42 protein-coding genes and 2 tRNA genes (1 of these 44 running past the window's edge) are annotated in these 57671 nt (G+C 72.2%); 37 read left to right on the top strand and 7 right to left on the bottom strand.

What is annotated here, in order from left to right; genetic code table 11:
* Positions 1–933 carry the 5' portion of a rod shape-determining protein gene (locus IG78_RS0117355; RefSeq protein ID WP_107054930.1) on the bottom strand. It extends 60 nt beyond the left edge of the window, so 933 of the gene's 993 nt are visible here — the first part of the coding sequence; its start codon is at positions 931–933; the stop codon falls past the left edge of the window.
* A gap of 297 nt (positions 934–1230) precedes the next feature.
* Between IG78_RS0117355 and folC the strand changes: the two genes are divergently transcribed.
* From folC to obgE, 17 genes are all read left to right on the top strand, one after another.
* Complete coding sequence (gene folC, locus IG78_RS0117350; RefSeq protein WP_030564064.1) at positions 1231–2775, top strand: bifunctional tetrahydrofolate synthase/dihydrofolate synthase; 1545 nt, start codon at positions 1231–1233, stop codon at positions 2773–2775.
* Positions 2776–2780: 5 nt separating this feature from the next.
* Positions 2781–3131, top strand: coding sequence for a DUF4233 domain-containing protein (locus IG78_RS0117345; RefSeq protein WP_030564062.1), 351 nt, complete (start codon positions 2781–2783; stop codon positions 3129–3131).
* A 122-nt stretch (positions 3132–3253) separates the two neighbouring features.
* Positions 3254–3667 carry a nucleoside-diphosphate kinase gene (ndk, locus tag IG78_RS0117340; RefSeq protein WP_030564060.1) on the top strand — a complete coding sequence of 138 codons (414 nt, stop codon included), beginning with the start codon at positions 3254–3256 and terminating at the stop codon, positions 3665–3667.
* Positions 3668–3958: 291 nt separating this feature from the next.
* On the top strand, positions 3959–4978 hold the full coding sequence (locus tag IG78_RS0117335; RefSeq protein ID WP_030564059.1) for a rod shape-determining protein: 1020 nt from the start codon (positions 3959–3961) through the stop codon (positions 4976–4978).
* Positions 4979–5185: 207 nt separating this feature from the next.
* Positions 5186–6205 (top strand): rod shape-determining protein MreC, encoded by a 1020-nt coding sequence (gene mreC, locus IG78_RS0117330; RefSeq protein ID WP_030564057.1) that lies wholly within the window; start codon positions 5186–5188, stop codon positions 6203–6205.
* Between the two features lie 16 nt (positions 6206–6221).
* The gene (mreD, locus tag IG78_RS0117325) at positions 6222–6896 is read left to right on the top strand and encodes a rod shape-determining protein MreD (RefSeq protein WP_030564055.1); all 675 of its coding nucleotides are present in this window, start codon (positions 6222–6224) and stop codon (positions 6894–6896) included.
* Between the two features lie 52 nt (positions 6897–6948).
* The gene (mrdA, locus tag IG78_RS0117320; RefSeq protein ID WP_030564053.1) at positions 6949–9123 is read left to right on the top strand and encodes a penicillin-binding protein 2; all 2175 of its coding nucleotides are present in this window, start codon (positions 6949–6951) and stop codon (positions 9121–9123) included.
* Positions 9124–9126: 3 nt separating this feature from the next.
* Entirely contained in the window at positions 9127–10323 is a 1197-nt protein-coding gene (gene rodA / locus IG78_RS0117315; RefSeq protein WP_030564051.1) for a rod shape-determining protein RodA, read from the top strand.
* A 94-nt stretch (positions 10324–10417) separates the two neighbouring features.
* Positions 10418–12025: a CYTH and CHAD domain-containing protein gene (locus IG78_RS0117310; protein ID WP_051852720.1), complete on the top strand. Its 1608-nt coding sequence runs from the start codon at positions 10418–10420 to the stop codon at positions 12023–12025.
* A 134-nt stretch (positions 12026–12159) separates the two neighbouring features.
* Entirely contained in the window at positions 12160–14103 is a 1944-nt protein-coding gene (locus tag IG78_RS0117305) for a TIGR03960 family B12-binding radical SAM protein (RefSeq protein ID WP_030564047.1), read from the top strand.
* Positions 14104–14201: 98 nt separating this feature from the next.
* Positions 14202–15389, top strand: a complete 1188-nt coding sequence (locus IG78_RS42245; RefSeq protein WP_430739027.1) for a hypothetical protein — start codon at positions 14202–14204, stop codon at positions 15387–15389.
* A gap of 180 nt (positions 15390–15569) precedes the next feature.
* Positions 15570–16370, top strand: a complete 801-nt coding sequence (locus IG78_RS0117295) for a TIGR03936 family radical SAM-associated protein (protein WP_030564045.1) — start codon at positions 15570–15572, stop codon at positions 16368–16370.
* Between the two features lie 261 nt (positions 16371–16631).
* Positions 16632–21656: an Rne/Rng family ribonuclease gene (locus IG78_RS42240; protein WP_078965213.1), complete on the top strand. Its 5025-nt coding sequence runs from the start codon at positions 16632–16634 to the stop codon at positions 21654–21656.
* A 658-nt stretch (positions 21657–22314) separates the two neighbouring features.
* On the top strand, positions 22315–23691 hold the full coding sequence (locus IG78_RS0117280) for a phospholipase D-like domain-containing protein (RefSeq protein ID WP_030564041.1): 1377 nt from the start codon (positions 22315–22317) through the stop codon (positions 23689–23691).
* 201 nt (positions 23692–23892) lie between these two features.
* Positions 23893–24213 carry a 50S ribosomal protein L21 gene (gene rplU, locus IG78_RS0117275; protein ID WP_030564039.1) on the top strand — a complete coding sequence of 107 codons (321 nt, stop codon included), beginning with the start codon at positions 23893–23895 and terminating at the stop codon, positions 24211–24213.
* A gap of 14 nt (positions 24214–24227) precedes the next feature.
* Entirely contained in the window at positions 24228–24482 is a 255-nt protein-coding gene (gene rpmA / locus IG78_RS0117270; RefSeq protein ID WP_030564037.1) for a 50S ribosomal protein L27, read from the top strand.
* 141 nt (positions 24483–24623) lie between these two features.
* Positions 24624–26072: a GTPase ObgE gene (gene obgE / locus IG78_RS0117265; RefSeq protein ID WP_030564035.1), complete on the top strand. Its 1449-nt coding sequence runs from the start codon at positions 24624–24626 to the stop codon at positions 26070–26072.
* A 216-nt stretch (positions 26073–26288) separates the two neighbouring features.
* Here the strand turns inward: obgE and IG78_RS0117260 are convergent, their stop codons facing one another.
* Complete coding sequence (locus IG78_RS0117260; RefSeq protein ID WP_030564032.1) at positions 26289–28379, bottom strand: hypothetical protein; 2091 nt, start codon at positions 28377–28379, stop codon at positions 26289–26291.
* Positions 28380–28711: 332 nt separating this feature from the next.
* Between IG78_RS0117260 and proB the strand changes: the two genes are divergently transcribed.
* From proB to IG78_RS0117235, 5 genes are all read left to right on the top strand, one after another.
* On the top strand, positions 28712–29899 hold the full coding sequence (proB, locus tag IG78_RS0117255; protein ID WP_030564030.1) for a glutamate 5-kinase: 1188 nt from the start codon (positions 28712–28714) through the stop codon (positions 29897–29899).
* A gap of 279 nt (positions 29900–30178) precedes the next feature.
* The gene (locus tag IG78_RS0117250; protein ID WP_030564028.1) at positions 30179–30670 is read left to right on the top strand and encodes a hypothetical protein; all 492 of its coding nucleotides are present in this window, start codon (positions 30179–30181) and stop codon (positions 30668–30670) included.
* Positions 30671–30902: 232 nt separating this feature from the next.
* A complete protein-coding gene (locus IG78_RS0117245) occupies positions 30903–32195 on the top strand; it encodes a glutamate-5-semialdehyde dehydrogenase (protein ID WP_030564026.1) in 1293 nt (430 codons plus the stop codon).
* 61 nt (positions 32196–32256) lie between these two features.
* Positions 32257–32931: an SCO2584 family spore wall biosynthesis protein gene (locus IG78_RS0117240; protein ID WP_030564024.1), complete on the top strand. Its 675-nt coding sequence runs from the start codon at positions 32257–32259 to the stop codon at positions 32929–32931.
* 161 nt (positions 32932–33092) lie between these two features.
* Positions 33093–34157, top strand: coding sequence for an SCO2583 family membrane protein (locus tag IG78_RS0117235; protein ID WP_030564022.1), 1065 nt, complete (start codon positions 33093–33095; stop codon positions 34155–34157).
* A gap of 5 nt (positions 34158–34162) precedes the next feature.
* On the opposite strand, the gene IG78_RS0117230 is transcribed toward IG78_RS0117235, so the two are convergent.
* Positions 34163–35302 carry a M48 family metallopeptidase gene (locus IG78_RS0117230; RefSeq protein ID WP_030564020.1) on the bottom strand — a complete coding sequence of 380 codons (1140 nt, stop codon included), beginning with the start codon at positions 35300–35302 and terminating at the stop codon, positions 34163–34165.
* Positions 35303–35444: 142 nt separating this feature from the next.
* Between IG78_RS0117230 and IG78_RS44090 the strand changes: the two genes are divergently transcribed.
* From IG78_RS44090 to IG78_RS0117195, 7 genes are all read left to right on the top strand, one after another.
* Positions 35445–35759, top strand: a complete 315-nt coding sequence (locus tag IG78_RS44090; protein ID WP_030564018.1) for a hypothetical protein — start codon at positions 35445–35447, stop codon at positions 35757–35759.
* Between the two features lie 231 nt (positions 35760–35990).
* Positions 35991–36158, top strand: a complete 168-nt coding sequence (locus IG78_RS50140) for a hypothetical protein (RefSeq protein WP_037685681.1) — start codon at positions 35991–35993, stop codon at positions 36156–36158.
* A 76-nt stretch (positions 36159–36234) separates the two neighbouring features.
* On the top strand, positions 36235–36885 hold the full coding sequence (gene nadD / locus IG78_RS0117215; protein ID WP_030564016.1) for a nicotinate-nucleotide adenylyltransferase: 651 nt from the start codon (positions 36235–36237) through the stop codon (positions 36883–36885).
* Positions 36886–36901: 16 nt separating this feature from the next.
* Positions 36902–38671 carry an LCP family protein gene (locus tag IG78_RS0117210; protein ID WP_030564014.1) on the top strand — a complete coding sequence of 590 codons (1770 nt, stop codon included), beginning with the start codon at positions 36902–36904 and terminating at the stop codon, positions 38669–38671.
* Positions 38672–38767: 96 nt separating this feature from the next.
* A complete protein-coding gene (gene rsfS / locus IG78_RS0117205) occupies positions 38768–39226 on the top strand; it encodes a ribosome silencing factor (RefSeq protein WP_030564012.1) in 459 nt (152 codons plus the stop codon).
* The gene (locus tag IG78_RS0117200) at positions 39223–39864 is read left to right on the top strand and encodes a histidine phosphatase family protein (RefSeq protein WP_030564010.1); all 642 of its coding nucleotides are present in this window, start codon (positions 39223–39225) and stop codon (positions 39862–39864) included. The genes rsfS and IG78_RS0117200 overlap by 4 nt, the downstream gene beginning before the upstream one ends.
* 145 nt (positions 39865–40009) lie before the next feature.
* A tRNA-Ala gene (locus IG78_RS0117195) sits at positions 40010–40082 on the top strand.
* 100 nt (positions 40083–40182) lie between these two features.
* Here IG78_RS0117195 and IG78_RS0117190 read toward each other — a convergent pair.
* A complete protein-coding gene (locus IG78_RS0117190) occupies positions 40183–41199 on the bottom strand; it encodes a helix-turn-helix transcriptional regulator (protein WP_225882107.1) in 1017 nt (338 codons plus the stop codon).
* A gap of 94 nt (positions 41200–41293) precedes the next feature.
* On the opposite strand from IG78_RS0117190, the gene IG78_RS0117185 reads away from it, so the two are divergent.
* Positions 41294–42757 carry an MFS transporter gene (locus IG78_RS0117185; protein ID WP_030564007.1) on the top strand — a complete coding sequence of 488 codons (1464 nt, stop codon included), beginning with the start codon at positions 41294–41296 and terminating at the stop codon, positions 42755–42757.
* 269 nt (positions 42758–43026) lie between these two features.
* Positions 43027–43260, top strand: a complete 234-nt coding sequence (locus IG78_RS0117180) for a hypothetical protein (RefSeq protein WP_016643127.1) — start codon at positions 43027–43029, stop codon at positions 43258–43260.
* Here the strand turns inward: IG78_RS0117180 and IG78_RS0117175 are convergent.
* Positions 43229–44305 (bottom strand): glycosyltransferase 87 family protein, encoded by a 1077-nt coding sequence (locus IG78_RS0117175; RefSeq protein ID WP_404827701.1) that lies wholly within the window; start codon positions 44303–44305, stop codon positions 43229–43231. The two genes, IG78_RS0117180 and IG78_RS0117175, sit on opposite strands and share 32 nt — an antisense overlap.
* Positions 44306–44416: 111 nt before the next feature.
* Here IG78_RS0117175 and IG78_RS0117170 point away from each other — a divergent pair.
* Positions 44417–44489: transfer RNA gene (locus IG78_RS0117170), tRNA-Ala, on the top strand.
* A 140-nt stretch (positions 44490–44629) separates the two neighbouring features.
* On the opposite strand, the gene IG78_RS0117165 is transcribed toward IG78_RS0117170, so the two are convergent.
* Positions 44630–46219, bottom strand: a complete 1590-nt coding sequence (locus tag IG78_RS0117165; RefSeq protein WP_030564002.1) for an NADH-quinone oxidoreductase subunit NuoF family protein — start codon at positions 46217–46219, stop codon at positions 44630–44632.
* On the bottom strand, positions 46216–47772 hold the full coding sequence (locus IG78_RS0117160) for a ferric reductase-like transmembrane domain-containing protein (protein ID WP_051852718.1): 1557 nt from the start codon (positions 47770–47772) through the stop codon (positions 46216–46218). Before IG78_RS0117160 ends, IG78_RS0117165 begins: the two co-directional genes overlap by 4 nt.
* Before the next feature lie 427 nt (positions 47773–48199).
* Here IG78_RS0117160 and leuS point away from each other — a divergent pair, with 427 nt between their 5' ends.
* The 5 genes from leuS (at position 48200) to IG78_RS0117135 (ending at position 57655) form a co-directional block, all read left to right on the top strand.
* Positions 48200–51115: a leucine--tRNA ligase gene (leuS, locus tag IG78_RS0117155; protein WP_030563997.1), complete on the top strand. Its 2916-nt coding sequence runs from the start codon at positions 48200–48202 to the stop codon at positions 51113–51115.
* A 312-nt stretch (positions 51116–51427) separates the two neighbouring features.
* Positions 51428–52234 carry a hypothetical protein gene (locus IG78_RS0117150; protein ID WP_030563995.1) on the top strand — a complete coding sequence of 269 codons (807 nt, stop codon included), beginning with the start codon at positions 51428–51430 and terminating at the stop codon, positions 52232–52234.
* A 119-nt stretch (positions 52235–52353) separates the two neighbouring features.
* Complete coding sequence (locus IG78_RS0117145; protein ID WP_030563992.1) at positions 52354–53199, top strand: DegV family protein; 846 nt, start codon at positions 52354–52356, stop codon at positions 53197–53199.
* A 464-nt stretch (positions 53200–53663) separates the two neighbouring features.
* Complete coding sequence (locus tag IG78_RS45820; protein ID WP_225882106.1) at positions 53664–54773, top strand: ComEA family DNA-binding protein; 1110 nt, start codon at positions 53664–53666, stop codon at positions 54771–54773.
* Positions 54774–54919: 146 nt separating this feature from the next.
* Positions 54920–57655 carry a ComEC/Rec2 family competence protein gene (locus IG78_RS0117135; protein WP_225882105.1) on the top strand — a complete coding sequence of 912 codons (2736 nt, stop codon included), beginning with the start codon at positions 54920–54922 and terminating at the stop codon, positions 57653–57655.
* Positions 57656–57671 lie beyond the last annotated feature (16 nt).

Raw genomic sequence — 57671 nt, 5'->3', positions numbered from 1 at the left:
CAGCGGATCGTCCGCCACGAAGACGGGGATGCCGGTGGCGGAGGCGAGGCGGAGGTCGAGGCCGGGGAGCAGGGCGCCGCCGCCGGTCAGGACGATGCCGTGTTCCATGACGTCGCCGGACAGCTCCGGCGGGCACTCCTCCAGGGTGACCCGTACCGCGGCGATGATGGCCTCGACGGGCTCGTCGAGAGCGGCCCGCACCTCCCGCACGGTCAGGTCCACCGTCTTGGGCAGCCCAGCGACCTTCTCGCGCCCCCGCACGGTGAACGTCCGCATCTCGAAGGCGTCCTCACCCGGCACGGGCCACGCGGAGCCGATGGCGACCTTGACGTCCTCGGCGGTCCGCTCACCGATGAGGAGCGAGTGCTCCCGGCGTACGTAGTCGGTGATCGCGGAGTCGAAGCGGTCCCCGCCGACCCGCAGGGACTGGGACGTCACGATGCCGCCGAGCGAGATGACGGCGACCTCGGACGTGCCGCCGCCGATGTCCACGATCATCGACCCGCGCGGATCGGCCACCGGCAGACCCGCGCCGATCGCCGCCGCCATCGGCTCCTCGATGAGGTGGACGGCCCGTGCCCCGGCCCCCTGCGCGGCGTGCACGATGGCCCGCCGCTCGACCTGAGTGACACCGCTCGGCACACAGATCACCATCCGCGCACGCGGCCTGCGGCCCGGCAGGGCCTTGCGCACGAAGTGCCGGATCATCTCCTCGGCGGCCTCGAAGTCGCTGATCACGCCGTCCTTCAGGGGGCGGATCGCGGTGATCGAGCCAGGGGTGCGCCCGATGGTCTCCTTGGCCTCCGTGCCGACGGCCAGGGCACCGCGCGAGCCCTCCTTGACGGCGACCACGGACGGCTCGTTGAGCACGATGCCCTGCCCGCGTACGTAAAGAAGGGTGTTGGCGGTGCCGAGGTCGATGCCTATGTCCATGATCGCCAAGTTTGCCCGGCGCTTCCCGGGTCCGGAGGGACTAAAGTCCCGAATCGGACGGGCTGAAAGTCCTGACAGGCGGAAGACGGGCGGAAGACGGGCGGCAGGGAGGCGACAGGAAGGCGACAGGAGGCGGAAGACAGGCGACAGACGGGCGACAGACGGGCGACACGGAGACGGCGGGCAGCCGTGACGAGCGGGCCCGACCGGGGGCCGCGCGGCCCGCAGGCAAGGCCCCGGCCCCCTCCCGGCCCGGTCCCCCCGGGCGCTGTCACACCGCCTCCGTAGACTGGTCCTGTGAGCGACCTCCCTCCGAACGACAGCCCCCGCGACGACGAGCGCGGCCCCGCCGACGCCAGCGACGAGATCGACGAGTTCGACGAGCTCGTGGCGGCCGAGACCGGGCGCGATCCCGACCTCGCCGTCATCGAGGCGGGCAGCCGCACCCTGCGCACCCACGCGGGCCCGCCGGATGCCGACGTCCCCGGCCGCCCCGCCGACCCGGAGGTGGACAGGGCGCTGCGCCAGGTCGAGGCGGAGCTCGCCGACCGCTGGGGCGAGACGAAGCTGGAGCCGTCGTTGCGCCGCATCGCGGCAGTGATGGACGTGCTCGGCGAGCCCCAGCGGGCGTATCCGTCGATCCACATCACGGGGACGAACGGCAAGACGTCCACGGCCCGCATGGTCGAAGCCCTCCTCGGCGCCTTCGACCTGCGCACCGGCCGGTACACCTCGCCCCACGTCCAGTCGATCACCGAGCGCATCACCCTGGACGGCGCCCCCATGGCCCCCGAGCGCTTCGTCGAGGCGTACGAGGACATCAAGCCGTACGTGGAGATGATCGACGCCAAGGACGACGTCCGGCTCTCCTTCTTCGAGGTCCTCACCGGCATGGCGTACGCGGCCTTCGCGGACGCCCCTGTGGACGTCGCCGTCGTCGAGGTCGGCATGGGCGGCACCTGGGACGCCACGAACGTCATCGACGGCTCCGTCGCCGTCGTCACCCCCATCGACCTGGACCACACCGACCGCCTCGGCAACACGGCCGCGGAGATCGCCGCCGAGAAGTCCGGCGTCATCAAGCAGGACGCCACCGTCATCCTGGCCCAGCAGCCGGTCGACGCCGCCCAGGTGCTCCTGAAGAAGGCCGTGGAGGTGGACGCGACGGTCGCGCGCGAGGGCCTGGAGTTCGGGGTCACGGCCCGTCAGGTCGCCGTCGGCGGGCAGCTCCTCACCCTGCGCGGGCTCGGCGGGGAGTACACCGAGGTGTTCCTGCCGCTGCACGGCGAGCACCAGGCGCACAACGCCGCGGTGGCTCTCGCCGCCGTCGAGGCGTTCTTCGGCGTCGGTGCCCAGCACGCCCGCCCGCTGGACATCGACACCGTCCGCAAGGCCTTCGCCTCCGTCGCCTCGCCCGGCCGCCTCGAAGTGGTCCGGCGCTCGCCCACCGTGGTCCTCGACGCCGCGCACAACCCCGCGGGCGCCCGCGCCGCCGCCGCGGCGATCGGTGAGGTCTTCGACTTCAGCCGCCTCATCGGCGTGGTCGGCGTCAGCGACGACAAGAACGCCCGCGGCATGCTGGAAGCCTTCGAGCCGATCTTCACCGAGATCGTCGTCACGCAGAACTCCAGCCACCGCGCCCAGAGCGCCGACAAGCTCGCCGCCCTCGCGGTGGAGGTCTTCGGCGAGGACCGGGTGCAGGTCGAGCCGCGTCTCGACGACGCCCTGGAAGCCGCGATCACCCTGGCCGAGGAGGAGGGGGAGTTCGCCGGCGGCGGTGTCCTCGTCACCGGCTCCGTCATGACCGTCGGCGAGGCCCGACTGCTCCTGGGGAGGGGCTGAAAGCTGTGCGCACGCTCTGTTCGTCGACGCTGATCGGTGAGTTCTTCGTCATCGGTTTCGCGGGTCTCGTCGCCATGAAGGACCCGGACCTTCAGATGAGCACGGTCTGGACGGTCTGCGGCATCGCCATGGCCCTTTCGGTCCTGCTGTGCGGCATGGCCACCCGGCCGGGCGGCGTCCAGCTCGGCTGGGCGCTCCAGGTCGCGCTGATCGCCAGCGGTTTCATCGTGCCGATGATGTTCTTCATGGGGGCGATGTTCGCCGCCCTGTGGTGGGCGTCGGTGCACTTCGGGCGGAAGATCGACGAGGCGAAGGCCAGGTTCGCCGCCCAGGCCGCCGAGGGGGAGGCCGCCTGACCCGGCCGGTCGGTGACCGGATGTGCGGCCGCTGTCACGCCCTGCGGAACAGCGGCCGACCCCGGGTGGGTATCGTGCTCCGCAATCCCACGTGACCGTAAAGCCACTGCTTGGAGCCGCACATGAGCCAGCGCACTCTCGTCCTTCTCAAGCCCGACGCCGTACGTCGAGGTTTGGTCGGCGAGATCGTCGGGCGTATAGAGCGCAAGGCCGACTGGAGGATCAGCGCCCTTGAGCTGCGCCACCTGGACCGCGCGATCCTGGAGCAGCACTACGCCGAGCACGTCGGCCGCCCCTTCTACGAGCCGCTCGTCGAGTTCATGCTCTCCGGCCCCGTCGTCGCCCTCGTCGTCGACGGTGAGCGTGTCATCGAGGGCGTGCGCCGGCTCGCGGGCCCGACCGACCCGATCGCCGCCGCGCCCGGCTCCATCCGCGGCGACTTCGGTGTCATCGTCAGGGAGAACCTGATCCACGCCTCCGACTCCGCCGAGTCCGCCGAGCGCGAGCTGAAGCTCTTCTTCCCGGGCCTGGTCTGACGGGCGACCGCGACTGACGGCCATGACGTCAGTTCATCGAGGGACGGCCGGTCGGAACCGGCCGTCCCTCGTCACATGCGGCCCGATCGGGGGAACCCGTAACCCTGATGGCACGTCTCCAGAAGCGGGGCGGCTCATCATCTGCTGACAATGGCGCAGACCCTCGCGCCGTCTTCGTGCGGGCGAGACTACGATGGAAGCCTCCACGCCACTCAGCACCCACCTCGCCTACCTAACAAGCCATCACACGCTCCACTAGGGAAGGCCAGACGCATCCTCATGGGGAACAACATGTCGTTCATCGGCCGTGACATGGCTGTCGACCTCGGGACCGCCAACACGCTGGTGTACGTCAGGGGTCGGGGGATCGTACTCAACGAACCGTCCGTCGTCGCGATCAACACCAACACCGGCGGCATCCTCGCGGTCGGCGCCGAAGCGAAGAAGATGATCGGGCGCACGCCTGGCAACATCGTCGCGGTGCGCCCCCTGAAGGACGGCGTGATCGCCGACTTCGAGATCACCGAGCGGATGCTGCGCTACTTCATCCTGAAGATCCACAAGCGCCGCTATCTGGCCCGCCCGCGCGTCGTGGTCTGTGTGCCCTCCGGCATCACGGGTGTCGAGCGCCGTGCCGTCATCGAGGCCTCCTCGCAGGCCGGTGCCCGTCAGGTGCACATCATCGAGGAGCCCATGGCCGCGGCCATCGGCTCCGGTCTGCCGGTCCACGAGGCCACCGGCAACATGGTGGTCGACATCGGCGGCGGCACCACCGAGGTCGCCGTCATCTCCCTCGGCGGAATCGTCACGGCACAGTCCATCCGGGTGGCCGGTGACGAGCTGGACAACGCGATCATCCAGCACATCAAGAAGGAGTACTCCCTCCTCCTCGGTGAGCGCACGGCCGAGCAAATCAAGATCACCATCGGTTCCGCGTACGACATGGACGCCGACGAGCACACCGAGATCCGCGGCCGCGACCTCGTCTCCGGCCTGCCGAAGACCGTCGTGATCTCCGCCGCCGAGGTCCGCAAGGCCATCGAGGAGCCGGTCAACGCCATCGTCGACGCGGTCAAGACGACCCTCGACAAGTGCCCGCCCGAGCTCTCCGGCGACGTCATGGACCGCGGCATCGTCCTGACCGGCGGCGGCGCGCTCCTGCGCGGCCTCGACGAGCGGCTGCGCCGCGAGACCGGCATGCCCATCCACATCGCCGAGAACCCGCTGGACAGCGTGGCGCTCGGTTCCGGCAAGTGCGTCGAGGAGTTCGAGGCCCTCCAGCAGGTCCTCGACGCCCAGCCGCGCCGGTGAAGGTGGCGCGAACACACTGAGAGTGGGTCCGCCGTACGAGTGCCTGCCACCTCGTGCGGCGGATCGTTGATATAGAGGCAACAAAGCAATACAGAGAGATGACAATCCCGCGGAGCACTCGCCTGCCCGCGGTTTCATGGGTTTTCCTGTCAGGGGATTCCATGGATATCCGTAGATTCCGACTTGAGGAAGGCACGGCCGCCGCACGTGAGGGACACACGAGAGAGCCGGCTGCTCCTGGTGCTGCTGATCGCCATCGCGTTCGCACTGATCACGGTGGACATCCGCGGCGGTGAGGGTTCGCCGGTCGACGGTGCCCGCCAGGCCGCCGCCACGGTCCTCGGCCCGGTCGAGAACGGCATGTCGTCCGCCGTCGACCCCATCGGCAACGCGATCGGCGCGGTCCGCGACTCCGGCGACCGCCACGACCGCATCGCCGAACTGGAGCGCCAGAACGCCGCGTTGAAGGCCAGACTCGGCAGCGACGACCGCAACCGCAGCCGCGTCAAACAGCTCGACTCGATGCTGAAGACGGCGGGCGCGGGCCAGTACGGCATCAAGGGCGCGGAGGTCATCGGCATAGGAGCGGCCCAGGGCTTCTCCTGGACGGTCACCATCGACGCCGGCGCGAACGACGGCCTGAAGCGCGACATGACGGTGCTCAACGGCGACGGCCTCGTCGGCCGCGTCACCACCGTCGGCCCGTCCACCGCCACGGTGCTGCTCGCCAACGACCCCGACTTCACCGTCGGCACCCGCATGGAGAAGACCGACGAGCTCGGCTTCGCCTCCGGCCAGGGCGACCGCCCCCTTCGCGTGCAGATGCTCAACGGCAAGGCCAAGGTCAAGAAGGGCGACCGCCTGGTGACCTTCGGCTCGCAGGCCGACAAGCCGTTCGTGCCGGGCGTCCCGGTCGGCGAGGTCGTCCGCGTCGACCCCTCCGGCGGCGACCTGACCCGCAACGTCTTCGTCCGTCCCTACGTCGGCTTCAGCAAGCTCGACGTCGTCGGCGTCGTCGTCGAGGCCCCGCGCAAGGACCCCCGTGACACGGTCCTGCCGCGCAAGCCCGAGAAACCCAAGCCGGCCCCCACGGTGACGGTCACGGCCACGCCGTCCGGGGACGCCCCCGCCGACGGCACGGCCGACGGCACGGCCGACGGCACGGCCGACGGCACGGCCGACGGCACGGGCGATGACAACGGCTACGACAACGGCAACGAGCAGTAGGAGCACTGACACCCCCATGCGCTTCAACCGGATCCTGCTCTCCAGCACCCTCGTCGTCGTCGCCCTCGTCATCCAGGTCAGCGTCCTCGCCCGGCTCCAGTTGCCCGGCGCCGTACCCGACCTGGTGCTGCTCACCGTGCTCGCCCTTGCCCTGGTCTACGGCCATGTGGGCGGCGCCCTGATCGGCTTCGGCGCGGGCCTGCTCACCGACCTCGCGCCGCCCGCCGACCACGCCGCAGGACGCTACGCCCTGGTCCTGTGCGTCATCGGCTATCTGGCGGGCCTCGCCAAACCCGAGACCGGCCGGCTGCGCTCGGCCAGCGGCCCGCTCGTGGTCGTGGTCGGCTCCGCCGTCGGCTCCACCCTCCTGTACGCCGGTGTGGGCGCCCTCGTCGGCGACGACGCGGCCCGCCACGTGGGCCTCGGCGGACTGCTCTTCACGGCCGCGCTGTACGACCTGCTGCTCGCGCCGTTCACCGTCCCGCTGATCATCGCCCTTGCCCGGCGCGCCGAGAACGACCCGCTGGGGGAGTCCGCCACGGGCGCCAAGGCCGCCGACGTCTCCTCCGGGTGGCTCTCCTCAGGCACCGGCCTGAGCATCGGCAACCAGCGCGGCGCGGGCCTCAGGATGAAGGCGGCCAGGGCCCGGGTGGCCCGCGCCGGACGCATCAAGGGGGTCAAGCGCCTGTGAGCCCAAGGAAACCGACGTACCCGCCGACGTACCACGGGGAGGGCCCGCAGCAGTGACCAACATCCCTGAGACGGGCCGCACCCCCCGCGTCCAGGTCCGCCTCGTCATCATCCAGATCCTCGTCGTCTCGCTGCTCCTCACCCTCGGCGGCCGGCTGTGGTACCTCCAGGTCCGCAACGGCAGCGAGTACGCCGAGGAGGCTTCCGGCAACCACGTCCAGCAGGTCGTCCAGCCCGCCGTGCGCGGCTCGATCCTCGACGCCCGCGGTGTGCCCATCGCCGACAACCAGACCCGGCTCGTGGTCTCCGCGTCCCGCACGGACCTGATGAAGATGAAGGACGACGGCAAGGCCGTCCTGGACAAGCTCGCCGGTGTCCTCGCCATGAGCCCCAAGGACGTCGCCGACAAGGTCCGCCTCTGTGACTCCAAGACGCCCCAGCCCTGCTGGAACGGCTCGCCCTACCAGCCCATCCCGATCACCGACGAGGCCACGCCCAAGCAGGCCCTGCAGATCCGGGAGCGCTCGGAGGACTTCCCCGGCATCACCGCCGAACCCACCGCCGTACGCCGCTACGGCGCCCCCGGCAAGTCCAACACCGCCCAGGTGCTCGGCTATCTCTCGCCCGTCACCGACGAGGAGATCAACAAGGCCAAGGACTCCGACTCGCCGTATCTGCGCTCCGACCAGGTCGGCCGCTCCGGCCTGGAGCGCACCTACGACAAGCAGTTGCGCGGCAAGGCAGGGGTCACCCGCTACGAGGTCGACAACCTCGGCCGGGTCATAGGGAAGGCCGACTCCGATCAGGCCCGGCCCGGCTCCAACGTCGTCACCAGCATCGACGCGCGCGTGCAGGCCGTGTCCGAGTACTGGCTGAACGAGGCGATGGAGAAGGCCCGCGACGAGTTCGACGACAACACCGGCGAGAACTACAAGGCCGACGCGGGCGCCGTCGTCGTCATGGAGAACAAGACCGGCCGCGTCGTCGCCATGGCCTCCAACCCCAGCTACGACCCCAACGCCTGGGTCGGCGGCATCTCCGGCAAGGACTACGCCAGGCTCACCGGCAAGAAGTCCAACTATCCGCTGCTCAACCGGGCCATCCAGGGCCAGGCGGCCCCCGGCTCGATCTTCAAGGTCATCCCGACCACCGCCGCCGTCAACGCGGGCTACGAGTTCAACGGCCGCTACCCGTGCCCCAGCTCGTACTCGATCGGCGGCCAGGTCTTCAAGAACTTCGAGTCCCAGGGCCACGGCTCCATCACCCTCGGCCAGGCCCTCGAGGTCTCCTGCGACACCGTCTTCTACAAGCTCGCGCACGACCAGTGGGCCAAGGACGGCGGCAACAAGCCGAAGAAGGACGCCAACGACTGGTTCTACAAGACCGCGCACCAGTTCGGCCTCGGCAAGGAGACCGGCATCGACCTCCCCAACGAGGTCACGGGCCGCGTCCCCGACCGCCAGTGGAAGAAGAACTACTGGCAGGCGAACAAGGACGCCTGGTGCAAGCAGGGCAAGAAGGGCGGTGAGTACGCCGAGCGCATCGCCTACGAGAACTGCCTCGAAGGCATGAAGATGCGTGCCGGTGACTCCGTCAACTACTCCATCGGCCAGGGCGACACCCTCGTCACGCCGATACAGATGGCCACCATCTACTCGGCCATCGCCAACGGCGGCACCATGTACAACCCCACCGTCGGAAAGGCGATCATCAGCGCCGACGGCAAGCGCATCGAGGAGATCGCCCCCAAGGCCCACGGCAAGCTGCCCATGGACGCGGCGCTGCGCAAGGACATAGACGGTGCCCTCGCGGACGTCGCCACCAAGGGCACCGCGGCCTGGCGCTTCGGCGGCTGGCCCCAGGACAAGATCCCGATGCACGCCAAGACGGGTACGGCCGAGGTCTACGGCAAGCAGACGACGTCGTGGTTCGCGACGTACACCAAGGACTACTCGATCGTGATGACGATCTCCCAGGGCGGTACGGGCTCCGGCGCCTCAGGACCCGCCGTGCGCAAGATCTACGACGCGATCTACGGCCTGGACGACAGCGGCAAGCAGGACCTGAAGAAGGCCCTGCTGCCCGAGCCGCAGAAGACCCTGCCCAAGATCCAGCCCGACGGCTCCATCGACGCCCCGAAGGTCAAGCCGTTCAAGCCGGAGAAGCCGAAGCCGCCGACCGAGCAGACGGAACTGGCCGGGCCGCCGGCGAACGGGAGGCGTGACTAGCTCATGGCCGGCACTGGTGGCTTCTCCGTCTCGGGCTACGGCCCCGAACGCTCCACGATGTCCCGTCTGTTCGCCCGCGACTCGATACTGCGCCGGCTCGACTGGGTGATACTGCTCTGCGCCCTCGCGCTGTCCGTGATCGGCTCCGCGCTCGTCTACTCGGCGACCCGCAACCGCACGGAACTCGTCGGCGACGACCCGTACGCCTTCGTGCTCAAGCACGTCATGAACATCGGCATCGGGCTCGCCCTGATGGCCGGCACGATCTGGCTCGGCCACCGCACCCTGCGCACGGCCGTGCCGATCCTCTACGGCCTCTCCGTCTTCCTGGTGCTGCTCGTCCTCACCCCGCTCGGCGCCACCATCAACGGCGCCCACGCGTGGCTGGTGATCGCGGGCTTCTCGTTGCAGCCCTCCGAGTTCGTCAAGATCACCATCATCCTGGGCATGGCGATGCTGCTCGCGGCGCGCGTCGACGCGGGCGACAGGGAGCACCCCGACCACCGCACCGTGGTGCAGGCGCTCGGCCTCGCCACCGTGCCGATAATGATCGTCCTGCTCATGCCCGACCTCGGCTCGGTCATGGTCATGGCGATGATCGTGCTCGGTGTCCTGCTCGCCTCCGGCGCCTCCAACCGCTGGGTCTTCGGGCTGCTCGGCGCGGGCGTCCTGGGCGGGGTCGCCATATGGCAGCTCGGCGTCCTCGACGACTACCAGATCGCCCGCTTCGCCGCCTTCGCCAACCCCGCCCTCGACCCGGCGGGCGTCGGCTACAACACCAACCAGGCCCGTATCGCGATCGGCTCCGGCGGCCTGACCGGCACCGGCCTCACCAAGGGCTCCCAGACCACCGGTCAGTTCGTCCCCGAGCAGCAGACGGACTTCGTGTTCACGGTCGCGGGCGAGGAGCTCGGCTTCGTCGGCGCGGGCGCGATCCTGCTCCTCCTCGGCGTCGTGCTCTGGCGGGCCTGCCGCATCGCCCGTGAGACGACCGAGCTGTACGGCACGATCGTCGCCGCCGGCATCATCGCCTGGTTCGCCTTCCAGGCCTTCGAGAACATCGGGATGACGCTCGGCATCATGCCGGTCGCGGGCCTGCCGCTGCCGTTCGTGTCGTACGGCGGGTCCTCCATGTTCGCCGTCTGGGTGGCCGTCGGACTGCTCCAGTCGATCAAGGTGGAGCGGCCGCTGTCCGCCTGAGGTCCGTCCGGGGCGCCACCGGAGGCGTCCCGGACCCGGTCGGTCGTACGTACCGCACCTGTTTAGGTCCCCGGATCCCGTCTAGGTTCATGTCATGGCGGACACCAAGAGCGAAGCGGACAGGAAGCCCCGAACCGGTACCAGGACCAAGCGCGAGATCGAGCGGAAGTACGACGCGGCGGCCGACGGCGCGCTGCCCGACCTCACCGGCGTCGGCGGCATCGCCGACGTCGTGGGCCAGGGCGTCACCGACCTCGACGCCGTCTACTACGACACCCCCGACGAACGCCTCGCCGCTGCCTCCATCACGCTGCGCCGCCGCACCGGCGGCGCCGACGCGGGCTGGCATCTGAAACTGCCCGTCGCCCACGGCACCCGCGACGAGGTGCACGCGCCGCTCGCCGACGCCGACGCCGACGCCGGCTCCGATGACGTGCCGGACGCCCTGCGCGACCTCGTCCGCGTCCACGTACGCGGCGCCGACCTCGCACCCGTCGTCCGCCTGCGCTCCGCCCGCGACGTCCACCACCTCCTCGGCGGGGACGGCACCGTGCTCGCCGAGATCAGCGTCGACGGCGTGCTCGCCGAGCGGCTCGGCACCGGCTCCGGCACCGTCGCCTGGACGGAGATCGAGGTCGAACTGGCCGACGGCGGCGACCCGGCCCTGCTCGACAAGGTGGACAAGAAGCTGCGCAAGGCGGGCGTCAGGCCCTCAACTGCGGCGTCGAAGCTGGCGCGGGCCCTGGCCGAGACGGCGACGGGCGGACCCGGCAGGGCGGGCGGCGACCCGGCGCGCGAGAAGCCACGGCCCGCCGACGGGTCGGCGGGCGGCCACGTCCTCGCCTACTGCCGCAAGCAGCGCGACGCCCTGCTGTCGTGGGACGTCGCCGTGCGCCAGGACCTGCCCGACTCCGTCCACAAGATGCGCGTGGCGACACGCCGACTGCGCAGCGCCTTCAAGTCGTACCGCAAGGTACTCGACCGCACGGTCACCGACCCCCTGGGCGACGAACTGAAGTGGCTGGCCGCCGAACTGGGCGTGGACCGCGACCGCGAAGTCCTCCTCGAACGCCTCACGGCCGCCGTCGACGACGTGCCCCGCACCCTGCTCCTCGGCCCTGTGCGGGCCCGGTTGCAGGTCTGGGGGGTCGCGGGCCGCGCCGACGCCCGGCAGCTCACGCTCGCCGTCCTCGACAGCGAGCGCTATCTGCGGCTCGTCGACCGCCTCGACGCCCTCCTCGCCGACCCGCCGCTGCGCGAGGCCGCCGCGGCCCCCGCCGGCGACGTCCTGCCGGGAATCCTGCTCAAGGACTACGGCCGGCTCGCGGGCCGCGTCGGCGACGCCCTCGCCCTCGCCCCCGGCCAGGAGCGGGACACGGCCCTGCACGAGGCCCGCAAGGCCGCCAAGCGCGCCCGGTACGCGGGCGAGGCGGCGCGGCCCGCCCTCGGCAAGCCCGCCGCCCGCTTCGCCAAGCGCATGAAGGCCGTACAGACGGTGCTCGGCGAACACCAGGACAGCGTGGTCGCCCGCGAGACCCTGCGGGACCTGGCGGTCCAGGCACACGCCGCGGGGGAGTCCGCGTTCGTCTGGGGCCTGCTGTACGGCAGGGAGGAAGCGACCGCGGCCGCGGGGGAGCGGGAGCTGCCCGAGGTGTGGGAGCGGGCCGCGCGGCCGAAGGTGCGCTCGGCGCTCGGCGGCTGATCCGGCGGGGCACAGGGTCGTGCTGGCCCGTGCTGGTCCGTGCTGGTCCGTGCTGGTCCGATCGTGTGACGAGAGGTGGCCCTCGGCCACGTTAGGCTTGAGGGTCACCCCTGTCAGCTCACGAAGGTCCAGCGATGTCTGTCGAGTCGGTTTTCCCGCAGCTCGAAGCCCTGCTCCCGCATGTGCAGAAGCCGATCCAGTACGTAGGCGGTGAACTCAACTCCACCGTCAAGCCGTGGGACGAGTGCGACGTCCGCTGGGCCCTGATGTACCCGGACGCGTACGAGGTGGGCCTGCCCAACCAGGGCGTCATGATCCTGTACGAGGTACTGAACGAGCGCGAGGGCGTCCTCGCCGAGCGCACGTACAGCGTGTGGCCGGACCTGGAGGAGCTGATGCGGGAGCACGAGGTCCCGCAGTTCACGGTGGACAGCCACCGCCCGGTGAAGGCCTTCGACGTGTTCGGCCTGAGCTTCTCCACCGAGCTCGGCTACACGAACATGCTCACCGCCCTGGACCTCGCGGGCATCCCCCTGGAGGCCAAGGACCGGACGATCGACGACCCGATCGTGCTCGCGGGCGGCCACGCGGCCTTCAACCCCGAGCCGATCGCCGACTTCATCGACGCGGCGGTCATCGGCGACGGCGAGCAGGCCGTGCTCGACATGACGGAGATCATCCGTAAGTGGAAGGCCGAGGGCCGCCCCGGCGGGCGCGAGGAGGTCCTCCTCCGCCTCGCGAAGACGGGCTCGGTGTACATCCCCGGGTTCTACGACGTGGAGTACCTCCCCGACGGCCGCATCGGCCGCGTCGTACCGAACAGGTCCGGTGTCCCGTGGCGCGTGTCCAAGCACACCGTCATGGACCTCGACGAGTGGCCCTACCCCAAGCAGCCCCTGGTCCCGCTCGCCGAGACGGTCCACGAGCGCATGTCCGTGGAGATCTTTCGCGGCTGCACGCGCGGCTGCCGCTTCTGCCAGGCGGGCATGATCACCCGCCCGGTGCGCGAGCGCTCCATCACGGGCATCGGCGAGATGGTCGACAAGGGTCTGAAGGCGACCGGCTTCGAAGAGGTCGGCCTGCTCTCCCTGTCCTCCGCCGACCACACCGAGATCGGCGACATCGCCAAGGGCCTCGCGGACCGGTACGAAGAGGACAAGATCGGCCTGTCCCTGCCGTCCACCCGCGTGGACGCCTTCAACGTCGACCTCGCCAACGAGCTGACGCGCAACGGCCGCCGCTCGGGCCTCACCTTCGCCCCCGAGGGCGGCAGCGAGCGCATGCGTAAGGTCATCAACAAGATGGTCTCCGAAGAGGACCTGATCAGGACCGTCGCCACCGCCTACGGCAACGGCTGGCGTCAGGTGAAGCTGTACTTCATGTGCGGCCTGCCCACCGAGACCGACGAGGACGTCCTGCAGATCGCCGACATGGCGATGAACGTCATCCAGAAGGGACGCGAGGTCTCCGGCTCGAACGACATCCGCTGCACGGTGTCGATCGGCGGCTTCGTGCCCAAGCCCCACACCCCCTTCCAGTGGGCCCCGCAGCTCTCCTCCGCGGAGACCGACGCCCGCCTGGAGAAGCTCCGTGACAAGATCCGCGGTGACAAGAAGTACGGCCGCTCCATCGGCTTCCGCTACCACGACGGCAAGCCCGGCATCGTCGAGGGCCTGCTCTCCCGCGGCGACCGCCGCCTCGGCGCCGTCATCCGCGCCGTCTACGAGGACGGCGGCCGCTTCGACGGCTGGCGCGAACACTTCAGCTACGACCGCTGGATGAGCTGCGCCGACAAGACGCTGCCCGCGATGGGCGTCGACGTCGACTGGTACACCACCCGCGAGCGCACCTACGAAGAGGTCCTGCCCTGGGACCACCTGGACTCCGGCCTCGACAAGGACTGGCTCTGGGAGGACTGGCAGGACTCGCTCGACGAGACCGAGGTCGACGACTGCCGCTGGACGCCCTGCTTCGACTGCGGTGTGTGCCCCGCCATGCAGACGGAGATCCAGGTCGGCCCCACCGGCAAGAAGATGCTGCCGCTCACCGTGGTCAACAAGACGCCGGTGACGAGCTGACCTTCCCGCACCCCGCAAACGTGTCGCCCACCTCGGCCAACGCCGAGGTGGGCGCGGATTTGCGGAGCCAAGGCGGCTCCGCCTGCGTCTAGGACGACATGGATCTGGAAAAACGGCCCGCGGCGGATCTGGGGACACGGCCCGCGACGCCGGTGGCGGAGTCGGCCCCCGCACCCCCTCCTGCGCCGCAGGCGCCGCCGCTGCCGGAGATGCCCGCCACGCAGGCGGAGGGCTGTCTCGTGGTGGCGATCCGACTGCCGGTACGGCTCTTCGCCCTTGTCCTCGTGGTGCCGGTGCGGCTGCTGTGGGACGCGCTCGTCGTCGTGGGACGCGTGCTGCGGGACACCGTGCTGCGGCCCGTCGGCCGGGCGCTCGGCCGGCTGGGGCACATGCTCGTGGTGGTGCCGCTGAGCGCGCTGTGGCGGTACGTCCTCGCTCCGGTGGGCCGGGCGCTGGGGTTCGCCGTGGTGTTCGTCGGCAAGTGTCTCTTCGTCTGGCCCTGGGTGGGGCTGTGGCGGTACGTGGTCGTGCCGGTCGCCGTCGGCGTCGGATGGCTGCTGCGGATGCTGTTGGTGGTGCCCGCGGTGTGGCTGTACGCGCATGTCCTCACCCCCCTCGGGCACGGTCTCGCCTGGGTGGCGCGGATGCTTGCCGCCGGGGCCACGGGGCTCGGGCGGGGGGTCTTCTGGGCGCTGCGGATGCTGCTCGTGGTGCCCGCGGTGGCGCTCTACACCTGGGTGCTCGCTCCTGTGGGGCGGGCGGTCGCGTGGGCCGCGCGTGGGGTGGCCGCCGGGGTCGGGTGGCTGCTGCGTGGCATCGTGCTCGTGGTGGGGACACTGCTGCGGTGGATCTTCGTGGTGCCCGCGGTGGCCCTCTGGCGCTGGGTGCTCGCGCCCGTCGGGCGGGGCGTCGCCGTCGTGGCGCGGGAGATCGGGGCCGCGCTCGGGCACGCCTGGCGGGTCGCCGGGTACGTGTCGCGGGCCGTCTGGCGGTTCCTGGGGCAGCTCCTTCGGTGGATCTTCGTCAACCCCGCCCGCTGGGTGTACCGCAGCGCGCTCACCCCGGTCGGACACGCCGTCCGCGACCTGGTGTGGCGGCCCGCCGCCGACGCCGCACGGGCCGTGGGCCGCAGCACCCGCCAGGCCGTCGCCGCCGCCCGGGAGAGCGTGCGCCAGGCCCGCGCCGATGTGCGGCGGGCCCTGTTCGGCGCGCCGAAGGAGCGGGTACCGGTAGGTGAGGTGCCGCAGGCCCGGAGGGGACCCGCGGACGCGAAGCGCGTACTCTAGGCAGAGGGAACGGCGCGAAATGTCCCCGCCGGCGCGGGGGTGGTCCGGCACTACGCCACTGGACAAGCGCCGGCCCGGACGTGCTCCCCGCCGATGCGGGGGCAGCGTCTCGGACCGCGTACACGAGGAGAAGTTCCACTGGGCAAGCGACAGCCCGAAGGCCCGCCGCCCGCACCCGCGGTGCAGCGCATCCGACTGCGCTACACCAAGCGCGGCCGCCTCCGGTTCACCAGCCACCGTGACTTCCAGCGCGCCTTCGAGCGGGCGTTGCGCCGCGCCGAGGTGCCCATGGCGTACTCGGCGGGGTTCACTCCGCACCCGAAGGTGTCGTACGCCAATGCCGCACCCACCGGCACGGGCAGTGAGGCGGAGTATCTGGAGATCGCGCTCACCGAGCACCGCGACCCGCGCAAGCTGTGGGAGCTGCTCGACGAGTCGCTGCCCGACGGGCTCGACATCACGGACGCCGTCGAGGCCCGCACCTCGGGCCTCGCCGACCGGCTCACCGCCTCCGTGTGGGAGCTGCGTCTGGACGGCGTGGAGCCCGCGGCAGCCGAGCGTGCCGCGGCCGCCTTCCGCGCCGCCGACACCGTCGAGGTCCAGCGCCGCACGAAGAACGGCATGCGGACCTTCGACGCCCGCGCCGCCGTGGTGAGCCTGGAAACCGTCGGCGCGGAGGTGCTCGCCTCCCGTGCCGATAGGCCGAGCGACAAGCCCTGTGCGATACTGCGGCTGGTTGTACGGCACGTGACGCCTGCCGTCCGACCCGACGACGTCCTGTCCGGTCTCCGAGCTGTGGCCGACCTGGCGCCGCCGGTCCCCGCAGCGGTGACCAGGCTGGCGCAGGGGCTTTTCGATGACGAGACCGGCACGGTGACCGACCCGCTCGCGCCCGACCGCGAGGCAGTCACGGCCGCCCCGGCCGATCGGCACCCCCGATCAGGGGCCGCCGATTCTGCCACCGCGACGGCGCCGGCGTAAGGAAGGTCCCGCGCGGGGACGCTCGCCGGAAACACCGCAGCGCCACCCTCGTACTCGGGAGCCACCTGGGTCGGGCGGCGCACCGACAGAAGACTTTCGCCAGGCCGTACGCCCAAGGGGCATACGGAACCGGTGACAAGACACAGAGAGCTCCCGTGCGGCGCCCACGCCCCCCGGACGGCGGCCCCGCGCAGCAGCGCGAGCCGCGGATACCTCCGGTACAGGCGCGGCGCCCGGGAGCGTGACGGGAGAACCGCCCGCATGCTTGAGCCGAACGACCCCACTGAGGGTTCTAACAACAGCACCCCCAGCGACACCCTGCCCCCGCGCCGCAGGCGCCGGGCGGCGTCGCGTCCCGCGGGCCCGCCCGCGGGCAACGCCACGGACGCCGCGCCGGCCATACCGGCCGCCCCCGCCGCCGCTTCCGTCGACCCCGAGGTCGAGGCCGACGTGGACGCCGAGGAGCTGGAGGAGACGGCCGAGGCCGCCGCAGCGTCTTCCGAGACTCCTGCACCGGCTGCACCGGCTGCACCGGCTGCGCCGGGTGCTCCTGGTGCCGAGTCTGCCGCCGCCGCTGAGCCGGTGGCCGCCGCTGAGTCGGTGGCCGCCGCCGAGGAGACCGCGCCCGCCGCGCGTACGCGTCGCCGTGCGACCCGTCGCGCGTCCGCGCCCGTCGGCTCGCCGCAGTCCGCCGACGCCGGTCCCGCCGCGGTCTCGGCCGCCGAGCCGGTCGCGGCCGAGACGCCCGCTGCCGAGCCTGCCGCCGCCGAGCCGGTGGCCGCTGCCCCCGCTGAGCCGGTGGCCGCCGAGGAGGCCGCGCCCGCGCGTACGCGTCGTCGTGCGACCCGCCGTGCTTCCGCACCCGCCGGTTCGCCGCAGTCCGCCGCGGCGGCTGAGCAGCCGGTGGCCGCCGCTGCCGAGAGCACCGGCGGCACCGAGAGCGTTGTTGAGCCCGCCACGCAGGCGGAGGCCCCCGCTGCCGCCGCTGAGGTGGATGCTGCGCCGCGTCGCTCGCGTAGGCGTGCGACGCGTGGTTCGTCCGCGCCTGTTGCCGATGCGCAGGCTGCGGACACCGTGGAGGCCGCCGAGGCCCCGCAGGCCGGGGCTGACGAGGCTCCCGCCGCCGTTGAGGCGGACGCCGCGCCGCGTCGTTCGCGTAGGCGTGCCACGCGTGGTGCGTCCGCGCCGGTCGCTGAGGCGCAGGCTGCGGACACTGTGGAGGCCGCTGAGGCCCCGCAGGCTGCGGATGTCGCCGAGGGCGGGGCTGACGAGGCCCCCGCTGCCGCCGTTGAGGCGGATGCTGCGCCGCGTCGTTCGCGTCGGCGTGCGACGCGTGGTGCGTCCGCGCCGGTCGCTGAGGCGCAGGCTGCGGACACTGTGCAGGCCGCTGAGGCCCCGCAGGCTGCGGATGTCGCCGAGGGCGGGGCTGACGAGGCTCCCGCTGCCGTTGAGGCGGATGCTGCGCCGCGTCGTTCGCGTAGGCGTGCCACGCGTGGTGCGTCGGCGCCTGTTGCCGATGCGCAGGCCGAGGACACCGTGCAGGCCGCCGAGGCCCCGCAGGCCGCGGACGTCGCCGAGACGAAGGGCGACGAGGTCCCCGCCGCTGAGGCGGACGCCGCGCCGCGTCGTGCCCGGCGTCGTGCCACCCGCGCCGCCGCGGGCGCCGACGCGCAGGCCGCCGAGGCCGTGCGGACCGAGGCGCCGGAGCAGACCGAGCAGACCGAAGCCGCCCCGCGCGGGCGGGCCGCCCGCGCGGCCGACGCCCCCGAGCAGGCCGAGGCCGACGCGCCGCGTGGTCGTGCGCGGCGTCGTGCCACCCGTAAGGCCGCCGCCGGTTTCACGGCTCCCGCCGGTCCTGCCGCGCAGTCCGATGACGGCTCCGAGCGGCGCCCCGCCCGGCCCGCTGTCGCCGTCTTCCAGGCGCCGGTCTTCGCCGAGCCGATGTTCCAGACCCCGGAGCGCGCCGCCGCCGCGGCCGCCGCCGAAGCGGCCGAGCAGCCCGCCGAGGCCGCGCCCGCCGCCGAGGAGGAGACCACCCCGCGCCGCCGTCGCCGCCGTCGCGCCGCGGACGAGCAGCCCGCCGCCGCGGCGCCCGCCGAGTCGGCCGACGAGCCCGTCGTGCCCGCCGCGGAGGCCGCGGTCGAGGAGCCCGCAGCGGAGACCGAGGACGCCGTCGACGACGCCTCCGCGGCCGAGGACACCGCGGACAACGACCACGCGGACCACGCGGACAGCGAGGACGGCGGCGAGCGGCACGGTCGGCGCCGCCGCCGCGGTGGCCGTCGCCGCCGTCGCGGTGAGTCGGCCGACGCGGACGAGGACTCCCCGTCCGCCGACGACACCGACGACACCGACGAGGCCGATGAGGCCGCCGACGACGCCGACAGCGCCGACGGGGCCGACGAAGCCGAGGACTCCGAGGAGTCCGGCGGGGGCTCGAGCAGCAGCCGTCGCCGCCGTCGCCGTCGGCGCCGTGCCGGTGACCACGCCGAGAGCGAGCCGGGCGACGGCGACCCGGAGCGTACGGTCGTCAAGGTCCGCGAGCCGCGCAAGAAGGGCGACGACGCCCCGTCGGACGAGGTGCAGTCCATCAAGGGCTCCACGCGTCTGGAGGCGAAGAAGCAGCGCCGCCGCGAGGGCCGCGAGCAGGGCCGCCGCCGGGTCCCGATCATCACCGAGGCCGAGTTCCTGGCCCGCCGCGAGGCGGTCAACCGGGAGATGATCGTCCGTCAGAACGGCGACCGCACCCAGATCGGCGTCCTTGAGGACAACATCCTCGTGGAGCACTACGTCAACAAGGAGCAGTCGACGTCGTACGTCGGCAACGTCTACCTGGGCAAGGTGCAGAACGTCCTGCCGTCGATGGAGGCCGCCTTCATCGACATCGGCAAGGGCCGCAACGCCGTCCTGTACGCCGGTGAGGTCAACTTCGAGGCGCTCGGCATGGCCAACGGCCCGCGCCGCATCGAGTCCGCCCTGAAGTCGGGGCAGTCCGTACTCGTACAGGTCACCAAGGACCCGATCGGCCACAAGGGCGCCCGTCTGACCAGCCAGGTCTCGCTGCCCGGCCGGTACCTGGTCTATGTGCCCGAGGGCTCGATGACCGGCATCAGCCGCAAGCTTCCCGACACCGAGCGGGCGCGCCTGAAGACCATCCTCAAGAAGATCGTCCCCGAGGACGCGGGCGTCATCGTGCGCACCGCCGCCGAGGGCGCGAGCGAGGACGAGCTGCGCCGCGACGTGGAGCGCCTGCAGGGGCAGTGGGAGGACATCCTCAAGAAGTCGAAGATGTCCACGACCAGCTCGCCGAGCCTGCTGTACGGCGAGCCGGACATGACCGTCCGCGTGGTCCGCGACATCTTCAACGAGGACTTCTCGAAGGTCATCGTCAGCGGTGACGAGGCGTGGGAGACCATCCACGGCTACGTCGCGCATGTCGCGCCCGACCTGGCGGACCGCCTCCAGCGGTGGACGTCCGAGGTCGACGTCTTCGCGACGTACCGGATCGACGAGCAGCTCGCCAAGGCGCTCGACCGCAAGGTGTGGCTGCCCTCGGGCGGCTCCCTCGTGATCGACAAGACCGAGGCGATGATCGTGATCGACGTCAACACCGGCAAGTTCACCGGTCAGGGCGGCAACCTCGAAGAGACCGTCACCAGGAACAACCTGGAGGCGGCCGAGGAGATCGTGCGCCAGCTCCGCCTTCGCGACCTGGGCGGCATCGTCGTCATCGACTTCATCGACATGGTCCTGGAGTCCAACCGGGACCTGGTGCTTCGGCGGATGCTGGAGTGCCTGGGCCGGGACCGGACGAAGCACCAGGTCGCCGAGGTCACCTCGCTCGGCCTGGTCCAGATGACCCGCAAGCGGGTGGGCCAGGGTCTCCTGGAGTCCTTCTCCGAGACCTGCGTGCACTGCAACGGCCGCGGTGTCATCGTCCACATGGACCAGGCCACGACCGCGGGTGGCGGCGGCAAGCGCAAGAAGCGCGGGCGCGGCGACCAGGCCGGTACGCACGAGCACACCCACGAGTACACGCATGAGGCCGACGAGACGGTGGCCGAGGTCGCCGCGGAGATCGCGGAGCCGATCGCGCTGCCCGAGCCGGCGTTCGTGCCCGACGAGGAGCTGTACGGCAGCCCGGCCGAGGCCGAGGCAGCCGCTTCCCGCGGCCGTTCGCGGCGCCGTGCCACGCGCCGTGCGTCGGCTCCTGCGGGTGCGCCCAGGTCGGAGACGGAGACGGAGGCGGCCGAGACCACGGAGCCGACCCCGTCCGCCGAACGTCCTGAGAGGGCCGAGAAGGCCGGACGGGCGGAGAAGAAGGCCAAGTCCCGTGCGGCCAGGGCCAGGGCGAGGGCGGAGGCGGACGCGGACGCCGTGGAGGCGTCGGCCCCCCTTGAAGAGACCGCGGAGACCGCGGAGACCGCGGAGACCGAGAAGAGCGCGGAGGTGGCGGAGACCGCCGCAGCCCCCGTCGCTCCTGTCGCGGAGCCGACTGCGGCTGTGGCCGAGGCTCCGGTGGCCGTCGAGGACGACGCGGCTCCCAAGGGGCGTACGCGTCGGCGTGCGACCCGTAAGGCGACGGCTCCGGCCGGTTCGCCGAAGGCGGCGGCCGACAGCGCCGAGGTGATCATCGCGGAGCCGGCAAGGCCGGTGCCCGCGGTGGCCGAAGCTGCCGAGGAAGCGGTGGCCGCGCCGGCCGCCGAGGCGCCCGCGGCCCGTCCGCGCCGTCGTGCGGTGCGCAGGGCGACCGCGCCGACCGCGTCCGCGGAGACGGCCGTCATGGTCGTACCGTCGCCGGACAAGCCGGCCGCGTCCACGGAGTCCCCGGCACCTGCCGGGCCCACCGCGGAGCAGCCGCCCGCTGCCGCCGACACCGCTGAGGAGGCGGCTCCGGCCGCCAAGAAGGCCGCACGCAAGTCGGTCAAGAAGGCGACCGCCAAGAAGGCCGCGACGAAGAAGACCGCGGCCAGGAAGACGGCGACGAAGAAGGCCGCCTCCAAGGAGACGGCCGCCTCGGAGACTCCCGCTACGGAGACCTCCGCTACGGAGGCCGCCGCTACAGGGGCCACCGCTTCGGAGGCCGCCGCCAAGGAGACGGTCACCAAGGAGCCCGCCGCCAAGAAGACGGCCGCCAAGAAGGCGACCGCCAAGAAGACGGCGGCGAAGAAGGCACCGGCCAAGAAGGCGGCCGCCAAGAAGGCACCGGCCAAGAAGACCGCGAAGAAGGCCGTCGCGGCGGAGCAGCAGCAGGCCGAGGCCACGGCCCCGGCCGACGCGGGCTGACCCCGGCCACACGCCACCCCACCGGTGCCCCCGCACGGCGAACCCGCCGTCCGGGGGCACCGGTGTGTCCAGGCCCCCAGCCCGGCACACGCCGCACCCGTCCCGCCGCCCCCAACCGCCCCTGGCGCATCGGCGTGATGGGTGCGGAGGTGGCGTAGCGCGGCGCGGTGTGATGCCGGGGCGGCGGGGTGAGTTTCAGCCCGTCCGGCGTTTGAGGACGAGCGCGCAGCGCGATCGGCGGTGGTGAGTCCCGCCCGCGCGGGACACCCACCCCCGGCGGGGTCCAGGGGCGGCAGCCCATGGTTTCGGGAAATGGGCGGGCCTGGGGCGCCCCGCGAGGCACAGCCACCCCCAGCCGGCTCAAGTCGGCCCGAGCCCACCCCCAGCCGGCCCAAGTCGGCCCGAGCCCACCCCCAGCCAACGCAAGTCGACCCCAGCCAGCCCATGTCAGCCCGAGCCCACCCACAGCCAACTCAAGTCAAACCCGGCCACTCCCAACCCCCACAAAGACAAACCTCGCCCCCGAACGCACGCTTTCCATCCGCCACTTGGAACCCAGTCCTCCGCCTGTAAGACTCGTCCGGTTTATTGACCGCAAGGACATGACGCGGGCCGCGCCGAGGGGAGACCGCGCGCCGCGTCAGGGGAGGAACACACCATGGCGCAGCAGCGCCTGAGCGGCACGGGCCGCCACCGCGCCACGACCCCGCGCAGGGCAGGACGCCGAGCCGCGGCACTGGCCACGGCGCTCTCCGCGGCGGCGACCCTGCAAGGCACGGCAGGCACGGGCCCGGCCGCCGCCACCCCGCCCGCCACCCCCGCGGACGCGACCCCGGCCTGGACCGAGGGCCCGGTCTTCAACGACCCGCTCGGCACGGACGAGGCCCAGCACGCCATCCGCACCCGCCTGATCCGGCTCACCGACGCCGCGGTACCCGGCTCCACCATCAAGGCCGCCGTCTACCACCTGTGGGAGTCCCCGGTCGTCGACGCGCTCCTGAACGCCCGCCGGCGCGGCGTCGACGTCCAGATCCTGCTGGACTCCACGAGCCGCACGGACCGGCCGAACAACCCCTCGTACCCCGAGCTGGCGTCGTCGCTGGGCACCGACCGGAGCAAGAAGTCCTTCGTCTCGCTGTGTCCCACGGACAAGTCGTGCCTGGGCGACCCGCGGCACGGCAAGTCGATCATGCACAACAAGTTCTGGCTGTTCTCCGAGGTCGCGGGCGCCCGGGACGTCGTCGTACAGACCACGTCGAACGCCACGCCGTCCGCCCACACCAAGTTCTTCAACGACGCGCTGCTGCTCCCTGACAACCCGGCGATGTACGACGCGTTCGCCGAGTACTTCGACGACATGCTGCGCGGGAACTGGCGGGGCTGGGACTACCGCACGGCCAGCAACGGGCTCTACAAGACGTACTTCTTCCCGCGCGAGGGCACGGTCAACGAGACCGACACCATGTACTCGGTCCTGAACAACGTCTCGTGCACCTACAAGGACGCGAACGGCGTCGAGCGGCGGACCAAGGTCCGCGCCTCCATCTTCAAGATCACGCGCAAGCAGATCGCGGACAAGCTGGTGTCCCTGAAGAAGGCCGGGTGCGCCGTCGACCTGGTGTACGCCGAGACGGACAGCGCCAGGAGCCAGGACGGCACCCCTGGCACCTGGGAGGCCCTGCACAAGCCCGGCGGCCCGTCCCTGCGCTGCTACAACGACGACCGGGACCCGCTCGCACCCGGCCGGAAGCTCACCACTCCGTACATCATCCACAACAAGTACGTCCTCATCGACGGCGTGTACGCCGGCAAGCGGAACAAGGTCTCCTTCACCGGCTCGCAGAACTACACGGCGCCCGCGCTGCGCGAGAACGACGAGGTGATCGTGAAGGTCGACGACGGCTCGGTGCACGACACGTACCGCACCCACTTCGACCGGGTGAGGAAGGTGGCCTGGCCGGGCACCGCCGACAGGACGGACCTGTGCCGCGGTGTGAAGCCGCTGCCGCCGGACGGTGAGAAGCCCACCAGGTGAGAGCGGGGCGGACCCGGTTTGACCCGTACGGACGAGCCCCGTAATCTGGATCGTCGGCGTGTTCCTATGCGCGCCCAACCCCTGTAAACCTCATTCCTTCCGGATTCTCATTCCTTCCGGTTTCCGGGAGAGGCCGTTCGTGCCCTCGGCGCGGGGCGGCTGGACTGCGGGGGTCCCGTTCCGAGCGAAAGAGAGATCCGCGTGTACGCCATCGTGCGCAGCGGTGGTCGCCAGCACAAGGTTGCTGTCGACGACATCGTTGAGGTTGACAAGATTCCCACCGCCAAGGTTGGCGACACGGTCGAGCTCTCGACCCTGCTCGTTGTGGACGGCGAAGCCGTGACCAGCGACCCGTGGGTCCTTGCCGGCATCAAGGTCACGGCCGAGGTCGTCGACCACCACAAGGGCGCGAAGATCGACATCCTTCGCTACAAGAACAAGACCGGCTACCGCCGTCGCCAGGGTCACCGTCAGCAGTACACGGCGATCAAGGTCACCGGCATCCCCACGGCTGCGAAGTAAGGGACTGAGACAAGATGGCACACAAGAAGGGCGCATCGTCCACTCGGAACGGGCGCGATTCCAATGCTCAGCGGCTCGGCGTGAAGCGCTTCGGCGGTCAGACCGTCAACGCCGGTGAGATCCTGGTCCGCCAGCGCGGCACCCACTTCCACCCGGGCTCGGGCGTCGGCCGCGGCAAGGACGACACCCTGTTCGCGCTGGACGCCGGTGCGGTGGAGTTCGGTACCCACCGTGGCCGCAAGGTCGTGAACATCGTTCCGGTCGCCTGAGTCCCCTTCCCGAGGGCTTGAGGCGCCGTAGAGCGATTTTCTTCGCGAGGGCGGACCTGACTTCCCGGTTTCCGGGAAGCGGGTCCGCCTTTCGCGTGTTACGCAGTAGACATTTCCGTATGTAACTGGAGGCACCGAACCATGACCACCTTCGTGGACCGCGTCGAGCTGCACGTCGCCGCGGGTAGCGGGGGCCACGGCTGTGCCTCCGTCCACCGTGAGAAGTTCAAGCCGCTCGGCGGCCCGGACGGCGGCAACGGCGGCCGGGGCGGCGACGTCACCCTGGTCGTGGACCAGTCCGTGACCACTCTCCTGGACTACCACCACAGCCCGCACCGCAAGGCCACCAACGGCAAGCCCGGCGAGGGCGGCAACCGCTCCGGCAAGGACGGCCAGGACCTGGTCCTGCCGGTGCCGGACGGCACCGTCGTCCTGGACAAGCAGGGCAACGTCCTCGCGGACCTCGTCGGCCACGGCACGTCGTACGTCGCGGCCCAGGGCGGCCGCGGGGGCCTCGGCAACGCCGCGCTCGCCTCCGCCCGCCGCAAGGCACCCGGCTTCGCGCTGCTCGGCGAGCCCGGCGACGGCGGTGACATCGTCCTGGAGCTCAAGACGGTCGCGGACGTCGCGCTCGTCGGCTACCCGAGCGCGGGCAAGTCCTCGCTGATCTCCGTGCTCAGCGCGGCCAAGCCGAAGATCGCGGACTATCCGTTCACGACGCTCGTGCCCAACCTGGGCGTCGTCACCGCGGGCTCCACGGTCTACACCATCGCTGATGTGCCGGGCCTCATCCCCGGCGCCAGCCAGGGCCGCGGCCTCGGCCTGGAGTTCCTGCGCCACGTGGAGCGCTGCTCCGTCCTCGTACACGTCCTGGACACCGCCACGCTGGAGTCCGACCGCGACCCCGTCTCCGACCTCGACGTGATCGAGGCGGAGCTGCGCGAGTACGGCGCGGGCCTGGAGAACCGGCCGCGTCTCGTGGTCCTCAACAAGGTCGACATCCCCGACGGCCAGGACCTCGCCGACCTGGTCAGGCCCGACCTGGAGGAGCGCGGCTACCGCGTCTTCGAGGTGTCCGCGGTCGCCCACAAGGGCCTCAAGGAGCTGTCCTTCGCGCTCGCCGAGCTCGTCGCCGAGTCGCGGGCCGCGAAGCCCCAGGAGGAGGCGACGCGGATCGTGATCCGGCCGAAGGCCGTCGACGACACGGGCTTCACCGTCACCCGCGAGGAGGACGGCGGCGAGGCCGTGTACCGCGTGCGCGGCGAGAAGCCGGAGCGCTGGGTCCGCCAGACCGACTTCAACAACGACGAGGCCGTCGGCTACCTCGCGGACCGGCTGAACCGGCTCGGCGTCGAGGACGAGCTGATGAAGGCCGGTGCCCGCGCGGGCGACGGCGTGGCCATCGGCCCCGAGGACGACGCCGTCGTCTTCGACTGGGAGCCGACGATGTCCGCGGGCGCCGAGATGCTCGGGCGCCGCGGTGAGGACCACCGCTTCGAGGCGCCCCGTCCCGCCGCCCAGCGCCGCCGGGACCGGGACGCGGAGCGCGACGAGGCGGAGCAGGCCTACGACGACTTCAAGCCCTTCTAGACGGCTACTGGCCGTGGGCCTCGGCCGGGGCGACAGCCGTCACGGTCGGGCCCGGCTTGCCGTCGGGTCGGCAAAGGCCCCGGAACGAAACTGTTCCGGGGCCTTTCGCTGTTCGTGCGGCGAGTCGGGTCCGACAGTGACGGGCGGGTGGGCGGGAGAGTCCCGCCGCGGAGCGGCGGGACAGACGGCTGCCGCCCGCCCAAGGCCCACGGCCAGTTACGCCGACTCCAGCTCCTCCGTAGGATCCGCGTCCATCGCGGCCTCCGCCGCGTCCACCGTCTCCGTGGACTCGTCACGCTGGGCGGGGATCTCCGCCTCCACCCGGGACTCGGCGCGGGCGCGACGGTCGTCGGACTTGGCGCACAGGGCCAGGGCCGCCGCGTTGAAGCGGACGATGGAGGGCGGGTCTGACGGGCCGAGGAGGTGCTCCTTCAGCTCGGCGCGGGACTCCGCGTACACGTCCTTCTCCGGGGAGCGCACGGCCTCCAGGAGGGCGGGCATGCCGTCCGCCTCGGGCGCGAGGATCGTCGCGGCGCGCACCGTCGGGAAGCCCGCGCGGAAGTCCGCCTCTGACAGGCCCGAGGTGTTGGCGACGGCGTACGGCTTCTCGCTGCTGAGCCAGTCGGAGACGACCGAGGAGACATCGCTGATCAGCAGGTCGGCCTGGTTGAAGCAGGAGAAGATCGCCGGGCGGGACTCGGTGATGACCTGGTGCTCCCACTCGGGCAGCGAGGCCCAGTACGCCGACTCCCAGGCCGCGGTCGCCTCGGCGACCGCGGACCGGCTGTCGCCGTCCGGCGTGCCCTGGAGCATCATCCGCTCCATCTCGTCCGCGCTGCTGCGGAAGGACTTCGCCGTGAGGAGGTCCAGGGCCTCCGTGCGACGGGCCAGCTCGGCCGCGGCCTCGGGGCCGGGGCGGGCGCCGGAGCGCCGCGCGTTGGCCTCGCGGATCATGGCCTTGATGCGCTCGTTGGCGGCACCGGCGGCCGGGACCTGGGAGCCGGTCATCGGGTGCGGCTTGTAGATCAGACGCACACCGGGGTCGGCGAGCAGGTGCCGGACGATGTTCTCGCCCGCGAGGACGACCGAGGTGTTGCCGGGGTTGCCGTCCCAGCCCTCCCAGGTCGGCGCGTACAGGACGGTCGTGAACGCACCCGTGGGCGCGCCCGCGTACGGCCGGATCGGGGACAACTGGGGGCGGCCGACCTCGACCACGTCCTTGTCCTCGACACCGATGTCGGCGAGCTGGTAGCGCTCGCGGGCCGCGGGGCCCGCCACCCACACCTCGTCGTACGCCTTCGCGTACGGGTTGCAGGAGGACAGCTTGTCGCTCTCGCCGTGGTTGATGAACGCGTGCTTGAGCGAGGGGATGCGCAGGACCTGGGAGGTCTTCGCGGCGTTCGCGGGGTGCAGCATCATCTTCAGCGTCGACGTCTCCAGGGAGAACATCGTGGCGACCTTCGGGAAGCAGATGATCGGCACATCCGTGGAGTCGATCTTCTGCACCATGAAGCGCTCACGGAGCACGATCAGCGGCTTGCCGTCGAGCTGGGAGAGCGTGGAGAGCCACATGTTCGCCTGGTAGGCGGACGTGGTGCCGCCGGAGAAGTACATCGCGACCGTCGGCTTGTAGTCGGAAAGCCAGCGGTCGAGCCACTCGATGACGGCCTCGTCGGCCTTCGCCCGCTTCTTCGGCAGCATCCAGGTCGCCAGATACACCGCGCCGCCGCCCATCAGGACGAGGGAGACGCCGAGGCCGATGCCGCCCCAGTACGCGTGGGTGGTGGCGGCCGTCACGAGCAGGCCAGTTGTCGCGGGCACGGAGAAGGTGAGCAGCCTGCGGGCCTGCTGGCGGGCCAGGATGCGCGGCGGGGCGGCGCTCAGGCGCAGCGCGGACGCGTCGATGTTGCGCGTGACGATCGGCAGCGTACGCGCGCGGCGCACCACGACGGCGACGGCCTGGCAGCCGAAGTGCAGCGCGTAGAAGGCGAGCAGCGCGATGGTCAGCGGCGACTGCTCGGCGAGCGGGTCGATGTCGTCGATGCGCAGCAGACCGACCAGGACCAGCATGTCGCGCAGGAGCTGCCGGACGGTGACATCGAAGCGGATCTTGCCGAGGAGGGAGAGCAGACCCGGCTGCTTGTACTGCAGATAGATGTCGAGCGCGAGGTTGGCGGCCGACGCGGCGACGAACACCGGGACGTACGGCACGAGCGCGGTCACGAGCTGCGCCGCGAAGAGTGCGAGCATCGAGAGCAGCGCGATGAGCTGTACGACGCGGCGGGGGGCGAGTCCGGCGGAGGGCACGGGCTTGGGCTCCTGGCGGGGGCGGTCGGAAGGGGGCAGAAGAGGGCAGAAGGGGGAAAGACGAGAGGAAGCTGGGGGAAACTCGGGGGGAGCTGCGGATGAGTGGGAGACCCCTGACCGTATGACGGTCGGTGCCTCCGTAGCAATCTTCCGTGACGCCAATCACCGAATACAGGGGCAAAGGTCATGAAACCGCAGGGCCCGAATTCGGCCCCTCTGGCTTCTTCCGGCTCCGCGAAGGCCCTGTCCGCCCAGCGAAACGCGCGGGCGCGGCCGTCGCCCGCTCACGTACATTGCTGGTCCACAGCACACGGGGATCATTGGGGAAGCGCGTGACAGGGGCAGCAGAACGGGCGGACGTCGCCGGGGCGCACCGCGTCGTCGTCAAGATCGGGTCGTCGTCCCTGACGACTGCGACGGGCGGCTTGGACGCGGACCGCGTGGACGCGCTCGTGGACGTACTCGCCAAGAGCAGGAACGGCATCCTGGGAAAGAACGGCATCCAGGGAAAGAACGGCATCCAGGGAAGGGATGGGGGAGAGCGCGAGGTCGTGCTCGTCTCCTCCGGTGCCATCGCCGCCGGGCTCGCCCCGCTCGGCCTGCGCCGCCGCCCCAAGGACCTGGCCCGCCAGCAGGCCGCCGCGAGCGTCGGCCAGGGCCTGCTCGTCGCCCGCTACACCGCGTCCTTCGCACGCTACGGCGTACGCGTCGGCCAGGTGCTGCTCACCACCGACGACACCAGCCGCCGCGCCCACCACCGCAACGCGTCGCGCACCCTCGACAAGCTGCTCGCGATGGGCGCCCTGCCCGTCGTCAACGAGAACGACACGGTGGCCACCGACGAGATCCGCTTCGGCGACAACGACCGTCTGGCCGCCCTCGTCGCCCACCTCGTCCGCGCCGACCTGCTCGTCCTGCTCTCGGACGTGGACGGCCTCTACGACGGCGACCCCGCCGCCCCCGGCACCGCGAGGATCGCCGAGGTCGCGGGTCCCGCCGACATCGCGCACGTCAAGATCGGCAGCGCGGGCAAGGCGGGTGTCGGGACCGGCGGCATGGTCACCAAGGTGGAGGCGGCCCGGATCGCCGCGGCCGCCGGTATCCCCGTGGTCCTCACCTCGGCGAGCCAGGCCGCGGACGCGCTCGCGGGCCGCGACACCGGCACCTACTTCCGCCCCACCGGACGCCGCTCCGCGGACCGCCTCCTTTGGCTCCAGCACGCGTCCGCGCCGCGCGGGGCGCTCACGCTCGACGACGGGGCGGTACGGGCGGTCGTCGAGGGCCGCAAGTCGCTGCTGCCCGCGGGCGTCGCCGCGGTGGAGGGCGAGTTCATCGCGGGCGACCCGGTGGAGCTGCGGGACCCCGCGGGGCGGGCCGTGGCGCGCGGCCTGGTGAACTTCGACGCCAAGGAGCTGCCGCGCCTGTTCGGCCGTTCCACGCGCGAGCTCGCCCGTGAGCTAGGCCCCGCCTACGAGCGCGAAGTGGTGCACCGGGACGACCTCGTCCTGCTCCACCCCTGACCCATTGACGGCGGTGCACCGCGCCGACGGCCAGTGGTGCACCACCCGGCCCGCCGAGAGGTGCACCACTATCCCCGGCGGCCTCGCGGACACCAGCGGAAATCAGGCCGAAAACAGGCGCGAACGCCGTGTCACGGCGGGCACGCGTGAGGTGAAACTCCGCGAAACCGCCCCGCGGGACCTCTTGTCCTGCTCAACTTTGTTGCGAGGGCAGTTCCGCATGACCTTTGCATAACGACCGTCGCATGTCCGCACCACCACTGGTTGAAGGAGGCCGTCGTGAGACGAGTGCGCCCGGGGGCGGCGTCCCGCGGACCGGCTGAGCGCGCGCTGACCAGCGTCGCCGCGGGGGCGGCATACACCGGCGACACGGACGGGAGCAGCGACCACCTGCCCCACGAGCAGCCGCGCGAGGGCGAGCCGTCCGACGCGCCCCGCCTCTGGCACGTCACGCTGAGCGTGTCCGGTGCCAGGACACCGCTGGCGGAGGTACGGCGCGGCCTCGAACAGCTCGCCCACGACCACCCCTTTCTGCTCACCAGCAGATACGCCCAGGACCACGCGGAGATCCGCTACTGGGAAGAGGCCCGTGACCTGCACGACGCCGCCGCGGTGGCGCTGCGCCTGTGGGGCGAGCACCGGCAGAGCGCCCAGTTGCCGCCGTGGGAGATCGTCGGGCTCGAAGTGATCGACCGCGACACGTATCACCAGCGGATCGCCGAGGGGTACGGACCGCTGCCCGCGACGCCGGTCGGCGTCCACCCGTTCTAGCCGGGTTCACGGGGGCGCCCCGAGGTTCACGGGGGCGCCCCGAAGTCCACGGGGGCGTACCGGGGCCCTCCGGGACGTGCCCGACGCCCGCCGGGGTTACGGGGTTCTTCCGGGGACGGTCAATACCAGCCAGTCTCACCGCTTCCACCGGAGCCCGGCGAGCCGCCCGTGTGACGTCTCGCACTGCGGAACACCGACCGGACGCCCACCGGCGCGAGGTTACGCTGCCCTCATGACCGCGCCCTCGCCGCTCTCGCCGTACGACAACATGACCCCGGTCGCCCAGGCCGCCTACCGCTCCCGCGCCGCCGCGGCCACCCTCGCGCCACTGCCGCGCGCCGAGAAGGACGACGCGCTGCTCGCCGTCGCCGACGCCCTCGAAGTGCGTACGGCGGAGATCGTCGAGGCCAACGCCAAGGACGTCGCGCGGGCCCGCGAGGCCGGCACCAGCGAGGCCATCGTCGACCGCCTCACCCTCACCCCCGAGCGCGTCCGCGCCATCGCCTCCGACGTACGGGACGTCGTCACCCTGCCCGACCCGGTCGGCGAGGTCGTGCGCGGCTCCACCCTGCCCAACGGCATCGACCTGCGCCAGGTCCGCGTCCCCCTCGGCGTCGTCGGCATCATCTACGAGGCCCGCCCGAACGTGACGGTCGACGCGGCCGCCCTGTGCCTGAAGTCCGGCAACGCGGTCCTCCTGCGCGGCTCGTCATCGGCGTACGAGTCCAACACCGCCCTGGTGCGCGTCCTGCGCGACGCCGTGCACGGCGCGGGCCTGCCCGCCGACGCCGTCCAGTTGGTGCCGGGCGAGAACCGGGACTCCGTACGCGAGCTGATGCGGGCCCGCGGTCTCGTCGACGTGCTCATCCCGCGCGGCGGCGCCTCCCTGATCAGGACCGTCGTCGAGGAGTCCACCGTCCCCGTCATCGAGACCGGCACCGGCAACTGCCATGTGTACGTGGACGCCCACGCCGACCTCGACATGGCCGTCGAGATCCTCATCAACTCCAAGGCGCACCGCGTCAGCGTCTGCAACGCCGCCGAGACCCTGCTCGTGCACGCCGACATCGCCGACGCCTTCCTGCCCCGCGTCCTCGACGCGCTCGCCGAGGCCGGGGTCACCGTGCACGCCGACGAGCGCGTCCAGGCGTACGCCGGGGGCTCCAAGGCGACCGTCGTGCCCGCGACCACCGAGGACTGGGAGACCGAGTACCTCTCGTACGACATCGCGGCCGCCGTCGTCGACTCCCTGGAGCAGGCCGTCGAACACATCCGGCTGTGGACCTCCGGCCACACCGAGGCCATCGTCACCACCTCGCAGCAGGCCGCGCGCCGGTTCACGCAGCTCGTGGACTCCACGACGGTCGCCGTGAACGCCTCCACGCGGTTCACCGACGGCGGCCAGTTCGGCTTCGGCGCCGAGATCGGCATCTCCACGCAGAAGCTGCACGCGCGGGGACCGATGGGCCTTCCGGAACTCACGTCGACGAAGTACATCGTGACGGGCGACGGTCACGTGCGGTGACAGCCGCCTGAATTCCCTTGCCGTCTGCCCAAATTGCCCACTTCAGGTCTACGCTGGACGCGTGCCGGAGGACGTGGGGGGCATGCCGTTTCCCGACGGCTGGGAGCCCGACGACGACCGCGACCACGGGGATGCGGACGAGGAGTTCGCCTCCGTGGTCTTCGACGAGGATTTCGTGCGCGCCGCCGAGATCCATGAGCCCACCGCGGTCGAGCGGCTGCTCGCCGCCGCCCAGGCACGCGCCGAGGCGTCCGAGACCGAGTCCCGCCGCGGCCGCACCCGCCGCCGCGGCACGGGAAGACGGGACAACGACTACAACGACTACAACGACCACGACGGGCATCCGTACCACGACGGGTACGGCCCGGACGGCAACGGCGAGTTCGGGCCCGACTACGCCGACTACGCCGACTACGCCGCATACGGCGAGTACGCCGACGACCGGGACTTCCTGGAAGGCGGTCACGGCGGTCACGGGCGCTACGGCCGCCGCAACCCCCAGGTTCGCTGGCACCGCCCCGTCGCCTGGATGCTCGCCCTCGTCCTCGGCATAGGCATGGTCGCCTTCGCCTTCGCCGCGGTGTACCGCGGAGCGGCGTCCGGCCGCCAGGACCGGATACCCCCGCCCGCCACCACCGAGATCGAGCAGAACGCGGGCCCCGGCGACGCCGGAACCCCCTCCGCGTCGGCGGAGTTCGGCCAGTCCCCGGTCCCTGCGGAACCCCGTACCCCCTGACGGCGAAAGCCCCTGTCCGCGTCCAGTTCGCGCCCGGTTCGCGTCCCGTCCGCACCCTCGCCGCGCCCGTGCGCCCAACTGCGCCACGGACGTGAGCAGTTGTCAGAAGTTGTCGTGTACCACGGCGTTTACCTCGACGCCCGGAGACCTACCCTGAAGGTATGGGCGGTCCAGGAGAACCACCTGCGGGGACACCCGAGGGCGCTCCCGGAGGTGAGGACGAGTACCGATCCGTCGTCTTCGACGAGTCGTTCGTGCGCGCTGCGCGACTGCAGGAGTTCTCCGCGCGCGAGCGCATGAGCGACCACGCGCGCGCCGTGCGCCGCAGGGCGAGCCCGCACCGCCGCCTCTCCCGCCAGCTCGTCGTCCTCGTCGTCCTCATCGCCGTCGCCTTCGGCACCGCGATCTACATGGGCGTACGGCACCCCTACGGCAGCCCCGCCGCCAAGCGCCCCGACCCGCTGCGGATGACCGTCATCCCGCTCGCGCCCCAGGGCCGCGTGCCCGGCTCGGCGAAGGTGGCCGCCCTGTTCGCCAAGAGCCCCGCCGCACAGTTCCGCGTCGGCGCCGGCGGCATCAACCTGCCCGCCACCCGGCGCACCGCCCACTTCTCCGAGGACCAGGTCCTCTCCGCGCTCACCACCGCCAAGGACTACCTGGTCGAGTCCTCCCTCGACCCGGACGTGCTCATGGGCCGCGCCGTGCGCTCGCCCCGCGTCCTGCTCGACCCGGGCCAGCTCGACCAGTTCGACCGCAGCCTCGCCCACCCGGCGGCCGACGGCCGGCACGCGCCCACCGGCTGGATGGTGCGGTTCGACCCGGCGAAGACGGCGCTCGCCGACCCGGGGGTGCGCGTCCAGGGCACCCTGCGGGCCGCCGAGACGGACAAGGGGACCCTGGAGGTCTCCTCCGACCACACCTTCGTCTACGCGCTCCGGCCCGCCCGCACCGACCAGCGCGCGCGGGCCTCGCTTTTCACCGTCCGGCGCGCGCTGCACTTCCGCTTCGACCGCGACGACCTGCGCATGCACCAGGCCGAACTGCTCGTCTCCTACCTCCAGGCGGGACCGCTCGCCTGCGCCGCCGACACCACCCGGGTGCTTCGCCCGCTGCTCGCGGACCAGCGGGCGAAGGCAGGCGGGCCCGCGGGCACCGACCCGTACGCGACGGGGGACGCGACGGCGCTGTGCGGGACGCTGGCGGGGGCGGCACAGCCCAGGGTGTGAGCGGCCTACTTGGGGCTGTCGGGGCTGTCGGGGCTGTCGGGGCCGTCGGTGGGGCGGCCCGAGGTGCTGCCCCCGGGGTCCCCGGGCGCGTTGCCGCCGCCGGCCTGTCCGGTGAACTTCCCGCGCAGCTTGCCGCCCAGGTCGCCGGCGCCGCCCGCGATGTCGGAGACCAGCTTCATCAGCGGGTCCTTGCTGGTGCGCACGTCCTCCGCGTACGCCGACGCCGACTGGCGGAAGGAGTCGGTGACCGAGGTGTCCGGGTCCTCGTCGCGGCGCGGGTAGTGGCCGTCCATGATGCGCTGGTAGTCGCGGGTCGCGGCCCACTTCTTCAGCTCGGCGGCGCGCACGGTGGTGAAGGGGTGCGAGCGCGGCAGCACGTTCAGGATCTTCAGTACGGAGTCGCGCAGGTCGCCGCCGGCCTCGTACTCCTCGGCCTGCTCCAGGAACGCGTCCACGTTCATCTCGTGCAGATGGTTGCCGCCCGCGATCTTCATCAGGCCGCGCATGGACGCCTGCAGGTCCTGGCCGACGAGGAGGCCCGCGCGGTCCGCGGACAGCTCGGACTTGCGGAACCACTCGCGCAGCGCGGTCACGATCGCCATGATCGCGACATTGCCGAGCGGGATCCACGCCACCTTCAGGGCGAGGTTCGTCAGGAACAGCAGGATCGTGCGGTACACGGAGTGGCCGGAGAGGGCGTGGCCCACCTCGTGGCCGACGACCGCCCGCATCTCCTCCTCGTCGAGGAGTTCCACAAGGCCGGTGGTGACCACGATGATCGGCTCGTCGAGCCCGATGCACATGGCGTTCGGCTTCGGGTCCTGCTGGACGTACATCGCCGGGACCTTCTCCAGGTCCAGGATGTAGCAGGCGTCCCGGAGCATGGTGTTCAGGTGGGCGAACTGGGCGTCGGACACGCGTACCGAGTCCGAGAGGAAAAGCAGTCGCAGGCTGCGCTCGGGCAGCAGCCCGCTGAGGGCCTTGAAGACCGTGTCGAAGCCGGTGAGCTTGCGCAGGGCCACCAGGGCCGAGCGGTCCGCGGGGTGCTCGTAGGCCCGGGAGGAGATGCCGGGAAAGCGCCTGCGCTGCCGGCTGGGCACGTTCTCCTGCTCGTGCCCCGCGCCGTTGTGGTTGCCGTCGGTCATGCCGCGTCCCCCATGTCGTGTCGGCTCTGGTCCGACGTCGTGTCGGCTCCGGCCGGCGCCGGTCCGATTCCTGCCCCCGAGACGAGCCCCAGCCTAGGCGGAGATACCGTGGCGAGGCAGCACACAGAAGGAGTCATCCGCCATGGAGCACATCTCCGCAGCCGAAGCCCTCACCCTCGCCGCCCACGCGGCGGGCAAGCAGGGCCCGGGCAACCTGCTACGCGTCGTGCTGATCGTGATGGTGGTGGGCTGCGTCCTGGTGGCCTGGCTGCTGCTGCGCGGGTACCGGCAGGGGAGCGAGCGTCAGGGGAGCGGGGGTAAGGACGCGCCGTCGGCCGGGGGCGGTTCCCGGGACGCCGCGGTGGACCGTGCGGCGGGCGACTCGGCAGGCGGCACGGCAGGCGGCACGGCGGGCCGTGCGCCGAGTGGCGGGTCCGCGGGCGGCCCCGAGAGCTGATCGCGGGCCGCCGCTTGCGCTCATCGTGAGCAGCCGCGTGAGCTGATCGCGGGCAGCCGCGTGAGCTGATCGCGAGCCGCCCCGTGCGCTGATCGCGGGCGGAACGGGTGCCGCGCGCGCCCGCGCCTCGTACCGCAACGGCGGAGTCGGCGTGATCGCCGCCCGGGTGCCCGCATACGATGGTTCCGAGTCTTTATCCCGATCCCACACACCGGATAGGTCCTGCTGACGATGAGCCTCCCCAGCACCGCCGCTGCCCAACTGGTCTCCCTCGCGTCCGAGGGCGGCGAGCACAGCGGCGGCCACGAAAGCCTCAGCCCCTACCTCACCGGCGGCGGCGCCCTGCTCGCGCTCCTCCTGCTGCTGTGGATCACCACGCGCTTCAACCGCGACCGCTGAGCCCGGCCCCGGCCGGGCCGGGCACCCGGACGGCTGACGGCAGGACCCGCTCGCCGGGCCGGTAGTGTCTGCACGCATGGGAGAGCAGGACATGCCGACCGGCCCGCAGGGCGACCCGGGCACAGGACCGGTGAGCGCGGCCAAGCGCCGCCTCGGCGTCATGGGCGGAACGTTCGACCCGATCCACCACGGACACCTGGTGGCGGCCAGTGAGGTCGCCGCCCGTTTCCACCTCGACGAGGTGGTGTTCGTACCGACCGGGCAGCCGTGGCAGAAGAGCGACAAGAAGGTCTCGCCCGCCGAGGACCGCTATCTGATGACGGTCATCGCGACCGCCGAGAACCCGCAGTTCTCGGTCAGCCGCATCGACATGGACCGCGGCGGCCCCACCTACACCACGGACACCCTGCGCGACCTGCGCCGCCTCAACCCCGAGGCGGACCTCTTCTTCATCACGGGCGCCGACGCGCTCGGTCAGATCCTCACCTGGCGGGACACCGAAGAGCTGTTCGCGCTGGCCCACTTCATCGGCGTCACCCGGCCCGGCCACACCCTGGCCGACCCCGGCCTGCCCGAGGGCGGGGTCTCGCTGGTGGAGGTGCCCGCCCTCGCCATCTCCTCCACGGACTGCCGCGCGCGGGTCGCGGGCGGGGACCCTGTCTGGTACCTGGTGCCGGACGGCGTGGTGCGTTATATCGACAAGCGTGAGCTGTACCGCGGCGAGTGAGCCGAGAGGGGCACCGGTGAACGACCGACAGTACGACCCGTATGCGGGCCAGGACCCGTATGCGGGTCAGTACGCGGGTGACGCGGGCCAGTACACGGGTGCCGCGGATCAGTACGCGGGTGCCGCGGCGGACCAGTACGAGGTCGTCGGGTACGACGAGTACGGGCAGCCGGTGTACCAACTGGTGCGGCAGCACCAGGTTCCCCCACAGGCGCAGCCTTCGTACGACACGTACGCCGCGCAGCGGCAGCAGCAGCAACAACAGCAACAGCAACAACAGCAACAGCAACAGCAGCCGCAGGGCTACGGTTACGACCCGTACGCCTCGGGGGCGCTGCCGCCGCAGTCGTATGACGCCGGGGCCTCGTACGACGCCGGGCAGCAGGGCGGTTGGATCCCGCAGCAGCAGCACGCGCCGCAACAGGAGTACCGCGAGTCGCAGCAGCATCAAGGTCAGGGCGAGCCCCACGAGCTGCACGAGCCCCACGGCTCCCAGGAGCCGCAGTCCCAGGAGTCCCAGGAACCCCCTGAGTACCGCACCGAGCAGTTCTCGTTCATAGAGGAACCGGACGAGCAGTCCGAAGACGTCATCGACTGGCTGAAGTTCACGGAGAGCCGCACCGAGCGGCGCGAGGAGGCCAAGCGGCGCGGCCGCTCCCGCGTCGTCGCCCTCGTGGTGGTGCTCGTGCTCGCCGTCGTCGGCGGCGTCGGCTATCTGTGGGCGGCGGGCGACCTGCCGGGGCAGGCGGACGAGAAGTCCGGCGGGCAGGCCGCCGCAGGGCCGCAGAAGCGGGACGTGGTCGTCGTCCACCTGCACAACACCAAGGGCGGCGGCACGTCCACGGCGCTCCTGGTGAACAACACCACCACCAAGCGCGGCACCACCGTCCTGCTGCCCAACTCCCTCGCCATGACAGGCGACGACGGCAGCGGCACCACGCTCGCCAAGTCCGTCGAGGACGACGGCTCGACCGGGACCCGCGAGGCCATCGACACCGCGCTCGGCACCCATGTCGAGGGCACCTGGCGCCTGGACACCCCCTACCTCAACAACCTCGTCGAACTCGTCGGCAACATCGACATCGACACCGACGCCGACGTCCCCGACCCCAAGACGAAGAAGAAGGGCGAGGCACCGCTCGTCAAGAAGGGCGAACAGCAGACCCTGAGCGGGCCCATGGCCGTCGCGTACGCCACCTACCGCGCGCCCGGCGAGGCCGAGAACGCGCAGCTCACCCGGTTCGGGCAGGTCATGCTGGGGGTGCTGCGCAAACTGTCGTCCGACCCGCAGGCCGCGACCGTCACCGTGCAGTCGCTCGCGCAGATCCTCGACCCGTCCCTGAAGGAGAAGGACCTCGGCTCCTTCCTCGCCAAGCTCGCCGACCGCGCCAAGGGCGGCGACTACTCCACAGCGCTGCTCCCCGTGCAGCAGGACGGGACGCTGTCCGAGAAGACCGGCGCGAGCGTGGTCAAGGACGTACTCGGTGGCGCGGTGAAGAGCCCGGAGCAGGGCGCGGCCGTACGGGTCGGTGTGAAGAACGCCACCGGCGACAAGGACGCCACCCAGAAGGCCCGTATCGCCCTGGTCAACGGCGGCTACACCTTCGTCGACTCCGGCACCGGCTCCGGATCGTCGGCGACGTCGCAGGTCACCTACGCCGACGCGGCCAAGAAGGCGGAGGCACAGGAGGTCGCCAAGACCCTCGGCCTGCCCGCCGGCGCGGTCAGCAAGGGCAAGGCGGCACCGAACGCGGATGTGTCCGTGGTGCTCGGCGGGGACTACTGACGGGGCCCGCCCGCGGCCCGGAAACAATCTTCTGGGGAGCCGTGGGCGGTCCGTGAGACCCTTGAGGGGTATTGCCCATCGAAGGAAAGCTCTCTAGTGACCGCCACGGACCGCTCCACCGAGCTCATCACCGTCGCCGCCCAGGCGGCGGCCGACAAGCTCGCGCACGACATCATCGCGTACGACGTCAGCGACGTGCTGTCGATCACGGACGCCTTCCTGCTCGCCTCCGCACCCAACGACCGCCAGGTCAAGTCGATCGTCGACGAGATCGAGGAGCGCCTCAACAAGGAGCTGGGCGCCAAGCCGGTGCGCCGCGAGGGCGACCGCGAGGCCCGCTGGGTCCTGCTCGACTACGTCGACATCGTGGTGCACGTCCAGCACAGCGAGGAGCGCGTCTTCTACGCCCTCGAGCGCCTGTGGAAGGACTGCCCCGAGATCGCCCTGCCCGACGACGCGAAGGCCACCCGCGGCAAGGGCGTCGAGTACGCCGAGCGGCAGCAGGCGGCCGAGGAGGCCGGGGTGCTGCGCGATCTCGGCGGTGAGCTGCGGTGAACAACCGCGGCTGCCGGATCATCCTGTGGCGGCACGGCCAGACCGCCTGGAACCTGGAGCGGCGCTTCCAGGGCACCACGGACATCGAGCTGACCGACACGGGCGTCGCCCAGGCCCGGCGTGCCGCCCGGCTGCTCGCCTCGCTGAAGCCGGACGCGATCATCGCCTCCGACCTGAGGCGGGCCGCCGCCACGGCCGCCGAGCTGGCCGCGATCACGGGCCTGGACGTCACGTACGACGAGGCCCTGCGCGAGACGTACGCCGGGGCCTGGCAGGGCCTGACCCACGACGAGATCATCGGCGCCCACGGCGAGCAGTACGCCGCCTGGAAGCGCGGCGAGCCGGTGCGCCGCGGCGGCGGTGAGCTGGAGACCGAGGTCGCCGACCGGGCCGCCCCCGTCGTGCTCGCGCACGCGAAGAAGCTGCCCGACAACGGCACCCTCGTCGTGGCCAGCCACGGCGGCACGATCCGTACGACCATCGGCCGCCTCCTCGGCCTCGACCCGCTGCACTGGGAGGGCCTCGGCGGGCTCTCCAACTGCTGCTGGTCCGTCCTCGGCCAGGGCGCGCGCGGCTGGCGCCTGCTCGAGCACAACGCGGGCACGCTGCCGGAGCCGGTGCTCGGCGACGACGACTAGGGCGTGGCGGCGTGCCCCGCCGCCCCGGGGCGGCGGGCGCCCGGCCGGGACCCGGATTTCGCGTTCGGGCAGGTCGCAGGCTAAAGTTCTTCTTGTTCGCCCGCCGAGCGGGAGGAACACCATGCGGCTCAGCCGCGTGGCGCAAGGGGCTATAGCTCAGTTGGTAGAGCGCCTGCATGGCATGCAGGAGGTCAGGAGTTCAATTCTCCTTAGCTCCACAATCTCCGTCCCGTCCCCGTCAAGGGGGCGGGACTTTGCTTTGCCCGGACGCCCCGCTCCGCACGTGGCCTGTTGTCTGTTCCTCCCGTCCCCCGCTCCTCACACGGCCTGCGCCCGGACCCGCTCCACCCGCTCCCGGATCCGCTCCATCCGCTCCCGGGTCCGCTCGTCGTCCGGTGTGTACGCCACGATGCGGCACTCCGGCATGCCGTTGATGGACAGCGACACCGACGTCATCCGCAGCTCACCGACCGCCTCGTGCCGGAACGTCTTGACCCGCGGCCCCGGCGGCACCACGTCACCGCTCGCCCACAGCCGCGCGAACATCGGGCTGGCCGCGGACAGTTCCCGTATGTAGTCCTCCCAGGCGGGCTCGCCCACATGTCTGCCGTACGCCTCGCGCAGTGTCGCCACCATCACCGGCAGCTCCGAGTCCCGGAAGACCAGCGGGCAGTGCAGCTCGGGCACGACGAACAGCGTCCACAGCACGTTCGCCACGCCTATCGCCGCCACCTCGGGGACGACGAAAAGGTGCCGGTAGGCGGCGTTCGTGGCGAGGATGTCGTACCGCGAGTTGTAGACCGCCGCCGGGTGCGGGTCCAGGGCGTCGATGATGCCCTGGATCTCCTGGTCCACCGCCGTCGCGGCCATCTGGTGCCGCGCGACGTAGGGAACCTCCGCGAGGTGGTACAGATGCTCGCGCTCCGCCCTGTCGAGGCGCAGGGTGCGCGCGACGGCGTCCAGGACCTGGGCGGAGGCGTTGATGGGGCGGCCCTGCTCCAGCCACGTGTACCACGTGACGCCGACGCCGGAGAGCTGGGCGACCTCCTCACGGCGCAGGCCCGGCGTGCGGCGCCGGGGGCCCGGTGGCATGCCCACGTCGGCGGGGGTGACGCGGGCGCGCCGACCGCGCAGGAAGGTGGCCAGCTCGGCGCGGCGGCGGGTGGGTGTGGGTGCCGGTGCCGGTGCGGGTGCCGAGGTGAGGGCGGGCACGGGTGCGGATGTGGGCGACGGGGCGGGCGCGGGTGTGGCCACCGGCGCGGGTGCGGGCGCGGCCGGCCCCGCCGGTGCCGTCGTCGTGGTCCTCGGCATGTCCATCGTCGTCACGTCCCCCATCCTCGGCTCCTGCCGCGGCCCTTGCCAGGTGCTGCCAGTACCAGCATCAGCGGACTCTCACTCCCCGTATCGGAGCGGGGCCACGCTCAGGGGTATGACCACATCGACCCCAGCCCCGGCGGCCCCCGCCCCAACTCCTGCGTCCAGTAAAGACCCTGGCACTGACAACGGCCGCGGACGCCTGCTCGCGGCCGTCCTCACCGCCCAGTTCATGGCCCTGCTCGACGTGTTCATCGTCAATGTCGCCGCGCCCTCCGTCCGCGACGACCTGCACGCGTCCGGCGCCGGGCTGCAACTCGTCATCGCCGGCTACACCATCACGTACGCCGTGCTGCTGATCACCGGTGCCCGGCTCGGCGAGCGGCTCGGCCACCGCCGCGTCTATCTGGCGGGGCTCGCCGTGTTCACCGCCGCCTCGCTGGCCTGCGGGCTGAGCCAGAGCACCGGGCAGTTGATCGCCTTCCGGCTCGTCCAGGGCGCGGGCTCCGCGGTCATGATCCCGCAGGTGCTCAGCCTCATCCAGCGGAACTTCACCGGTGAGGCGCGGATGAAGGCGCTCGGCGCGTACTCGGCGGTGCTCGCGACCGGAGCCGCCGCCGGGCAGGTCGTCGGCGGCGTCCTCGTCAGCGCCGATCTGTTCGGCACCGGCTGGCGCCCGGTCTTCCTGGTGAACGTGCCGGTCGGCGCGGTGCTCATCGTCCTCGCCGCACGCGTACTGCCCCGCGACGAGCGCGGTACGCAGGCGCGTGCGCGCGGCCTGGACGTGCCGGGCCTGGTGCTGCTCGGCGCCGCCGTGTCGGCGCTCACCGTGCCGCTGGTGCTCGGTGAGCAGGAGGGCTGGCCGCTGTGGACGTGGATCTCGTTCGGCGCCGCCGCCGTGGTCTTCGGGGTGTTCTGCGGGTACGAGGGGCGGCTCGCCCGGCGCGGTGGGGCACCGCTGATCTCGCCGCGCGTCCTGCGGGTGCCGGGCATGGGCCTCGCGGTCTTCCGGCTCGGCACGGTGATGGCCGTCAACGCCGGCTTCCTCTTCGTGCTGTCCCTGCACGTCCAGGGCGGGCTCGGCTACAGCGCGCTGCGCGCCGGGCTCACGTTCGCGCCGATGGCGATGGTCTTCGGAGTGGTCGGTCTGACCTGGCGCGCCTGGCCCGCCGCGCTGCAACGGGCGCTGATCCCCGGCGGGTTCACGCTGGCGGCGGTGTCGGCCCTCGCGGTGGGGCTGCTGCTGCGGGACGGCGACGACGGCGGTCTGTTGCTGTACGCGGCCTTCGCCGTCGGCGGAGTGGGGCTCGCGCTCGGCTTCAGCCCCACCCTCACGCGCGCGTTGGCGACGGTCGGGCAGGAGGACGCGGCGGACGCCAGTGGACTTCTCGCCACCGTCACCCAGCTCGGTCAGCTCACGGGTGTCGCTGCTTTCGGCGCGATTTACCTCGGTGGCGTTGAGTCGCAGGCGGCTCCTGGGGCGTATACATCGGCGGACGCGCTCCTGGTGTGCTGCTACGCGCTCGCCGCGGCAGCCGCCCTGGGCGCCGTGTCCGGACTGGTACGTATGCGTCGCTGACCGGCTCGCCGTGGTCGTGGCAGAATCGACGGGGCCGGAAGGGGACTGCACCAAAGCGCCGACGGTGACCCGACGGGAGGGAGAGCGCGATGCCTGCGAGCATCCTCGAAGAGGCGCGAAGCCTTTTCGAAGCGGCGGACATACGTGTCGGTGACGCCACGCTCCTCCACTGCCCTTCCTGCGGTTCGGCCCACGTGGCCCAAGTCCTCGGAGACAACGGCGGAGTCAGTTACGTGTGCACGGCCTGCGGCCATAGCTGGAGCTGATCGATGGGTGCACACAGGCGTAAATGCGACTGGTGCGGCAGTGGTACGCCGATCGTCCGCGACATGGAACCGGTCAACCCGGACTATCAGTACTGGTGCGAGGAGTGCGCACGGGCGCTGATCATAAAAGGCGACCCCATCGAGACGTACCGCGAACTGGAAGGCGAGCCGATCTACGGTCGCCTCCTGGACGAGCACTGCACCCTCAAACGGTTCTATTCGTTCGCCACCGCCTGAGAGACGCGGCAGCGAGCGCGAGGAACCCGGCGGCGGCCAGCGGGTAGATCGCGGACAGCGCCATCTGGCCGAAGTTCTGGGTGAGTTCCGGCCGCCCCGGAGTGTGCGGCACCCACCACAGGGCGTACGAACAGAACACCAGGGTGAGCGCGCCCGCCGCCGCCCAGCGTCCCGCGCCGCCCCACCGCGTCGCCCGCGACCACAGCAGCAGCACCATCGGCACGCACCACACCCAGTGGTGCGACCACGACACCGGGCTGACGAGCAGCGCCGTGGCCGCGCACGCGGCCGCGCCCCAGGCCCGCTCCCCGCGCACCGCGGCGGCCACCGCCACGGCCATCCCCGCCACGCAGACGAGGGCCGCCACCACCGCCCACAGGGCGCCCGGGTCCGCGGTGTGAAGGAGCCGGGCGAGCACCCCGCGCACGGACTGGTTCGCGGTGTTCTCCGCGCGCCCGACCCGGCCCGCCGCGAAGACCACCCGGGTCCAGAAGTTCCGTGAGTCCTCCGGCAGCACCAGGGCCGCGAGAAGCGTCGCCCCGAGGAACGTGGCGGCGGCCACGCACGCGTGCCGCACGGGCGGGCGCCACGCGCCCCGCCGTGCCGCGACGACGACGCCGACGAGCAGCAGTAAGACGGCGAACAGGGCGGGCGTCAGCTTGATCGCCGCGGCCAGCCCGATGCCCGCTCCCGCCCACCGGTGGCCGGGCCGCCGGGTCAGGTCCCACATCACCAGGACGGCGAGCAGCAGGTTCCCGAGCGTGGCGAGGGGACGCAGGTCCACCGGGTCCAGCAGGGTCAGCGGCGTGAACAGCAGGGCCGCGAACGGCGGGTACGTCATGGGCAGGTCGGCCCCGGTGGCCCGCAGCGCGTACAGGTCGACGCCCGAGCGCACGGCCAGGCCCTCCGCGCGGTAGACCATCAGGTCGATCATCGAGACGTCGGCCGCGCGCTGCGCGGCCCAGAAGAGGACGAAGGACAACAGGCAGCCCACGGCGGCGAGGGGCGCCTGGCGGCGGACGACGGTCATCGCGAGCACGGTCACGAGGGCGGACGGTAATGGGCCTGTGCGTACGCCCGGGAAACGATTTGGTGGACTACGGGGGTGACCGTGTAATGTTGGCGGAGCCGCCGGGGGAACCGGGCGGAGCAGCGAGGGGCTATAGCTCAGTTGGTAGAGCGCCTGCATGGCATGCAGGAGGTCAGGAGTTCAATTCTCCTTAGCTCCACAGCAGATGAGCGGGCCACCCAGATCGGGTGGCCCGCCTCTTCGTTTTCTGGGTGCCTCGCCTTCCGGACGTCTTGCAGGGGCGACTCGGGCCACACGGCACTCGATGGTGTGACCCGGGTCGCACGACGCGTCACGCCGTCACTGCCGCCCGCTGCCGAGCGCCCTGCGGACGCGGCCCCGCGGCAGCATCGGCAGGGCCGTGGGCGGCGCCGTGGCGGCCGTCTGGTCCTCCTCGACACGCAGGGCAAGGGCCGGGCAGCGGCGGACGGCGCGCTGGGCGCGGGCCTCCGAGTAGCGCGGCACCGCGGCCTCCGCGACCGCGGGGAAACCGTCAGGGCCGAGCTGGATCAGCTCCGGGACGATGTCCGCGCACAAGCCGTGGCCCTGGCACAGCGTCCAGTCGACGGCGAGCCTGCGGCCGCTGGACGCCCCGCCCCGCGGGCTCTCGTCGTGCAGCGGCAGGACGCCCGCCACGGGCCGCCCGCAGCCGTCGCCGAGGACGTGGGCGGCGAGATCGTCGGTGAACGCCGCGATCGTGGACTCCAGGAACGCCGCCGAGCCGTCCGGGTGCTTGCACGCACCCCGCCGCTTCACCGCCCGCGTCACCTCGCGCAGCGCCTCCAGGGCGGTCGGCCCGCCGCCGTCCAGGACGTCCGCGAGCCCGCGCGCGGCGGCAGGGAGCCCCAGGTAGCAGGGGCCGCACTGGCCTGAGCTCTCGGCGGCGAGCCAGTGCGCCACGCGCAGGGACTCGCCGAGGGGACAGGTGCCCGGGCCGATGGGCAGGACCGCGCCCGCTCCGAGCGCGCCCCCACAGGCCTCCAGGGAGGCCCGTGAGACGACCGCGTCATGGGAGGTGACCGCGTCCAGCCACTTGCCGTGGTAGCCGCCCGTCAGGACGCCCTGCGGCAGCGGTGGCGCGCCGGCGAGCTGCAGAACGTACCGCAGGGGCACTCCTGTTGGGACTTCGATGACCATGGGCCGTGCGACCGCGCCGGAGAGGGTGAGCAGTACGGTGCCCGGCTCGTCGTGCAGGCCGGTGCGCCGGTAGCGGTCCGGGCCGATCCGGGCGGCCACGGCGAGCTGCGCGAAGGTCTCCGCGTTCGACAGGAGCGTCGGCGCGCCGCCCACGCCCGAGTCGGATGTGCGCACCTTGCGCCCCGGGGGCAGCGGCGGCCCGCCGTCCGCGGACCGCACGAGGGCCGATGACTCGCCGGTGACCATGCGCACGGGATTGCGCTGCACGCGCGCGCGGAGAGTCGATCCGCGCCGGTTGCCCAGGCCGCGCTCCGCCAGCGCCGACTGCATCGACGCCTCCGTGGAGTCACGTGTCACACCGATGACGAGCGTACGGGCGCCCAGCGCCTCGGCCGCGAGGAGTGCGCCGTCGAGGATGAGGTGCGGGGCGCGGTTGATCAGGACGGTGTCCTTGCGGCAGGCGGGCTCGTCCTCGCTGCCGTTGACGACCACCACGGGCCGCACGCCCCGCCGGATCGCGGCCTCGGCGACGGCCCGCAGCTTCTTGGCGAACGGAAAGCCCGCGCCGCCGCGGCCGCGCAGCGAGATCTGTTCGGCGAGCGTGGCGAGCCGCTCACCCGCGATCGGTTCCAGCGGGCCGTGCACCTTGAGGTGCATGGCGAGGTCGAGCCGCTCGACCAGGTCGAAGCCCGAGGTCAGGAGTGGAAGTCCGACGACGCGGACTTCGGGGACGTCCGGCAGGGACGCGTTCACTTGCTGCCTCCGGTGGGGGCGTTCCAGGGTTCGCCGGTGCTGGGGGCCTGGAACGGGCCGAGTAGCTGTTGCGTGGGGTCGCCGGGGTCCGGCGGCGGGGGCGGCGCGGACGGGCGCGGGGGCGGGCCGGGCGCGGGCGGGTGGTGGACGGGCTGCGGTCCGGTGCCGTACGGATCGGCGGCGGGGCCGCAGCCCCTGTCTCCGTAGTCGTGCTGGGCGTCCTGGTGGTCGTACCGGGCGCCCGGGGGACCGTGGCGGCCCAGGGTGTCGTAGCCGGCGGGGCCCGCCGGGTCGTACCCGTCCGCCACGCTGCCGTAGCCGTCGTCCGTGGAGTCGTACCGGCCCGCCGAGGACTCGTACCTGCCGTCCGTGGAGGCGTACCTGCCGTCTCCGGAGGCGTACCTGCCGTCCATGGAGTCGTATCCGCTGTCTACGGAGGAGTGCGGGAGCGGGGCCGAGGGGGCCTCGGACGGTGGCGGGGGACACGGGGTCGGCCAGCGGGGGGTCACGGTGGGCAGGACTTCGGTGGGCTGGAGGTCGAGGGGGAGGGCCGTGTCGTGGCCGGAGGGCGTGGCCAGCGCGCGGTAGGCGGCGGCGATGCCGGAGACGGGGGTCTTGTCGGGTGGTGCGGTGGTGAAGCGGCCCGATGCCGTTCCGGGCAGCGGCGCGGAGGCGGTGTCCCGCACGGGGGCGGTTTCCCGTACGGAGGCAGGGCTCTGGCGGCGCCGCGTCCCGGACGGCGAGGGCCGCTCGTCCGGTTCCAGGAGGGCGAAGATCCGGGCGGCCACCTTGCGCTTGACCGGGCGCGGGGCCGCGCGCAGTGCCACCGCCCCGGCCACCGCGACCAGGCACAGGCAGTACAGGGCGACCACCCACGGCTTCGGGGGGCGGCCCGCGTACAGGCCGTGGATCAGGGCGGCGCACCAGGCCGGGTAGGCCAGCATGTGCAGGGCCCGCCACCGGGACGCGACCTGGACGGGTGAGGCGAAGGCGCTGCGCAGGGCGCCGGTGACGCTGGTGGTGATCATGAGGAGGCCGGCGAGCGAGCCGAGGCCGATGAGCCCGGCGCCGCCCGTCACGCCGAGGCCGAAGGGCACGAGGGCGCCCACGAAGGACACATGGTCGAGCGCGAGCTTCACCGTGCCGTGCAGGAGCAGGAAGCCCACCGACGCGATCGCTGTGCCCCGGTGCACGGCCTGGGCCAGCAGTCGCTGGCGCGAGCGCAGGAAGAGCCGGTCCGAGGCGACCAGACCCCACATCACGGATGCGGTCAGGGCCACCAGGGACAGGACGCCGGTGGTGAAGTCGAGGGCGGCACGGAAACCGTCGCCACCCGCGAGCACGGCCAGGGGTATGAGCAGCAGCGCGGCGACGGTGACGAGGGAGCGGGCCGCTCTGCTCGGTCCGGGGAAGGCGGGGAAGGCCGGTGACGACGCCGAGGAGGACGAGGGTCCGACGGGCGGGAAGGGGGCGGAGGTCCGGGGGGAGCGCGCGGGTGCCGCGGGCGGAGCTGAACGCTTGGGACTCTTGCGGTGCGGGTTCAGAGGGTTCATGGGGCGACTCCGAAATGGTCCGATCGCCGCATGCTAGGTCGCGCCATACCGATGGGTACGGGGTTTGAGTTATTGCGTTGTTATCAAAGCGCGACTCGATCTTGGTGTTGCCCCGATAGTGGGCGGTACGCGGGGTAACCCTTGGCCAAGGCTGGGGCGAGGGTGGAGGGGGAAGGGAGTGTCATCGCGCCTTCGCGAGGCCGGGGCGAAGGCCGGACAAAGCGCGTCGCCCGGCTCCGGAGCGCTGCGGTACCCTGACGCCATGCGTGCCGTACGCCTTCTGCTTAGCGGGCCGCGCTGATCAGTCCCGACCGTGCAGTGAACACGGTCGGAATCGGCGCGGCGTCCCCTCCTGTGTGAGGGGCATTTTTGTTTGGCCGTCCGGCCATGTCCGCAGGCAGAGACGATCGATGGAGCTTTGAAGACCATGAGCGAGACGAATTCCTCCGCCGCCGCTGAAGGCGCGGGAGGCGCGGGAGGCGCCCCCTCGGCTGCCGAGGCGGCCGCACCGCACCGCTACACGGCCGCCCTGGCGGCCGAGATCGAGGCGCGCTGGCAGGACTTCTGGGACGCCGACGGCACGTACGAGGCGCCCAACCCGAGCGGCGACCTGGCCGGTGACCCGGCGGCCGTCGAGCGGCCCAAGAAGTTCATCATGGACATGTTCCCGTACCCCTCGGGTGCGGGTCTGCACGTCGGCCACCCCCTGGGATACATCGCCACCGACGTCTTCGCCCGCTACCAGCGCATGACGGGGCACAACGTCCTGCACTCCCTGGGCTTCGACGCGTTCGGCCTGCCCGCCGAGCAGTACGCCGTGCAGACGGGCACGCACCCGCGCGTGTCGACGGAAGCCAACATCGAGAACATGAAGGCGCAACTGCGCGCCCTGGGCCTGGGGCACGACAAGCGCCGCTCCTTCGCGACGATCGACCGGGACTACTACAAGTGGACCCAGTGGATCTTCCTGCAGATCTTCAACTCCTGGTACGACGACGAGGCGAAGAAGGCCCGCCCGGTCGCCGACCTGATCGCGCAGTTCGAGAGCGGTGAACGCGCCGTACCGGGCTCCACGCGCGCGTGGCACGCGCTGGACGCCAAGGAGCGCGCCGACGTCCTGAGCGGCTTCCGCCTGGCCTACGCCTCCGACGCCCCCGTGAACTGGTGCCCCGGCCTCGGCACCGTCCTGGCCAACGAGGAAGTCACCGCCGACGGCCGCTCCGAGCGCGGCAACTTCCCGGTCTTCAAGTCCAAGCTGCGCCAGTGGAACATGCGCATCACGGCCTATGCCGACCGCCTGATCGACGACCTGGACGCGCTGGACTGGCCGGAGGCCATCAAGCTGCAGCAGCGCAACTGGATCGGCCGCTCCGAAGGCGCCCGCGTCGACTTCCCCGTCGGCTCCGAAGGTGACGCGATCACCGTCTTCACCACCCGCCAGGACACCCTGTTCGGCGCCACCTACATGGTCCTGGCACCCGAGCACGAGCTGGTCGACGGCATCGTCCCGGCCGCCTGGCCCGAGGGCACGCACGACGTGTGGACCGGCGGCCACGCGACGCCGGCGGAGGCCGTCGCCAAGTACCGTGCCTTCGCCGCCGCCAAGTCCGACGTGGAGCGCCAGGCCGACGCCAAGGAGAAGACCGGCGTCTTCACGGGCGCGTACGCCACGAACCCCGTCAGCGGCGAGCAGATCCCGGTCTTCATCGCCGACTACGTCCTGATGGGCTACGGCACCGGCGCGATCATGGCGGTCCCGGCCCACGACAGCCGTGACTTCGCCTTCGCCCGCGCCTTCGAGCTGCCGATGCGCTGCGTGGTCGAGCCCTCCGACGGCCGGGGCACCGACCCCTCCACGTGGGACGACTCGTTCGACTCCTACGAGGCGAAGATCATCGGCTCGGCGGGTGAGCGGGTCTCCCTGGACGGCCTGGTGGTCGTCGAGGCCAAGGCGCGCATCACGGAGTGGCTGGAGCGCGAGGGCATCGGCCGGGGGACCGTCAACTTCCGGCTGCGCGACTGGCTGTTCAGCCGCCAGCGCTACTGGGGCGAGCCCTTCCCCATCGTCTACGACGAGGACGGCGTGGCGCACTCGCTGCCCGAGTCGATGCTGCCCCTGGAACTGCCGGAGGTCGACGACTACAGCCCGCGCACCTTCGACCCGGACACCCAGCCGGAAACCCCGCTGTCCCGCAACGAGGAGTGGGTGCACGTCACCCTGGACCTGGGTGACGGCAAGGGTCCGCGGAGCTTCCGCCGCGAGACCAACACCATGCCCAACTGGGCCGGTTCGTGCTGGTACGAGCTGCGCTACCTGGACCCGCACAACGACCGGAAGCTGGTCGCCCCCGACATCGAGCAGTACTGGATGGGCCCCCGGGAGGGTCAGCCGACCGGCGGCGCCGACCTGTACGTGGGCGGCGCCGAGCACGCCGTGCTGCACCTGCTGTACGCGCGTTTCTGGTCGAAGGTCCTGTTCGACCTGGGCCACATCTCGTCGGCCGAGCCGTTCCACAAGCTGTTCAACCAGGGCATGATCCAGGCCTACGTCTACCGCGACAGCCGGGGCTTCCCGGTCCCCGCCGCGGAGGTCGAGGAGCGCGACGGGAAGTTCTTCTTCGCGGGCGAGCAGGTCAAGCGCGAGCTGGGCAAGATGGGCAAGTCCCTGAAGAACGCGGTCACTCCGGACGAGATCTGCGAGGAGTACGGCGCGGACACGCTGCGCCTGTACGAGATGGCGATGGGCCCGCTGGACGTCTCCCGTCCGTGGGACACGCGCGCGGTGGTCGGCCAGTACCGGCTGCTGCAGCGCCTGTGGCGCCTGATCGTCGACGAGGCCACCGGTGAGCTGTCCGTCGCGGACGCCGAGCCGGACGAGAACACGCTGCGCGCGCTGCACAAGGCGATCGACGGTGTGCGCCAGGACCTGGACGGCATGCGGTTCAACACCGCCATCGCCAAGATCACCGAGCTGAACAACCACCTGACCAAGGCGGCGGGCCCGGTGCCGCGCTCCGTCGCCGAGGGCCTGGTGCTGCTGATCGCTCCGCTGGCCCCGCACATCGCCGAGGAGCTGTGGCGCAAGCTGGGCCACACCGACTCGGTCGTCCACCAGGACTTCCCGGTCGCCGACCCCGCGTACGTCGTGGACGACAGCGTGACCTGCGTCGTGCAGATCAAGGGCAAGGTCAAGGCCCGCCTGGAGGTCGCACCGGGCATCTCCGAGGAGGAGCTGGAGAAGGTGGCCCTGGGCGACGAGCGGGTGGTGGCGGCACTGGCCGGTGCGGGGATCCGCAAGGTCATCGTGCGGGCGCCGAAGCTGGTGAACATCGTTCCGGCCTAGGTCCGGGCTGGGTCGGACTTGGCCCGGCCCAGGTCCGAGGTGGGCCCGGACTGGGTCCAGCCCAGGTGCGGGCTGGGTCCGGTCCAGGTGCGGGCTGGGTCCGGTCCAGGTCCCGCCCGCGTCCTGGCCGGGCCAACTGGTCGTCGGCTGCCGCGCATCGGGGTAGTCCCCTACGGGCAGCTTGGGGGTTCCGCTGGAACCCTCGGGCTGCCCGCTGCGTTTACCGTGGAGAAGTCCATGGGGACGACGGAGCGTGCCGCACACGCTGGATACACCGGACATGCCGATTCGCCGGGCCGAAGGAGACGCATCGTGGAAGCCGTGATCGCAGTGGTCGCGCTGCTCTTCCTGCTGTTCCTGGCGGTGGGCGCGTATGCGACGGTCAAGGTGGTCGGGGCCGCCCGCCGCGGCGTGGACCGCACGATCACGCAGGCCCGCCGCACGGTGGAGGACACCACGTTGCGCGCCAGGACCCTCGCACAGCCCGGCGCCGTCGGCGAGCTGGCCCAGTTGCGCCTCAAGCTCCGCACGTCGATGCGGGCGACCCAGGACTCGCTGCGCGCGGGCGTCGCCGAGGACGCCTCCCTGCACGAGTCCCTGGCACTGTTCCAGCGCCTGAGCGCCCACGGCCACGAGCTGGACGACGAGCTCAAGCGCCTGGAGCGGGAGCCCGACCGGATCGAGCTGAGCCAGCGCCTGCCCGCCCTGCGGGAGCGCACCGAGCAGATCGTCAAGGCGGCCGACTCGCTCCGCTGGGCGGCCCGCGACCGCGCCACCAAGTTCGCGGACGACGACCTGGACCTGCTCAAGGAGCAGATCGACATGGAGACGGGCGCCCTGCGGCACTGGAAGACGACCCCGCCGCCGGACGACCGCCCGCTCACGTCGTGGTCGGACACCGCCACGACGGCGGAGACGGGTCCGGCGAAGACCAGCTCGAAGCCTGCCGCCGACCCGGCGCAGGCGTCGCAGTCACAGACGTCGCAGTCACAGACGTCCGCCCGCGCGCAGGAGACCGGCCCCGCCGCCCAGGAGCCGTCTAGGCCCGCGATCACCTCGCCGGCGCCGCAGCCGACGTACCCGTGGCAGAAGAAGCCCAAGCCAGAGAGCACCACCTGAGCCGAGCGCTCAGCTCGGCCGGTCCTCGCGGGCCCTGCATGACCGGTCGGTGCCCGCCGGTCCTCCGCGAACAGGGGTCGGACTGCCGCACCGGGGGTGCTGCGGGTAATCTCCAGCTCATGTCCCGCCATGTCGCTATCGTCACCGATTCAACGGCCTACCTGCCGCAACGGACGATGGAGCGGCACGACATCACCGCGGTGCCGCTGACCGTGGTCCTCGGCCAGCAGGCGTTGGAAGAGGGCACCGAGATCTCCGCCCGCTCCCTGGCGCTCGCCCTGCAGAAACGCCAGTCCGTCACCACCTCGCGGCCCAGCCCCGAAGTCTTCGCGCAGACGTACCGCAAGATCGCTGAGGCGGGCGCCACCGGAATCGTCTCGCTGCACCTGTCGGCCGAGTTCTCCGGGACGTACGACGCCGTCGTCCTCGCGGCGCGCGAGGCACCGGTGCCGGTGCGGGTCGTGGACACCGGCATGGTGGCGATGGCCCTCGGCTTCTGCGCGCTGTCCGCCGCCGAGACGGCGGAGTCGGGCGGCTCGGTGGACGAGGCGGTGGCGGCCGCGGAGAAGCGGGCCGCGGCCATGTCCACGTACTTCTATGTCGACACGCTCGACTATCTGCGGCGCGGCGGCCGCATCGGCGCCGCCCAGGCCCTCCTCGGCTCCGCGCTCGCGGTGAAGCCGCTGCTCTCCCTGGACGACGGTCGCATCGAGATGCTGGAGAAGGTGCGCACGGCGTCGAGGGCGATCGCCCGCCTGGAAGAGATCGTGGTCGAGCGGGCGGGCGCCCACGACGTGGACATCGCCGTCCACCACCTGGCGGCCCCCGAACGCGCGGCGACCCTGGCGGACCGCCTCCGCGACCGGGTCCCGTGCCTGGCGGAACTCCACGTCAGCGAGGTGGGCGCGGTGATCGGGGCGCACACGGGGCCGGGGCTGCTTGGGGTTGTGGTCTCACCTCGCTGAGGCCGCCCGCAGGCCGATGTCCTTCCGTGCGGCGCGTGCCGCTCTCGCTCGTGTGGGTGACCGCGTTATCCACAACTGCCGAGTAATCCCCGGGAATTGACCAAGATCAACGCGATGTGGTCGAGGTGCCTAGCGTTTTCTGCATGGCACTTCGATCACCTTCACGGACGGAACGCAGGGGCTCGGGGACGGCGGACGCCGCCGCGGAGCCGACGGACGCGGGGAGCGGCGGCCGCTCTGACGGCACCCTCGGGAAAGAGAGGCGCACCGATGAACACCGTGTGCCTGTCGGGCACCTGACCCCCCATCATGCCCGGCGACGAGCCCGGCGCAGGCGCGCGGTGACGGAGGCGACGCGGCTGCGGACACGGCTGAGGGCCGAGGCGCTGTTTGCTGAGGCGGGGCCGGGTGCGGGGAGGTTGGGCGCGGGGGTGGCCCCTGGGTTTGCTTCGGCGGGCGCGGGGGTGGCCCCTGGGTTTGCTTCGGCGGGCGCGGGGGTGGCCCCTGGGTTTGCTTCGGCGGGCACGGTGGCCCCTGCGTTTGCTTCGGCGGGCACGGCGGGCACAACGGGCACGGTGGGTGCACATCGGCAGAGGACGGCGGCCACTCATCGGCAGAGGACTGCGGGCGCACAGAGAGCGACAGCCGCCGTAGGCGCCGCCGTCCGGCTGGGTGATGACGACGGGAGCGGCGCTCCGACCCACGCCGGGCCGCGGAGCGGGCTGCCACCCGGGCCGTCTTCCGAGCCGTCCCCTGCGCCGCCGACCGAGTCGTTCCCCGAGCCGCAGGCCGAGCCGCCCCGTGCTTCGACCTCGTGGCGGACGCGGGCCGGGCTTGCGGTGCGGGAGCGGTTGCCGGTCTGGTTGCGGTTGCGGTGTGGCGTGGAGCGCCGGAGCGTCGTCGCGCTCGGTCTCGTCCTGATCGTGGCCGCCGTCTTCGCGGCGCAGCACTTCTGGTCCGGACGCACGCAGTCGGTCCCGGCGCCTGAGGTGGTGGGTGGGGCGGCGTCCCCGGGTGGCGAGACCGAGCCGTCCCCCGCACCGGGAACGCCTCCGGGAACGCCACCGGGGCCGGACGCGGGCACCTCGGCGGCCGCGACCGGTGGGGTCGTCGTGGACGTCCGGGGCAAGGTCCACGACCCCGGGGTGCAGCGGCTGCCCGCCGGCTCCCGGGTGGCCGACGCGCTCCGGGCGGCAGGCGGGGCCCGCGCGGGCGCGAGGACGGACGGACTCAACCGGGCCCGGCTCCTGGTGGACGGCGAGCAACTCGTGGTGGGTGCCCCCGCACAGACGGGTGCGGACTCCGTGCCGGGCGGTGTCCCGGGGCCGATGCCGAACGGCCAGGCGGCGGTGCCGGGCGGCACCACCGGAGCGGCGGCGGCCGGGCCCGTAGGGCTCAACACCGCCACCGTCGAACAGCTCGACACACTGCCCGGCGTGGGCCCGGTCCTGGCGCAGCACATCATCGACTACCGCACGGAGCACGGCGGGTTCCGTTCCGTGGACGAGCTCAGGGAAGTGAACGGCATCGGCGAGAAGCGCTTCGCCGACTTGCAGAACCTCGTGCGGCCATGAGGGGCGGGGTGCGACCACCGACGAGGGCACGACGGCCGACGCCCCCCGGCCCCGGTTCCACCCCCGCAGGGCGCGGGGAGCCCGGGCCCGGGCGGCGCCCCGGTCAGGGAACGCGCGATGGTGCGCAACCGCCTGACGAGGGCCCCATGGACCTGCGTCTGGTGCCACCCGCCCTCGGCGCCTGGGCGGCGGCAGCCCTCGCGCTGACGGCTCCGCCCCACATGGTGGCGGCCGTGGTCGTGATCTGTGTCGTGGCGGCCGGAGCCCTCCTGGTGTCGTGGACGGCGCGGGCACGCGGCGGCGGCCTCCACGCCGGGCTCGGCAGGGGACTCGCCCACCGGCGCGCGGGCCCCGGCCGACGCATGGCGCCCGCACCCGGATCCCGGGTGGGTGTGGCTGCCGTCCTGCTGTGCGCCGCCGCGTCAGCGGCAGTGGCCGGTCTGCACGGGGCGGACCTGCATCGCGGCCCGGTCCCCGCGCTCGCCGAGCGGTACGCGGAGGTGACGGCGGAGGTGGAGGTGACATCGGACCCGCGCCGTACCCGGCCCCGGGTGACGGGGGACCGTGCGGCGCCACCGTCGATCGTGCTGAACGGCGAGGTAGTCCGGGTCCGGCGGACCGACGGCACGACGAGGAGGACGCGGGCGCCGGTGCTGGTCGTGGTGCGGGAGAAGGAAGGCAGGCGCAGCGGCGGCCAGGCGAGCGAGGAGGGCGGAGGGCGAGGCGGCGCGGAGGACGGGGGCACGGGCGGAGGCGGCGCGGAGGAAGGAGGCCCGGGGCAACGTGGTGCGGGGCATAGCGGTGCGGGGCAGGGCGGTGCTCCTGAAGGAGGTGAGGGGCAACGTGGTGCAAGGCACGGCGGTGTGGGGGTAGGCGGTGCGGGGTGGTTGGATCTGTTGCCGTCGACGCGGATCTGGGTGCGGGGCAGCCTCGCGGCGCCGTGGCCGGGGAGCGAGCGGACGGCGGCGGTGCTGCGGGTGTCCGAGGGGCAGGTGCCGCGGGTCGTCGGGGCGCCGTCGAGGATGCAGCGGTTCGCGGGGGAGTTGCGGGCGGGGCTGCGGGAAGCGACGGACGGGCTGCCGGACGACGCTCGCGCGCTGCTTCCGGGGCTGGTGATCGGAGACACCGCACGGGTACCGCCGGACCTGGACCAGGCCTTCCGGGCGACGGACCTCACGCATCTTCTGGCGGTGAGCGGCGCCAACCTCACCATCGTCCTGGCCCTGTTGATCGGCCCGCCCGGCACCGCGCACCGAGCGGAGCGGCGTGGTCTCGCCCCGAGGCTGGGCATCCCGCTGCGGACGACGGCGCTGCTCGGCGGCGGATTGACGCTCGGGTTCGTCGTCGTGTGCAGGCCGGAGCCGAGTGTGCTGCGGGCGGCGGCGTGCGGGCTGATCGTGCTTGTGGCGATCGGTACCGGGCGGCGCAGATCGCTGGTGCCCGCGTTGGCGGCCGCGGTGTTGCTGCTGGTGCTGTACGACCCGTGGCTGGCGCGGAGTTACGGGTTCCTGCTTTCGGTGCTTGCCACGGGGGCACTGCTCGTGCTGGCGCCGAGGTGGAGCGCGGCGCTGCGACGACGGGGGGTTCCGGGGCGCCCGGCCGAGGCGTTGGCGGCCGCGGCGGCGGCGCAGGCGGTGTGTGCGCCGGTGGTGGCGGTCCTCGCGGCGCGGGTGAGTCTGGTGGCGGTGCCGTGCAATCTGCTGGCGGAGTTCGCGGTCGCGCCCGCGACGGTGCTGGGGTTCGCGGCGCTGGCGGTGGCGCCCGTGGCGATGCCGGTGGCGAGGGGGATCGCGTGGTGCGCGGGGTGGCCGGCGGAATGGATCGCGGGGATCGCGCGGACCGGTGCGGCGCTGCCCGGCAATGGGGTCGACTGGCCGGGCAGTTGGGGCGGGGCGTTGCTGCTGGCGGTCGTCACCGTCGGGGTGGTTCTGGCCTGCGGCAGGCTGGCCAGGCATCCGTGGCTGAGTGTCGTCTGTGTGCTGCTGCTCCTGCTGGCGGTCGTGCAACCCCCGCCGCTCACCAGGGTCATCGCGGGGTGGCCGCCTCCGGGTTGGCGGCTGGTGATGTGTGACGTCGGGCAGGGGGACGCGACGGTGCTCGCGGCGGGCGGGGGCGCGGGGGTGGTGGTGGACGCGGGGCCCGACCCGGTGCTCGTCGACCGGTGTCTGCGGTCGCTCGGGGTCACGCGGGTGCCGTTGGTGCTGCTCACGCACTTTCACGCGGATCATGTGGCGGGGCTGCCCGGGGTGTTGCGGGGGCGTTCCGTGGGGGCGATCCAGACGACGGGGTTTCAGGAGCCGCCGGGGCAGGCCGCGTTCGTGCGGGGGCAGGCGGCCGGGCGGGGGATTCCGCTGTCGGTGGCCGTGGCGGGGGAGCGGCGACGGGCAGGGCCGTTGGAGTGGCGGGTGCTGTGGCCACCGTCCGGCCGGGCGGCCGGCGCCGAGGGACCGAACGACGCGAGCGTCACGTTGCTGGTGCGGGTCGCCGGTTTGACGTTCCTGCTGCTCGGCGACCTCGAACCACCGTCCCAGCGGGCCCTGTTGCGCACTCCGGAGGGGGCGGCGCTGGGGAGGGTGGATGTGCTGAAGGTCGCGCACCACGGGTCGGCGTATCAGGACCCGTTGCTGCTGCGCCGGACGGGATCGCGGCTCGCGCTGATCTCGTGCGGGGCGGACAACCCGTACGGGCACCCCTCGCCACGGACGGTGGCGGCGCTGCGGGCCGGGGGCGCGCGGGTGGTGCGGACCGACACGAGCGGCGCGGTCGCGGTGACCGGCGGGCGGGCCGGGGCGCGAGGGGGACCGGCGGGCCGGGAGGCGGGCGGCGGTGGGGTGGCCGATGGCAGTGGGGCGGCCGGGCTGAGGGTGACGACGCGGAGGTGAGGGAGGGGAGGGGGCG

The organism is Streptomyces aureocirculatus, from assembly GCF_000720475.1.
Classification (GTDB): Bacteria; Actinomycetota; Actinomycetes; order Streptomycetales; family Streptomycetaceae; genus Streptomyces; species Streptomyces aureocirculatus.
This window is presented reverse-complemented; position numbering and strand designations above follow the sequence as displayed.

Excerpts from the sequence above, each read along its gene's own strand:
- ndk (WP_030564060.1), top strand. The coding sequence starts at position 3,254 with ATGAGCCAGCGCACTCTCGTCCTTCTCAAGCCCGACGCCGTACGTCGA.
- obgE (WP_030564035.1), top strand. The coding sequence starts at position 24,624 with ATGACCACCTTCGTGGACCGCGTCGAGCTGCACGTCGCCGCGGGTAGC.
- IG78_RS0117190 (WP_225882107.1), bottom strand. The coding sequence starts at position 41,199 with ATGGGGGACGTGACGACGATGGACATGCCGAGGACCACGACGACGGCA.
- leuS (WP_030563997.1), top strand. The coding sequence starts at position 48,200 with ATGAGCGAGACGAATTCCTCCGCCGCCGCTGAAGGCGCGGGAGGCGCG.
- IG78_RS42240 (WP_078965213.1), top strand. The coding sequence starts at position 16,632 with ATGCTTGAGCCGAACGACCCCACTGAGGGTTCTAACAACAGCACCCCC.
- IG78_RS0117230 (WP_030564020.1), bottom strand. The coding sequence starts at position 35,302 with ATGACCGACGGCAACCACAACGGCGCGGGGCACGAGCAGGAGAACGTG.
- mreD (WP_030564055.1), top strand. The coding sequence starts at position 6,222 with ATGCGCTTCAACCGGATCCTGCTCTCCAGCACCCTCGTCGTCGTCGCC.
- IG78_RS0117160 (WP_051852718.1), bottom strand. The coding sequence starts at position 47,772 with ATGAACCCTCTGAACCCGCACCGCAAGAGTCCCAAGCGTTCAGCTCCG.
- nadD (WP_030564016.1), top strand. The coding sequence starts at position 36,235 with ATGGGAGAGCAGGACATGCCGACCGGCCCGCAGGGCGACCCGGGCACA.
- IG78_RS0117335 (WP_030564059.1), top strand. The coding sequence starts at position 3,959 with ATGTCGTTCATCGGCCGTGACATGGCTGTCGACCTCGGGACCGCCAAC.
- IG78_RS44090 (WP_030564018.1), top strand. The coding sequence starts at position 35,445 with ATGGAGCACATCTCCGCAGCCGAAGCCCTCACCCTCGCCGCCCACGCG.
- IG78_RS0117185 (WP_030564007.1), top strand. The coding sequence starts at position 41,294 with ATGACCACATCGACCCCAGCCCCGGCGGCCCCCGCCCCAACTCCTGCG.
- rpmA (WP_030564037.1), top strand. The coding sequence starts at position 24,228 with ATGGCACACAAGAAGGGCGCATCGTCCACTCGGAACGGGCGCGATTCC.
- IG78_RS0117310 (WP_051852720.1), top strand. The coding sequence starts at position 10,418 with ATGGCGGACACCAAGAGCGAAGCGGACAGGAAGCCCCGAACCGGTACC.
- IG78_RS42245 (WP_430739027.1), top strand. The coding sequence starts at position 14,202 with ATGGATCTGGAAAAACGGCCCGCGGCGGATCTGGGGACACGGCCCGCG.
- IG78_RS0117145 (WP_030563992.1), top strand. The coding sequence starts at position 52,354 with ATGTCCCGCCATGTCGCTATCGTCACCGATTCAACGGCCTACCTGCCG.
- rodA (WP_030564051.1), top strand. The coding sequence starts at position 9,127 with ATGGCCGGCACTGGTGGCTTCTCCGTCTCGGGCTACGGCCCCGAACGC.
- IG78_RS0117245 (WP_030564026.1), top strand. The coding sequence starts at position 30,903 with ATGACCGCGCCCTCGCCGCTCTCGCCGTACGACAACATGACCCCGGTC.
- IG78_RS0117280 (WP_030564041.1), top strand. The coding sequence starts at position 22,315 with ATGGCGCAGCAGCGCCTGAGCGGCACGGGCCGCCACCGCGCCACGACC.
- IG78_RS0117180 (WP_016643127.1), top strand. The coding sequence starts at position 43,027 with ATGGGTGCACACAGGCGTAAATGCGACTGGTGCGGCAGTGGTACGCCG.
- IG78_RS50140 (WP_037685681.1), top strand. The coding sequence starts at position 35,991 with ATGAGCCTCCCCAGCACCGCCGCTGCCCAACTGGTCTCCCTCGCGTCC.
- IG78_RS0117135 (WP_225882105.1), top strand. The coding sequence starts at position 54,920 with ATGGACCTGCGTCTGGTGCCACCCGCCCTCGGCGCCTGGGCGGCGGCA.
- IG78_RS0117235 (WP_030564022.1), top strand. The coding sequence starts at position 33,093 with ATGGGCGGTCCAGGAGAACCACCTGCGGGGACACCCGAGGGCGCTCCC.
- IG78_RS0117305 (WP_030564047.1), top strand. The coding sequence starts at position 12,160 with ATGTCTGTCGAGTCGGTTTTCCCGCAGCTCGAAGCCCTGCTCCCGCAT.